Annotated in this window: 40 protein-coding genes and 1 other RNA gene (1 of these 41 cut by a window edge); 35 read left to right on the forward strand and 6 right to left on the reverse strand. The window is 66.6% G+C overall.

Annotated features, from left to right (window positions below):
* Both rho and trxA read right to left on the reverse strand, forming a co-directional pair.
* Positions 1 to 357, reverse strand: the 5' end (the start) of a protein-coding gene (gene rho, locus KVT39_RS15385; RefSeq protein WP_006478662.1) for a transcription termination factor Rho. It extends 906 nt beyond the left edge of the window; the window shows 357 of its 1,263 coding nt (coding positions 1–357); its start codon is at positions 355 to 357; its stop codon lies off the left edge, out of view.
* A gap of 194 nt (positions 358 to 551) precedes the next feature.
* On the reverse strand, positions 552 to 878 hold the full coding sequence (gene trxA, locus KVT39_RS15390) for a thioredoxin TrxA (protein ID WP_006402348.1): 327 nt from the start codon (positions 876 to 878) through the stop codon (positions 552 to 554).
* A gap of 389 nt (positions 879 to 1,267) precedes the next feature.
* Here trxA and ffs point away from each other — a divergent pair.
* From ffs to KVT39_RS15440, 10 genes are all read left to right on the forward strand, one after another.
* Positions 1,268 to 1,366: signal recognition particle sRNA small type (ffs, locus tag KVT39_RS15395), an RNA gene on the forward strand.
* A gap of 127 nt (positions 1,367 to 1,493) precedes the next feature.
* On the forward strand, positions 1,494 to 3,842 hold the full coding sequence (locus KVT39_RS15400) for a DNA polymerase III subunit gamma/tau (RefSeq protein WP_217589495.1): 2,349 nt from the start codon (positions 1,494 to 1,496) through the stop codon (positions 3,840 to 3,842).
* A 98-nt stretch (positions 3,843 to 3,940) separates the two neighbouring features.
* The gene (locus KVT39_RS15405) at positions 3,941 to 4,267 is read left to right on the forward strand and encodes a YbaB/EbfC family nucleoid-associated protein (RefSeq protein WP_006482124.1); all 327 of its coding nucleotides are present in this window, start codon (positions 3,941 to 3,943) and stop codon (positions 4,265 to 4,267) included.
* Positions 4,268 to 4,298: 31 nt separating this feature from the next.
* A complete protein-coding gene (recR, locus tag KVT39_RS15410) occupies positions 4,299 to 4,895 on the forward strand; it encodes a recombination mediator RecR (protein WP_175750315.1) in 597 nt (198 codons plus the stop codon).
* A gap of 48 nt (positions 4,896 to 4,943) precedes the next feature.
* Positions 4,944 to 6,149 carry a CaiB/BaiF CoA-transferase family protein gene (locus KVT39_RS15415; protein WP_105392274.1) on the forward strand — a complete coding sequence of 402 codons (1,206 nt, stop codon included), beginning with the start codon at positions 4,944 to 4,946 and terminating at the stop codon, positions 6,147 to 6,149.
* Positions 6,150 to 6,255: 106 nt separating this feature from the next.
* Complete coding sequence (gene surE / locus KVT39_RS15420) at positions 6,256 to 7,017, forward strand: 5'/3'-nucleotidase SurE (protein ID WP_034181274.1); 762 nt, start codon at positions 6,256 to 6,258, stop codon at positions 7,015 to 7,017.
* The gene (locus KVT39_RS15425) at positions 7,014 to 7,946 is read left to right on the forward strand and encodes a protein-L-isoaspartate(D-aspartate) O-methyltransferase (RefSeq protein ID WP_034181397.1); all 933 of its coding nucleotides are present in this window, start codon (positions 7,014 to 7,016) and stop codon (positions 7,944 to 7,946) included. The genes surE and KVT39_RS15425 overlap by 4 nt, the downstream gene beginning before the upstream one ends.
* Positions 7,947 to 7,951: 5 nt before the next feature.
* Positions 7,952 to 8,854, forward strand: coding sequence for a peptidoglycan DD-metalloendopeptidase family protein (locus KVT39_RS15430; RefSeq protein WP_034181275.1), 903 nt, complete (start codon positions 7,952 to 7,954; stop codon positions 8,852 to 8,854).
* A gap of 11 nt (positions 8,855 to 8,865) precedes the next feature.
* Positions 8,866 to 9,954: an RNA polymerase sigma factor RpoS gene (gene rpoS / locus KVT39_RS15435; RefSeq protein WP_034181276.1), complete on the forward strand. Its 1,089-nt coding sequence runs from the start codon at positions 8,866 to 8,868 to the stop codon at positions 9,952 to 9,954.
* A 3-nt stretch (positions 9,955 to 9,957) separates the two neighbouring features.
* Complete coding sequence (locus KVT39_RS15440; RefSeq protein ID WP_034181277.1) at positions 9,958 to 10,734, forward strand: 3'-5' exonuclease; 777 nt, start codon at positions 9,958 to 9,960, stop codon at positions 10,732 to 10,734.
* A 37-nt stretch (positions 10,735 to 10,771) separates the two neighbouring features.
* Here the strand turns inward: KVT39_RS15440 and KVT39_RS15445 are convergent, their stop codons facing one another.
* Positions 10,772 to 11,626 (reverse strand): endonuclease/exonuclease/phosphatase family protein, encoded by an 855-nt coding sequence (locus KVT39_RS15445; protein WP_217589496.1) that lies wholly within the window; start codon positions 11,624 to 11,626, stop codon positions 10,772 to 10,774.
* A 204-nt stretch (positions 11,627 to 11,830) separates the two neighbouring features.
* On the opposite strand from KVT39_RS15445, the gene rlmD reads away from it, so the two are divergent.
* A complete protein-coding gene (rlmD, locus tag KVT39_RS15450) occupies positions 11,831 to 13,228 on the forward strand; it encodes a 23S rRNA (uracil(1939)-C(5))-methyltransferase RlmD (RefSeq protein ID WP_081938452.1) in 1,398 nt (465 codons plus the stop codon).
* A gap of 63 nt (positions 13,229 to 13,291) precedes the next feature.
* Here rlmD and KVT39_RS15455 read toward each other — a convergent pair whose 3' ends face one another.
* A complete protein-coding gene (locus tag KVT39_RS15455) occupies positions 13,292 to 13,990 on the reverse strand; it encodes a Bax inhibitor-1/YccA family protein (protein ID WP_034181280.1) in 699 nt (232 codons plus the stop codon).
* A 249-nt stretch (positions 13,991 to 14,239) separates the two neighbouring features.
* On the opposite strand from KVT39_RS15455, the gene ndk reads away from it, so the two are divergent.
* The 17 genes from ndk to KVT39_RS15540 all read left to right on the forward strand — a co-directional run bounded on the left by ndk (position 14,240) and on the right by KVT39_RS15540 (position 32,958).
* Positions 14,240 to 14,665 (forward strand): nucleoside-diphosphate kinase, encoded by a 426-nt coding sequence (ndk, locus tag KVT39_RS15460; RefSeq protein WP_011352265.1) that lies wholly within the window; start codon positions 14,240 to 14,242, stop codon positions 14,663 to 14,665.
* 55 nt (positions 14,666 to 14,720) lie between these two features.
* The gene (gene rlmN / locus KVT39_RS15465; protein WP_034181281.1) at positions 14,721 to 15,860 is read left to right on the forward strand and encodes a 23S rRNA (adenine(2503)-C(2))-methyltransferase RlmN; all 1,140 of its coding nucleotides are present in this window, start codon (positions 14,721 to 14,723) and stop codon (positions 15,858 to 15,860) included.
* A 164-nt stretch (positions 15,861 to 16,024) separates the two neighbouring features.
* Complete coding sequence (locus tag KVT39_RS15470) at positions 16,025 to 17,044, forward strand: helix-turn-helix domain-containing protein (RefSeq protein ID WP_217589497.1); 1,020 nt, start codon at positions 16,025 to 16,027, stop codon at positions 17,042 to 17,044.
* A gap of 112 nt (positions 17,045 to 17,156) precedes the next feature.
* Positions 17,157 to 18,464: a flavodoxin-dependent (E)-4-hydroxy-3-methylbut-2-enyl-diphosphate synthase gene (gene ispG, locus KVT39_RS15475; RefSeq protein WP_034181398.1), complete on the forward strand. Its 1,308-nt coding sequence runs from the start codon at positions 17,157 to 17,159 to the stop codon at positions 18,462 to 18,464.
* Positions 18,465 to 18,480: 16 nt separating this feature from the next.
* The gene (gene hisS, locus KVT39_RS15480) at positions 18,481 to 19,821 is read left to right on the forward strand and encodes a histidine--tRNA ligase (protein WP_034181283.1); all 1,341 of its coding nucleotides are present in this window, start codon (positions 18,481 to 18,483) and stop codon (positions 19,819 to 19,821) included.
* 55 nt (positions 19,822 to 19,876) lie between these two features.
* Positions 19,877 to 20,506 (forward strand): tetratricopeptide repeat protein, encoded by a 630-nt coding sequence (locus KVT39_RS15485; RefSeq protein ID WP_034181284.1) that lies wholly within the window; start codon positions 19,877 to 19,879, stop codon positions 20,504 to 20,506.
* Positions 20,507 to 20,547: 41 nt separating this feature from the next.
* Positions 20,548 to 21,693: an outer membrane protein assembly factor BamB gene (gene bamB, locus KVT39_RS15490; RefSeq protein WP_034181285.1), complete on the forward strand. Its 1,146-nt coding sequence runs from the start codon at positions 20,548 to 20,550 to the stop codon at positions 21,691 to 21,693.
* A 247-nt stretch (positions 21,694 to 21,940) separates the two neighbouring features.
* The gene (gene der / locus KVT39_RS15495) at positions 21,941 to 23,278 is read left to right on the forward strand and encodes a ribosome biogenesis GTPase Der (RefSeq protein WP_051983718.1); all 1,338 of its coding nucleotides are present in this window, start codon (positions 21,941 to 21,943) and stop codon (positions 23,276 to 23,278) included.
* A gap of 155 nt (positions 23,279 to 23,433) precedes the next feature.
* The gene (gene hfq, locus KVT39_RS15500) at positions 23,434 to 23,673 is read left to right on the forward strand and encodes an RNA chaperone Hfq (RefSeq protein WP_006399927.1); all 240 of its coding nucleotides are present in this window, start codon (positions 23,434 to 23,436) and stop codon (positions 23,671 to 23,673) included.
* 72 nt (positions 23,674 to 23,745) lie between these two features.
* Positions 23,746 to 24,921, forward strand: coding sequence for a GTPase HflX (gene hflX / locus KVT39_RS15505; RefSeq protein WP_175750325.1), 1,176 nt, complete (start codon positions 23,746 to 23,748; stop codon positions 24,919 to 24,921).
* A gap of 47 nt (positions 24,922 to 24,968) precedes the next feature.
* The gene (gene hflK, locus KVT39_RS15510; RefSeq protein ID WP_217589499.1) at positions 24,969 to 26,312 is read left to right on the forward strand and encodes an FtsH protease activity modulator HflK; all 1,344 of its coding nucleotides are present in this window, start codon (positions 24,969 to 24,971) and stop codon (positions 26,310 to 26,312) included.
* A gap of 14 nt (positions 26,313 to 26,326) precedes the next feature.
* Positions 26,327 to 27,226: a protease modulator HflC gene (gene hflC / locus KVT39_RS15515; protein ID WP_034181289.1), complete on the forward strand. Its 900-nt coding sequence runs from the start codon at positions 26,327 to 26,329 to the stop codon at positions 27,224 to 27,226.
* Between the two features lie 36 nt (positions 27,227 to 27,262).
* Entirely contained in the window at positions 27,263 to 27,454 is a 192-nt protein-coding gene (locus KVT39_RS15520; protein WP_006478685.1) for a DUF2065 domain-containing protein, read from the forward strand.
* A gap of 101 nt (positions 27,455 to 27,555) precedes the next feature.
* A complete protein-coding gene (locus tag KVT39_RS15525) occupies positions 27,556 to 28,704 on the forward strand; it encodes an ATP phosphoribosyltransferase regulatory subunit (protein WP_034181290.1) in 1,149 nt (382 codons plus the stop codon).
* 113 nt (positions 28,705 to 28,817) lie between these two features.
* The gene (locus tag KVT39_RS15530; RefSeq protein ID WP_034181291.1) at positions 28,818 to 30,164 is read left to right on the forward strand and encodes an adenylosuccinate synthase; all 1,347 of its coding nucleotides are present in this window, start codon (positions 28,818 to 28,820) and stop codon (positions 30,162 to 30,164) included.
* A 6-nt stretch (positions 30,165 to 30,170) separates the two neighbouring features.
* Positions 30,171 to 30,767, forward strand: a complete 597-nt coding sequence (locus tag KVT39_RS15535; protein WP_034181292.1) for a phosphoribosyltransferase — start codon at positions 30,171 to 30,173, stop codon at positions 30,765 to 30,767.
* A 274-nt stretch (positions 30,768 to 31,041) separates the two neighbouring features.
* Positions 31,042 to 32,958 (forward strand): potassium transporter Kup, encoded by a 1,917-nt coding sequence (locus tag KVT39_RS15540; RefSeq protein WP_034181293.1) that lies wholly within the window; start codon positions 31,042 to 31,044, stop codon positions 32,956 to 32,958.
* A 266-nt stretch (positions 32,959 to 33,224) separates the two neighbouring features.
* On the opposite strand, the gene KVT39_RS15545 is transcribed toward KVT39_RS15540, so the two are convergent.
* A complete protein-coding gene (locus KVT39_RS15545) occupies positions 33,225 to 35,549 on the reverse strand; it encodes a Tex family protein (protein WP_217589500.1) in 2,325 nt (774 codons plus the stop codon).
* Positions 35,550 to 35,708: 159 nt separating this feature from the next.
* Between KVT39_RS15545 and KVT39_RS15550 the strand changes: the two genes are divergently transcribed.
* The 3 genes from KVT39_RS15550 to KVT39_RS15560 all read left to right on the forward strand — a co-directional run bounded on the left by KVT39_RS15550 (position 35,709) and on the right by KVT39_RS15560 (position 39,058).
* Positions 35,709 to 36,461 (forward strand): hypothetical protein, encoded by a 753-nt coding sequence (locus KVT39_RS15550; protein WP_034181295.1) that lies wholly within the window; start codon positions 35,709 to 35,711, stop codon positions 36,459 to 36,461.
* Positions 36,462 to 36,537: 76 nt separating this feature from the next.
* On the forward strand, positions 36,538 to 36,753 hold the full coding sequence (locus tag KVT39_RS15555) for a YdcH family protein (RefSeq protein ID WP_034181296.1): 216 nt from the start codon (positions 36,538 to 36,540) through the stop codon (positions 36,751 to 36,753).
* 55 nt (positions 36,754 to 36,808) lie between these two features.
* Complete coding sequence (locus KVT39_RS15560; RefSeq protein WP_105392270.1) at positions 36,809 to 39,058, forward strand: ATP-dependent DNA helicase; 2,250 nt, start codon at positions 36,809 to 36,811, stop codon at positions 39,056 to 39,058.
* 121 nt (positions 39,059 to 39,179) lie between these two features.
* Here the strand turns inward: KVT39_RS15560 and KVT39_RS15565 are convergent, their stop codons facing one another.
* Positions 39,180 to 40,004, reverse strand: a complete 825-nt coding sequence (locus KVT39_RS15565) for an outer membrane protein assembly factor BamD (RefSeq protein ID WP_021163132.1) — start codon at positions 40,002 to 40,004, stop codon at positions 39,180 to 39,182.
* 41 nt (positions 40,005 to 40,045) lie between these two features.
* Here KVT39_RS15565 and KVT39_RS15570 point away from each other — a divergent pair, with 41 nt between their 5' ends.
* From KVT39_RS15570 to KVT39_RS15585, 4 genes are all read left to right on the forward strand, one after another.
* Positions 40,046 to 41,254 carry an RluA family pseudouridine synthase gene (locus KVT39_RS15570; protein WP_034181298.1) on the forward strand — a complete coding sequence of 403 codons (1,209 nt, stop codon included), beginning with the start codon at positions 40,046 to 40,048 and terminating at the stop codon, positions 41,252 to 41,254.
* A gap of 6 nt (positions 41,255 to 41,260) precedes the next feature.
* Positions 41,261 to 42,100 carry a peptidoglycan editing factor PgeF gene (gene pgeF, locus KVT39_RS15575; RefSeq protein WP_217589501.1) on the forward strand — a complete coding sequence of 280 codons (840 nt, stop codon included), beginning with the start codon at positions 41,261 to 41,263 and terminating at the stop codon, positions 42,098 to 42,100.
* 359 nt (positions 42,101 to 42,459) lie between these two features.
* A complete protein-coding gene (gene phaC / locus KVT39_RS15580; RefSeq protein ID WP_217589502.1) occupies positions 42,460 to 44,325 on the forward strand; it encodes a class I poly(R)-hydroxyalkanoic acid synthase in 1,866 nt (621 codons plus the stop codon).
* Between the two features lie 99 nt (positions 44,326 to 44,424).
* The coding region (locus KVT39_RS15585) for an acetyl-CoA C-acyltransferase (RefSeq protein ID WP_217589503.1) at positions 44,425 to 45,155 on the forward strand (731 nt) is incomplete at its 3' end.

The raw sequence follows: 45,155 nt of genomic DNA on the forward strand, positions 1-45,155 counted from the left end.
GACTTTGTCGACCTTCACCAGCGCGAAGTAGCGCTCGCCGTCCTTCGGCGTGCGGACTTCACCTTCGATGGTGTCGCCGGTGTGCAGGTTGAAGCGGCGGATCTGCGACGGGCTGATATAGATGTCGTCGGTGCTCGCGAGGTACGACATTTCCGGCGAGCGCAGGAAGCCGAAGCCGTCCGGCAGCACTTCGAGCGTACCGTCGCCGAAGATCGTCTCTCCCGTCTTGGCGCGCTTTTTAAGAATGGCGAACATCAACTCCTGCTTGCGCAGGCGGTTCGCGTTTTCGATCTCGAGGCCATTGGCCATTTCGATCAGTTCGGACACGTGCAGAGACTTGAGCTCGGATAAATGCATACGGAGAACCCGCCAGGGAGGAGAAGCGACGAAAGAAATAAGGGAGGAGGGCGAGCGGAAGCGCTCAGAGACTTAAATGCGTCTTGTAGACGTTTTTTAATTCTAGCATAGGCCGATTCGCGCTTGAGCGGCCGATCGGCGGCTTGACGACGGACGTGTTGCCGGTTGACAACACGTCCGCGGAACTGCCGGTATTACAGGTGGCTGTCCAGGAATGCGGTGAGCTGCGACTTCGACAGCGCGCCGACCTTCTGCGCGGCGGCCGCGCCGTTCTTGAACAGGATCAGCGTCGGGATGCCGCGCACGCCGAACTTCGCGGGCGTGGCCTGGTTGTCGTCGACGTTGATCTTTGCGATCTGCAGCTTGTCGCCGTAGTCCTTCGCGACTTCGTCGAGGATCGGGGCGATCATTTTGCACGGGCCGCACCATTCGGCCCAGAAATCGACGAGCACGGGCTTGTCGGACTTGACGACGTCCTGTTCGAACGATGCGTCGCTGATGTGTTTGATCTGTTCGCTCATTGGGTCAATACCTCTTACGGTTCGGGGACTGCCTGCTTGCGCGTTGCGGCGTACCGGCCGCCGTAGGCTGCCGGCCGCTGCGGCAGGTCACTCCGCTCCCGGAAAGGAGGGGCGTAAGCGCTGCATGCCGCGGCTCGCGGGTCGTTCGGGCGTCATATTAGCCTAAATTGCTATCTGCTGCGGGCAGCGATAGTAGCCGCTACGCGAGTAGGGGTACGACGCGACGTTCGACCGTTGTGCCCTGCAGGTGGAGGCCGGCTCGCGAATTACAAGGGGGTGGCATATATGTAGCGATTCCGGGCGCCGGACACGCGCCGGCTGGCAGGGTTGTTCGCATTGGTGCGAACAAACGGTCGCATTCATCCGCAAGCGGTGATAGAATATGCCGTGACGGGCCTCCTCGCATGGTGGGGCGGTGAACCTGGTCAGGTCGGGAACGAAGCAGCCACAATCGTTTTCCGCCAGTGCCGAGGGTCGGGCTCGTCACCTTCCTTCTCGCCCCATTCGCAGGGCGTTTTTTATTTCCGCGTCACACTCCGTTTTACCTGCACTTTGCCCGTCTTTCGCACCGTTTCGCGTGTCGGCGCAACGCAGCGTTACTGATACAATTTCCCGATGACCTATCAAGTTCTCGCACGCAAGTGGCGTCCGAAGGATTTCGCTTCGCTCGTCGGCCAGGAGCACGTCGTCAGGGCGCTTACGCACGCGCTCGACGGCGGGCGTCTCCATCACGCCTATCTGTTTACCGGAACCCGCGGTGTCGGCAAGACGACGCTGTCGCGGATCTTCGCGAAGGCACTCAACTGTGAAACCGGCGTCACGTCGCAGCCGTGCGGCGTGTGCCGTGCCTGTCGCGAGATCGACGAGGGGCGTTTCGTCGATTACGTCGAGATGGATGCCGCGAGCAACCGCGGCGTCGACGAGATGGCCGCGCTGCTCGAGCGCGCGGTGTACGCGCCCGTCGATGCGCGCTTCAAGGTCTACATGATCGACGAAGTGCACATGCTGACGAACCACGCGTTCAACGCGATGCTGAAGACGCTCGAAGAGCCGCCGCCGCACGTCAAGTTCATCCTCGCGACGACCGATCCGCAGAAAATTCCCGTCACCGTGCTGTCGCGCTGCCTGCAGTTCAACCTGAAGCAGATGCCGGCCGGGCACATCGTGTCGCATCTCGAACGGATCCTCGGCGAAGAGCAGATCACGTTCGAGCCGCAGGCGCTGCGCCTGCTCGCGCGTGCCGCGCAGGGCAGCATGCGCGACGCGCTGTCGCTCACCGACCAGGCGATCGCCTATTCGGCGAACGAGGTGACCGAGTCGGCCGTGTCGGGCATGCTCGGCGCGCTCGACCAGACTTACATGGTGCGCCTGCTCGACGCGCTCGCGGCCGGCGGCGGCCCGGAAATCCTCGCGATTGCCGACGAGATGTCGCTGCGCAGCCTGTCGTTCTCGACCGCATTGCAGGATCTCGCGAGCCTGCTGCACCGGATTGCGTGGGCGCAGTTCGCGCCGGGCTCGGTGCTCGACGAATGGCCGGAAGCGTCCGACCTGCGCCGCTTCGCGGAGACGCTGAGTCCCGAGCAGGTTCAGCTGTTCTATCAGATCGCGACGGTCGGCCGCGCGGAGCTCGGCCTCGCGCCGGACGAATACGCCGGTTTCACGATGACGCTGCTGCGGATGCTCGCGTTCGAGCCGGCCGTTGCCGCCGGCAGTGCGCCGGGCGGTCAGCCGTCCGTGCCGCGTGCAGTGCCGGGCCCGCGCGCTGCCGCGGCTTCGGCCGCTGCGGCGAAGCCGGTACTGGCTGCCGCCGCCGACGCAGTGCGTCCGCAGGCTGCCGCACCGGCTGCCCCCGTTGCGCCGGTCGTGCGTTCAGCGCCGGCGCAGTCCGGCGCCGAAGCGAGCCGGCCGGCCGTGAAGCCGGCTGCGGCTCAGGCATCCACGCCGGCTCCGGTTGATGCACAAGTTGTCGAGGCGCCGCAGTCGGAAGCGAATGCGGCGCCGGCCGGCGATATGCCGCCGCCGGCCAGCAAGGAACCCGAGCCACCTGCCGCCGCTGCCGTTGCGCAACGAAACGACGAACCGGCTGCGCCGGCCGAACCGGTGCCGCGCGCTGCGCCGCCCGAGCCCGCCGCGCGTCCGGCATCGCGCGCAGGCGGTGCCGCCGCCGCGCTCGACGTGCTGCGCAACGCAGGGATGCGCGTGTCGTCCGACCGTGCGCGGGTAGGCACTGCCCCGAAGCCGGCGGTCCAGCCGGCCGCCGAGAAGCCGGCCGCGCCGCGTCCAGCCGTGCAGGTGCCGACGCCGCGCGCTGCCGCCCGTGCGCCGCAGGCGGCCGATTCGCGCCAGGCTTCGCCGCCGTGGGAGGACATCCCGCCGGACGACTACGTGCCGCTCAGCGCCGACGAGATGTTCGGCGGGCCCGACGATGGCTTCGTTCCCGTGTTCGACAGCGGTCCCGACGATGTGCGCGTGGCGCGGCAGCTGGCGGAAGCGCGTCCGGCCGCACCGGTCGACACGCGGCCGTTGCCGCCCGCGATCGCGCTCGATCCGGTCGGTTTCGACGGCGAATGGCCGGCGCTGGCCGCGCGGCTGCCGCTCAAGGGCGTCGCATACCAGCTCGCGTTCAACAGCGAACTGACGGCCGTCGATGCGACGACATTGAAACTTTCCGTGCCGGTGCCGCAGTATGCGGACGCCGCGCAGGTCGCGAAGCTGAAGGCCGCGCTGGCCGATGCGCTCGGCAAGCCGGTCGAAGTGGCGGTCGAGGTCGGGCCTGCACGACGCACGGCGGCGGCGCTCGATGCGGCCGCGCGCGCGGCGCGCCAGCGCGAGGCCGAGCAGGAGATTCACGGCGACCCGTTCGTCCAGCAGCTCGTGCGCGACTTCGGTGCGCGCATCGTCGAGGGCTCGGTGCGTCCGCTCGCCGATTCGGCGCCGGACGGCCCGCCGCCGACGCTGCATTGAACTGACCGCACCGCGACAGGCACAATCACGCCCGCACACACTGGCCGGCACGCTCGGCGTGCCGGTTTTCACACGATCAAGAAAGAAGGAGTATTCCCATGTTGAAAGGCAACCTCGCCGGACTGATGAAGCAAGCGCAGCAAATGCAGGAAAACATGAAGAAGATGCAGGAGCAGCTTGCGCTGATCGAAGTCGAAGGGCAGTCGGGGGCGGGCCTCGTCAAGGTGACGATGACATGCCGCAACGAAGTGCGTCGCGTGTCGATCGACCCGAGCCTGCTCGCGGACGACAAGGACATGCTCGAGGATCTCGTCGCGGCTGCGTTCAACGACGCCGTGCGCAAGGCCGAAGCGACGTCGCAGGAAAAGATGAGCGGCATGACGTCGGGCCTGCCGCTGCCCCCGGGTTTCAAGCTGCCGTTCTGAGCGCGGCGTCCTTGCCACTGTTTGCCGCCGTATGAAACAGCCGTCCGCCCTGTCCGCTCTCGTCGAAGCACTGCGCGTGCTGCCCGGCGTCGGGCCGAAATCCGCGCAGCGCATGGCGGTCCACCTGATGCAGCACGACCGCGAGGGCGCGGAGCGGCTCGGCCGGTCGCTGCTGTTCGCGACCGAGCACCTGCAGCACTGCGAGAAGTGCAACACGTTCACCGAAGAGCAGATCTGCGAGGTCTGCAGCGACGAAGAGCGTGATCCGACGCTGCTGTGCGTCGTCGAGACGCCTGCCGACCAGATCATGCTCGAGCAGACGATGACTTACCGCGGGCTGTATTTCGTGCTGATGGGACGACTGAGCCCGCTCGACGGGATCGGTCCGAAGGAAATCCATTTCGACCGCCTCGTGCGGCGCGCATCCGACGGAATCGTGAAGGAAGTCGTGCTCGCGACCAACTTCACGAACGAGGGCGAAGCCACCGCGCACTACCTCGGCCAGACGCTGAAGGCGCGCGGCCTCGCGGTCACGCGCCTCGCGCGCGGCGTGCCGGTGGGTGGCGAGCTCGAATACGTCGACGCGGGCACCATCGCCCGCGCGATGCTCGACCGCCGCACGATGTAAGCCGGGCGCCGCCTGCCGGCGGCGCCGTTCCTCATGCCAGGGAGACACATGAGCACCAGCCAGGGCCCGCTCGCGGGCGTCAAAGTGCTCGAATTCGGAACGCTGATCGCGGGGCCGTTCGCGTCGCGGCTGTTCGCCGAATTCGGCGCGGAAGTGATCAAGATCGAGGATCCGAACGGTGGCGACCCGCTGCGCAAGTGGCGCAAGCTCCATCCGGAGCAGGGCGGCACGTCGCTGTGGTGGTCCGTCCAGGCGCGCAACAAGAAATCGGTCACGCTCAACCTGAAATCCGATGCCGGCAAGGCCATCGCGCGGCAGCTCGCGGGCGAGGCCGACATCGTGATCGAGAACTTCCGTCCGGGCCTGCTCGAAAAGCTCGGGCTCGGTTACGACGTGCTGTCGGCCGACAACCCGGGCCTCGTGATGGTGCGCCTGTCCGGCTACGGGCAGACGGGCCCGTACCGCGACCGGCCCGGCTTCGGCGCGATCGCCGAATCGATGGGCGGGCTGCGCCACATTACCGGTTATCCCGACCTGCCGCCGCCGCGCATCGGCATCTCGATCGGCGATTCGATCGCCGCGCTGCACGGCGTGATCGGCGCGCTGATGGCGCTCCATCACCGCAAGGTCAACGGCGGCGCGGGGCAGGTGGTCGACGTTGCACTGTATGAAGCCGTATTCAACATGATGGAAAGCGTGGTGCCCGAATACGGCGTGTACGGGATGGTGCGCGAGCGCACCGGCGCGTCGCTGCCGGGCATCGTTCCGTCTAATACCTATGCGTGCCGCGACGGCAGCATCGTGATCGGCGGCAACAGCGACCCGATCTTCAAGCGGCTGATGAAGGCGATCGAGCGCGACGACCTCGCCGACGATCCCGCGCTCGCGCGCAACGACGGGCGCGTGCCGCGTACGCAGGAAATCGACGACGCGATTGCCGAGTGGCTCGCGCCGCGCACGATCGACGATGCGCTTGTCGTGCTCAATGCGGCCGACGTGCCGGCCGGGCGCATCTACAGCGCAGCGGACATGTTCACCGATCCGCAGTTCGTCGCGCGGCAGATGATCCAGCGCTTCAAGCTCGCCGACGGCACCGACATTCCGCTGCCGAACATCACGCCGAAGCTGTCGGACACACCGGGCGAAACGCGCTGGCTCGGGCCCGAGCTCGGCGAGCATACGGACGAGGTGCTGCGCGGCCTCGGCTACGACGCGCAGGCGATTGCCGCACTGCGCGACGCGGGCGCGATCTGAACGCAGAACGCCGCCGCTCGATGCGGCGGCGCACCGTGCGCAATCGCCCGTCCGCGGCCGCCGGACTGTCGCTCTCGCGCCATCTTTCCTCGGTTACAATCGCCGGATGCGAATCCTACTCAGCAACGACGACGGCTATCTCGCCCCCGGTCTCGCCGCGCTCGGCGAAGCGCTGCAGCCGCTGGCCGAACTCACGGTGATCGCGCCCGAGCAGAACTGCAGCGGCGCATCGAATTCCCTCACGTTGTGGCGGCCGCTGTCGGTGCAGCGCGCGACGGGTACGGGTTTCTTCTACGTGAACGGCACGCCGACCGATTCGGTGCACGTCGCGTTGACGGGGATGGCCGACGCGAAGCCTGACCTCGTCGTGTCGGGGATCAACAACGGCCAGAACATGGGCGAAGACACGCTCTATTCGGGGACAGTTGCAGCGGCCACCGAAGGCATCATGTTCGGCGTTCCCGCCATCGCATTCTCGCTGGCCGACAAGGGCTGGACCCATCTGGCGGACGCCGCGCGCGTCGCCGCGGAAATCGTCGAGCACTTCCTCGCGAATCCGCTGCCGGGTCAGCCGCTGCTGAACGTCAATATTCCGAACCTGCCTTACGACGAACTGAAGGGCTGGAAGGTCACGCGCCTCGGCAAGCGTCATCCGTCGCAGCCGGTGATTCGCCAGACCGACCCGCGCGGCGAGCCGGTCTACTGGATCGGGGCGGCGGGCGCGGCGCTGGACGCGAGCGAGGGCACCGATTTCCACGCCGTCGCAAACGGTTTCGTGTCGATCACGCCGCTGCAGCTCGACCTCACGCATACGCAGATGCTGCCCGCGACGCGCGAATGGGCGCGCGCCGGAGGGCGGGCTTCATGAGCGGCGAGCGCGCGAAGCGGTTCCCGCTCGCGCTCGAAGATCTCAAGCGAGCGCCACGCAAATCGGAAGGTCGGGCCGGCGAACGCCATGCGGCGGTCGCGGTGCCGAAGGCCGCCGACAAGCCCGCAGCCGTGCTGAAACCGGTTGCGGTAAAGCCGGCTGCCGGGCGGGCGCCGCTGTCCGGTTCCGCCGCCGCGAAGCCTGCGACCGCGCCGAAGCCGACCGCGTCGAAGCCTGCGCTGCCGAAGCCGGCCGCGCCGAGCGTCGCGCCGGCCGGCGCGTTCGCGCTCACGTCGGAACGCGTGCGCGAGCGGATGGTCGAACGGCTGCGCGCGAACGGCGTGACCGACGCGCGCGTGCTGGATGCGATGGCCGCGGTGCCGCGCCACATGTTCGTGGATCCTGGGCTTGCGACGCAGGCCTATGAAGATTCGGCGTTGCCGATCGGCCATCAGCAAACAATTTCAAAGCCGTCGGTCGTCGCGCGCATGATCGAGCTCGCGATGGCCGGCCGCACGCTCGAGCGCGTCCTCGAGATCGGCACGGGCTGCGGCTACCAGGCCGCCGTGCTGAGCCACGTGGCACGCGACGTGTATTCGATTGAACGCATCAAGCCGCTCTACGAGCGCGCGAAGCTGAACCTGCGCCCGCTGCGCGTGCCGAACATCCGTCTGCACTACGGCGACGGGCGTGTCGGCCTGCCGTCCGCGGCCCCGTTCGACGCGATCGTGATCGCGGCGGCGGGGCTCGACGTGCCGCAGGCGCTGCTCGAGCAGCTTGCGATCGGCGGGCGGCTCGTCGCGCCGGTCGGCGCGCAGAGCGGGCAGCACCAGGTGCTCACGCTCGTCGAGCGCGTCGCGCACGCGCAATGGCGAGAGTCCCGGCTTGATCGCGTTTTCTTTGTCCCTTTAAAATCCGGAGTGATTTGAAACCGATGAGTATGTTGCGCGCGATGCAAAACAACCGATCCAGGGAACCGCTCACGTTCGCCCAGCGCGCGATCTGTGTGGCTGCGTTCTCCACGCTACTGGCCGCCTGTGCGACGCGGCTCGACAACGCGCCCGTCGTCGACCGCTCCGGGTCGCTCGGCACGACGGCCGCCGCGCAGCCCGCGGTGCCGCTCGGGCCGCCGCCGCCGGGTTACTACCGGGTGAAGCCGGGCGACACGCTGTACCGGATCGCGCTCGAGAACGGGCAGAACTATCGCGACATCGCGTCGTGGAACAACCTGACGAACCCGAACCAGATCGAAGTCGACCAGTTGCTGCGCGTTGCGCCGCCGGGCGGCGCTGCGGTTGCGGGCGTACCGGCTGCGGGCGTACCGGCCGCCGCTCCGATCGCGGGCGCCGCCGTCGCGACTGCGCCGCTCAGCAGCGGTCCCGCGACGCCGGCCGCCGGCACGTCGTCCACGCTCGCAACGCCGCCGGCTGCGGCCACCGGGTCGAGCGATACGGCGGCGGCCCCGAGCGGCCCCGTGACGTTCGCGTGGCCCGCGCGCGGCCCGGTGCTGAACGGGTTCGATGACGCGAAGAACAAGGGTGTCAACATCGGCGGCACGGCCGGCGAGGCCGTGAAGGCGGCGGCCGACGGCCGCGTCGTCTACTCGGGCAACGGCCTGCGTGGCTACGGCAACCTCATTATCATCAAACACGATGCAACTTACCTCACGGCGTATGCACACAATCGCGCTTTGATGGTAAAAGAGGGGGACGCGGTAACGAAGGGGCAGAAGATCGCCGAGATGGGTAATAGCGATGCCGACCGCGTGATGCTGCATTTCGAGGTTCGCCGGCAGGGTAAGCCTGTCGATCCGCTGAAGTATTTGCCGCCTCAATAACCGAGACGACCATGCCGAAATCGAAGCGCCACGAGCCGCAAGCCGAGTCTGAGAAGATCAGTCGTGCCACGCAAGCATCGGCGGGGCGAGCTGGCGCTTCGACGGACGATGACGACGACGTCGCGGAAAACGAACGAGATCTCGAGGCGCGCGACGCCGAGGCGGACGGTGGCGACGACGAGCGCGAAGGCCGCGCGGAAGCCGCGCCCGACGTCGACGATTTCCGCACGCTGCTGCAGGCCGAGCTCACGGCCGACACGATCCAGCATTACCTGAACCGCATCAGCGTGAAGCCGCTGCTGACCGTCGAGGAAGAGCAGCGCTATTCCCGGCTCGCCAAGGCCGGCGAATTCGAGGCGCGGCAGGTGATGATCGAGCGCAACCTGCGTCTCGTCGTCAGCATCGCCAAGGGGTATCTGAACCGCGGCGTGCCGCTGCTCGACCTGATCGAGGAGGGCAACCTCGGCCTGATGCACGCGATCGAGAAATTCGACCCGACGCGCGGTTTCCGTTTCTCGACCTATGCGACCTGGTGGATCCGGCAGAGCATCGAGCGGGCGATCATGAACCAGGCCCGCACGGTGCGCCTGCCCGTGCACGTGATCCGCGAACTGAACCAGGTGCTGCGCGCGAAGCGCCACCTCGAAAAGAATTCGATGTCGACGGGCGAGGCGGCCGAGCGCCGCGAAGCCAGCATCGACGACATCGCCTATCTCACCGGCAAGACCGCCGAGGAAGTCACCGACATCCTCGCGCTCAACGAGCACACGGCGTCGCTCGACGCGCCGCTCGACCTCGATCCCGCGAGCAGCCTGCTCGACCTGCTGCCCGACGACCAGAGCCAGTCGCCCGACGCCGAGGTGCAGCACCGCGAGCTCGAGACGCTGACGCGCGCGTGGCTGTCGCGGCTGTCCGACAAGCATCGGCACGTGATCGAGCGCCGCTTCGGCCTGAACCACATCGAACCGGCGACGCTCGAAGAGCTCGCCGACGAGATGGGGCTCACGCGCGAGCGCGTGCGGCAGATCCAGCAGGAAGCGCTGGTGCGCCTCAAGCGGTTTTTCGCCTCCAACGGCGTGCGCAAGGACGCCGTTCTGTAACCGATGACTCCGATTCTTGTTTTTGACATCGAGACGATTCCCGATGTCGACGGCATTCGCCGTCTGGAAGACCTGCCGGCGACGCTCGACGATGCCGCCGTGGCCGAACATGCGTTCGCCGCACGGCGCGAGAAGACCGGCGGCGATTTCCTGCCGCATCACCTGCAGCGCATTGCGGCGATCTCGTGCGTGTTCCGCGACAACAACGGCTTTCGCGTCCGCTCGCTCGGCACGCCGCAGGACAACGAAGCGACGCTGATCCAGTCGTTTTACCGCGTGATCGAGAAATACACGCCGCAGCTCGTGTCGTGGAATGGCGGCGGCTTCGATCTGCCGGTGCTCCATTACCGCGCGCTCGTACACGGCATCCCCGCGACCCGCTATTGGGATCTCGGCGAGGACGACCGCGAGTTCAAGTGGAACAACTACATCTCGCGCTATCACTCGCGGCATACCGACCTGATGGATGTGCTCGCGATGTATCAGGCGCGCGCGAACGCGCCGCTCGACGCGCTCGCGAAGATGTGCGGCTTTCCGGGCAAGCTCGGGATGGACGGCAGCCAGGTGTGGCCGGCGTTCCAGGACGGGCGGATCGAGGAAATTCGCAATTATTGCGAGACCGACGTCGTCAATACGTACCTGCTGTATTGCCGGTTCCAGCTGATGCGCGGCGGCCTGACGCAGAGCGAGTATGCGGACGAGATCCTGCTCGTGAAGAACGCGCTCGCGCAGGAACCGGCGTCGCACTGGGCCGAATACCTGGCCGGCTTCGCCGCGTAGCGCGGGCGGGCGGCGCCGCGCTACGCAGTCGGCACGATCAAGCGAGTTCGAGCAGCACCGGCTGGTGGTCCGACGCGCGCACGTCGCCGTCGATCTCGCAGCGCATGACGCGCGGCAGCAGCGTATCGGTCACGAACACGAAGTCGCACGCGAGCGGCCCCTCCGACCATTGCACCGTATCGTAGACGCCGGCCGTCGGCGGCGGCGTGCTGCCGGGATGCCGCGCGACCCATGCGTCGACGAAGTGCGGGGCGTCGGCGATCGGCTCCAGGAAGCGCCGGAACGCATCGCTGCCGAACGCGCTGTTGAAATCACCGCAGACGATCGCGTCGCACGGCTGGCCGGTCGCGCTGAACGGCCCCTCGGCAGTTTCGGCGGGCGCGGGCCGTTCCGCGTGCGCGCAGGCCTCGCGATGCCGGTCGCGCAGTGCGTCGACCTGCGCAAGCCGCTGGCGCGCCGAATAGTATTCGAGGTGCGTGGTGACCACGCGCAGCGGGCCGAACGGCGCGTGCAGCTCGACGTCGAGCGCGATGCGCGGCATCGACGGCGCGCCGGCGTCGGCCGGCCACGGCAGTAACTGGCGCAGCACGCGTCCGACCGGCAGCCGGGTCGCGATCGCATTGCCGAACTGGCGGCGCGGCGCGCCGGGTTCGAGGGCCGGCAGGTCCGCGCCGATGGCTTCGACGATCGTATAGCCGGGCAGCAGCGCCGCGAGTTCGACGAACTGGTCGGGGCCGGGCCGGCCGGGCAGTGCGCCGAAGCCGCGCGTGACTTCCTGCAGGCACAGCACGTCGAAATCGCCGAGCCGGCGGATCGTCGCGACGGTGCGCGAAAGGTCGACAACGCCGTCGGCGTCCCGACCCCATTGGATGTTCCAGTCGATCAGTTGCATGGTCGAATCTCCTGTCGGGCGGATTTCGGGTTTCCGGTCTCTCCTGACTGGTTCGCATCCTGCCGGCTGCGGGCGTTCCTGAGCTATTCGCGGGGCCGTCCCAGCGCAATGCGGGGCCGTCTATGCTTAAGTGTCGGCGCTTGCCCGATGCGGGCCTTCGTCGTCTACAATCTCGCCTTCTTCAACGTTTGTCAGGAAAAGCTGGTGTCCGAAGCCGTCCCCACTTCTGCGCGCAAATCGAAAAATGCGCCCGTCGCGCCCGGGATCGCCCCGGTTCTCGAGATCGAATCGCTCGACATGGAAGCGCGCGGTGTCGGCCGCACGATGACCGAGGACGGCGAGCCGGGCAAGGTCATTTTCGTCGAGGGCGCGCTGCCCGGCGAGCGTGTGACCTATTCGAGCTACCGCCGCAAGCCGAGCTACGAGCAGGCGACGGTTGTCGATATTCTGCGCCCGAGCGTGATGCGCACGCAGCCGAAATGCAAGTTCTTCGGCACCTGCGGCGGCTGCTCGATGCAGCATCTCGACATGCGCGCGCAGGTGGCGGTCAAGCAGCGCGTGCTTGAAGACAACCTGTGGCACCTGGCGAAGCTGCGGGCGGAAACGATGTTCGCGCCGATCCACGGCCCGTCATGGGGTTATCGCTACCGTGCGCGCCTGACCGTGCGCAACGTGGCGAAGAAGGGTGGCGTGCTGGTCGGGTTCCACGAGAAGAAGAGCAGCTACGTTGCCGACATGACGAGCTGCGAAGTGCTGCCGCCGCACGTGTCGGCAATGCTGGTGCCGCTGCGCCGGCTCGTCGAGGGGCTGTCGATCCGCGATCGGATGCCGCAGATCGAGCTCGCGGTCGGTTCGGAGGTCACGGCGCTCGTGCTGCGCGTGCTGGAGCCGATCAACGCGGACGACGAAGCGTTGCTGCGCGCGTTCGCGGACGAGCACAAGGTGCAGTTCTGGCTGCAGCCGAAGGGCCCCGACACGGTGACGCCGTTCTATCCGCTCGACGTGTCGCTCGACTACACGCTGCCGGAGTTCGGCATCCGCATGCCGTTCAAGCCGACCGACTTCACGCAGGTCAACCATCAGATCAACCGCGTGCTGGTGGGCCGCGCGCTGCGCCTGCTCGCGCCGTCGCGCGACGACCGCGTGCTCGACCTGTTCTGCGGGATCGGCAACTTCACGCTGCCGCTCGCGCGCCTGTCGCGCGAGGTGATGGGTATCGAGGGCAGCGAAACGCTGACGACGCGCGCGCTCGCGAATGCGCGCGAGAACGGTGTCGACGGCCATACGACGTTCGCATGCCGGAACCTGTTCGAAGTGACGGGCGACGACCTCCGCGCGCTCGGCGCATTCGACAAGTTCCTGATCGATCCGCCGCGCGAAGGCGCGCTCGCGGTGTCGAAGGCGCTGGCCGAGATCGCGCAAAGCGGCGAAGGCCCGCTTCCGAAGCGGATCGTCTACGTGTCGTGCAACCCGTCGACGCTTGCGCGCGACGCGGGCCTGCTCGTGCACGAGGCCGGCTACCGGCTGAAGGGCGCCGGTGTCGTGAACATGTTCCCGAATACGTCGCACGTCGAATCGATCGCGCTGTTCGAGCGCGACTGAGCCGGGCGGCGGACGTAAAAAAACCGGCCCTCGGGCCGGTTTTTTCATGGTGCGTGGCGGACGTCAGTTGCGGTTGCCGCCGAAGATGCCGAGCAGCGCGAGCAGGTTCGTGAACACGTTGTACAGGTCGAGGTAGATCGCGAGCGTCGCCGAGATGTAGTTCGTCTCGCCGCCGTTCACGACGCGCTGGACGTCGAACAGCATGTACGCGGAGAAGATCGCGATCGCGAGCACCGACACGGTGAGCATCAGCGCCGGCAGCTGCAGGAAGATGTTCGCGACCGACGCGAGCAGGATCACGATCACGCCCATGAACAGCCACTTGCCGAGGCCCGAGAAATCGCGCTTGCTGACGGTGGCGATCGTCGCCATCGCGGCGAAGATGATGCCGGTGCCGCCGAACGCGAGCATGATCAGCGACGGGCCGTTCGAGAAGCCGAGGATGAAGCTCAGCAGCCGCGACAGCATCAGGCCCATGAAGAACGTGAAGCCGAGCAGCACGAACACGCCGGCCGCGCTGTTCTTCGTCCGCTCGATCGCGAACATGAAGCCGAACGCGATCGCGAAGAACGCAAGCAGGCTCATCATCGGGCTCGTGGCCGCGAACAGCGAGAAGCCCGTCGTGACGCCGACCCAGGCGCCCAGCACGGTCGGCACCATCGATAGCGCGAGCAGCCAGTACGTGTTCCGCAGCACGCGGTTGCGAACCTCGGCGGTGCTGACGGAACCGCCGCGACCGAAATTGTACGGATAGTCGTTCATGGTTTCTCCTAACATGGAACGCGTGGGCGTCCGGGGCCGGTTCGGCGCACGCGGTGTGCGGCGCAGCAAACCGGAGCAGCTATGGCTAAGATACGTTCCGCGCCGCGAGGTTTCAATGGCTGCGCGGCGCAAAACATATGGATTCGGAACCTTTCACGCGTGTAAGGGTTCAATCGCAATGATACACGGGATCGTGCTACAATAGCGGATTCATTTGAACCTGTAACTTCTTAATTTCTTGGAGTTTTTATGGCAATCGAGCGCACCCTGTCGATCATCAAGCCGGATGCGGTGGCAAAGAACGTGATCGGCCAGATCTACAGCCGTTTCGAAGGCGCCGGCCTGAAGATCGTCGCATCGCGCATGGCACACCTGTCGCGTGCTGACGCAGAGAAGTTCTACGCGGTTCACGCAGCGCGTCCGTTCTTCAAGGATCTCGTCGATTTCATGATCTCGGGCCCGGTGATGATCCAGGTTCTGGAAGGTGAAGGCGCGATCCTGAAGAACCGCGACCTGATGGGCGCAACGGATCCGAAGAAGGCGGAAAAGGGCACGATCCGCGCCGACTTCGCCGACAGCATCGACGCGAACGCCGTGCACGGCTCGGACGCAGCAGAAACGGCTGCGGTCGAAGTCGCGTTCTTCTTCCCGGAAATGAACGTTTACTCGCGTTAAGCTCTGGCTGACAGCAGGTAGGCAGGATTCAGCGCACGCGGCAAGGCAGCACATCATGACGAGCGAAACTTCCGTCAATCTTCTCGACTTCGATGCCGAGGGTCTTGTCGCGTACTGCGGCAGCCTCGGCGAGAAGCCGTTCCGCGCCAAGCAGTTGCAGCGCTGGATCCACCAATACAACGCCGGCGATTTCGACGGCATGACCGATCTCGCGAAGTCCCTGAGGGAGAAACTCAAGGGCCGCGCGTCGATCGTGATGCCGGATATCGCCAGCGATCACGTTTCCACCGACGGCACGCGCAAGTGGCTGATCGACGTCGGAAACGGCAATGCGGTCGAAACCGTGTTCATCCCGGAAGAGACGCGCGGCACGCTGTGCGTGTCGTCGCAGGCCGGGTGCGCGGTCAACTGCCGCTTCTGTTCGACGGGCAAGCAGGGCTTTTCCCGCAACCTGTCGACAGCCGAAATCATTGGCCAGCTGCGGATGGCCGAATTTGCATTGCGAGCGTCGCTGGGTCGCGCGCCCGGCCCGAACGGCAAGGCCGAGCGGGTCGTCACCAATGTGGTGATGATGGGCATGGGCGAGCCGCTCCTGAATTACAGCGCGGTCGTGCCCGCGATGCGGCTGATGCTCGACGACAACGCGTACGGCCTGTCGCGCCGCCGCGTCACGCTGTCGACGTCCGGCGTGGTGCCGATGATGGACCGCCTCGGCGCCGAATTGCCGGTCGCGTTGGCCGTTTCGCTGCACGCGCCGAACGATGCGCTGCGCGACGAACTGGTGCCGCTCAACAAGAAGTATCCGCTTCGCGAGCTGATGGCTGCGTGCCAGCGCTATCTGAAAGTCGCGCCGCGCGACTTCATTACTTTCGAATACTGCATGCTCGACGGCGTCAACGACACCGAAGCGCATGCGCGCGAACTGCTGGCCGTCACGCGCGACGTGCCGTGCAAGTTCAATCTGATCCCGTTCAATCCGTTCCCGGAATCGGGCCTCATCCGCTCGAAGCCGGAGCAGATCAAGCGCTTTGCACAGGTCCTCATCGACGCGGGTGTCGTCACGACCGTGCGCAAGACGCGCGGCGACGATATCGATGCCGCGTGCGGCCAGCTGGCCGGCGCGGTGAAGGACCGCACGCGCCTCGCGGAACGAACGGGCGCAGCAGCAAAAATCATCGAAGTTCGGGCAGTTTGACGGGGGCGCCTAGCCGGGGATGCCCGAACCTCTTGGCGGTACAACACGCGAATAGCGATCGGTCGCGGCGCCACGGCGCCGCGCATGGTATGAACAGTTGCGGGTGCAGGCCGGCGGGAGCCGGCGGCGGCCGCCAGTGAAGAAGAATCGACGCGAGGACAAGGATGAGTGAGCCGCAGCCGACTAACGGCGCAGAGACGAATGCCGCAAGACCGGCACCGGCGGGACTGGAATCGCTGGCGGCGGTCGGCAGCCGGCTGGCGCAGCTTCGGGAGACAAAGGGCTGGACGGTCGACGACGTATCGGCGCGGCTCAAGGTCGCACCGCAGAAGCTCCGGGCGCTCGAGGCCGGCGACATCAGTCATTTGCCTGGCGTGACGTTCGCGCTCGGTGTCGTGCGCAGCTACGCGAAGATGCTCGGCGTCGATCCGGAGCCGTTCGCGCAGGCGCTGCGCCGCGAGCGCGGGGTGCCGGAAGTCGATCTGTCGATGCCCGCATCGTCGGGGACGGATCTGCCGCGCGGCCGCGTGTCGATTCCGCTGGGCGGCTCGTCGCACCACCACCCGTGGCTGTGGGGAACGGCGATCGTCGTCGTCGCAGTGGTTGCCGTACTGATGTGGCACACTGGCGGCGATTCGTCGAGCCTGCTCGCGCGCTTCAAGGGCGGCGACGCGGAACATGCGTCGGCTGCGAGCGCGTCGGCGGCATCGTCGTCTTCCGTCGAAGAGACGGCCGCGAGCGGCGCGTCGGTCGTAGCAGCCAATGAGGTTCCGGCCCCGGCCGCTGCATCCGCCGCCCCGGCGCAGGCGATTGCGTCTGCTGTCCCGGCGCCCGTGGCACCGGTCGCGGCGTCGGCTGCATCGCAACCCGTCGTGGCAGCGACGGCCGCGAGTGCCGCTGCGCCGGCCGAGCCGGCGAGCGTCGCGGTTGCGGCTGGCCAGTCGATGGTCGAACTGAAGGTCAAGCAGGATTGCTGGTTCAGCGTGCGCGACAAGAACGGCAAGGAGCTGTTCTCGGCACTGGTGCGGGCCGGCGAGACGAAGCAGGTCGCCGGCGACGGGCCGTTCAAGGTCACGATCGGCAACAAGGCAGGCCTCGACGCGGTCGCGTTCGACGGAAAACCTGTCGATCCGGCAAAATATTCGGCAGCGCGGGGTAATGTGGCGCGGTTCACGTTGCCCTGACGTCAAGCGCCGTGGCGAAGGCCTGTCGTCGATATCGGCAGGCCGTGAGGACACGGCGCTTTTTCAATTCATGCGCCGCGTTGCGGCGCATTCCGCGTAAATGGATCTATCGATGCAATCCGAAGCTCAATCCCCACGCAGCAGTCAGATTTGTTCAACCGAGCCGGTGTTCGGCGGGCATCAGCCCCGCCGCGTGTCGCATGCGGTGGATGTCCGCTGGGGCGGGCAGCTCGTGACGATCGGCGGCGACGCGCCGGTGCGCGTGCAGTCGATGACGAATACCGACACGGCCGACGCGATCGGCACCGCGATCCAGATCAAGGAGCTCGCGAACGCGGGCTCGGAACTGGTGCGCATCACGGTCAACACGCCCGAGGCCGCGGCTGCCGTGCCGGCGGTCCGCGAGCAGCTCGACCGGATGGGCGTGACCGTACCGCTCGTCGGCGATTTCCACTACAACGGCCACTTGCTGCTGCGCGACTACCCGGGCTGCGCGGAGTCGCTGTCGAAGTACCGGATCAACCCCGGCAACGTCGGTCAGGGCGCGAAGCGCGATACGCAGTTCGCGCAGATGATCGAGGCCGCGGCCAAGTACGACAAGCCGGTGCGGATCGGCGTGAACTGGGGCAGTCTCGACCAGGACCTGCTCGCGCGCATGATGGACGAGAACGGCGCGCGCTCGCAGCCGTGGGACGCGCAAAGCGTGATGTACGAGGCGCTGATCCAGTCGGCGATCGGCTCGGCCGAGCGTGCAGTCGAGCTGGGTCTCGGCCGCGACCGCATCGTGCTGTCGTGCAAGGTCAGCGGCGTGCAGGACCTGATTGCCGTGTACCGCGAACTCGGCCGCCGCTGCGGCTTCGCGTTGCACCTCGGGCTGACCGAGGCCGGCATGGGCTCGAAGGGCATCGTCGCATCGACGGCTGCGCTCGGCGTGCTGCTGCAGGAAGGGATCGGCGACACGATCCGCATCTCGCTGACGCCGGAACCGGGTGCGTCGCGTACGGGCGAGGTGATCGTCGGCCAGGAAATCCTGCAGACGATGGGCCTGCGCTCGTTCGCGCCGATGGTGATCGCGTGCCCGGGCTGCGGCCGCACGACGAGCACGCTGTTCCAGGAACTCGCGATGCAGATCCAGACCTACCTGCGCGAGCAGATGCCGGTCTGGCGCAAGGAGTACCCGGGCGTCGAGAAGATGAACGTCGCGGTGATGGGCTGCATCGTCAACGGCCCGGGCGAATCGAAGCACGCGAACATCGGCATCAGCCTGCCGGGTTCGGGCGAAAACCCGGCCGCGCCCGTCTTCGTCGACGGCGAGAAGGTCAAGACGCTGCGCGGCGAGCGGATCGCCGAGGAATTCCAGCAGATCGTCAGCGACTACGTCGCACGCAACTATGGCCGCGCCGACGCGGCAGTGAACTAATTCGTCAACACACACGATGACTGAACAGAAACGCAAGATCGAGAAGCTCACCGGCGTCAAGGGCATGAACGACATCCTTCCGCAGGATGCCGGCCTGTGGGAATTCTTCGAAGCCACCGTGAAATCGCTGCTGCGCGCATACGGCTACCAGAACATCCGCACGCCGATCGTCGAACACACGCAGCTCTTCACGCGCGGCATCGGCGAAGTCACCGACATCGTCGAGAAGGAGATGTACAGCTTCACCGACGCGCTGAACGGCGAGAACCTGACGATGCGCCCGGAAAACACCGCGGCCGTCGTGCGCGCGTCGATCGAGCACAACATGCTGTACGACGGCCCGAAGCGCCTGTGGTACATCGGCCCGATGTTCCGCCACGAGCGTCCGCAGCGCGGCCGCTACCGCCAGTTCCACCAGGTCGGCGTCGAGGCGCTCGGCTTCGCGGGGCCCGATGCGGATGCCGAGATCATCATGATGTGCCAGCGCCTGTGGGACGACCTCGGCCTGACCGGCATCAAGCTCGAGATCAACTCGCTCGGCCTCGCCGAAGAACGCGCCGCGCACCGCGTCGAGCTGATCAAGTATCTCGAGCAGCACGTCGACGCGCTCGACGCCGAAGCGCAGCGCCGCCTGTATACGAACCCGCTGCGCGTGCTCGACACGAAGAATCCCGCGCTGCAGGAGATCGCGCAGAATGCGCCGAAGCTGATCGACTTCCTCGGCGACGAATCGCGCGCGCACTTCGAGGGGCTGCAGCGCCTGCTGCTCGCGAACAACATTCCGTTCAAGATCAACCCGCGTCTCGTGCGCGGCCTCGACTACTACAACCTGACCGTGTTCGAGTGGGTGACGGACAAGCTCGGCGCGCAGGGCACGGTCGCGGCCGGCGGCCGCTACGATCCGCTGATCGAGCAGCTCGGCGGCAAGCCGACCGCCGCGTGCGGCTGGGCGATGGGCATCGAGCGCATCCTCGAACTGCTGAAGGAAGAGGATCTGGCGCCCGAGCAGGAAGGCGTCGACGTGTACGTCGTGCACCAGGGCGAGACCGCCCGCGAACAGGCGTTCATCGCGGCGGAGCGCCTGCGCGACACGGGCCTCGATGTGATCTTCCACTGCAGCGCCGACGGCGCGCCGGCGAGCTTCAAGTCGCAGATGAAGCGGGCCGATGCAAGCGGCGCGGCATTCGCGGTGATCTTCGGCGAAGAAGAGGTCGCGAACGGCACGGTGGGCGTGAAAGCACTGCGCGGTGCAGGCGAAGACGGGGAAAAGAACGTTCAGCAGACCGTACCGGTCGAAAGCTTGACCGAATTCCTAATCAATGCGATGGTTGCATCCGCCGAAGACGGCGACGACTGATCGCGCTGGCAATCGCTCGACAAGAAAGGCCTGAACAGGAAGGAATCGCTCGCCGATGAGTTATCACGACGAACAAGAATCGATTGAAAGTGTCAAGGCGTGGTGGGCCCGCTGGGGCAACCTGACCACGTGGATCGTGCTCGCGGCGCTCGTCGTCGCGGCCGGTTTCAACGGCTGGAACTACTGGCAGCGCCGTCAGGCTGCCGAGGCGTCCGGGCTGTACGAGCAAGTCCAGAAGGCCGCCGCCGCGAACGACAAGGCGACGATGGCTCGCGCGGCCGCCGACATGGAAGACAAGTTCGGCAGTACGCCGTATGCGCAGATGACGGCGCTCGCGGCCGCGAAGGTGCTGTACGCGGCCGGCGACTCCGCAGGCGCGAAGGCGCAGCTGCAATGGGCCGTCGATCACGCCAAGGACGACGAGTACAAGCAGATCGCGAAGCTGCGTCTCGCATCGCTGCTGCTCGACGAGAAGGCATACGACGCGGGCCTCGCGCTGCTGTCGGGTACGCCGCTCGATGCATTCAAGGGCCTCGTGGCCGATCGCCGCGGCGATCTGCTTGCCGCGCAAGGCAAGACCGACGATGCGCGCGCCGCTTACAAGCTGGCGCTCGACGGCCTGTCGAAGGACGACCAGTCCGCGCGCCAGCTCGTGCAGTTCAAGCTGGACGCGCTCGGCGGCTGAACCCCGGTCCCCTCAACCTCTTAACTCTGCTTCGCTAACCGATGAATTTGCTGAAACGTTACGCTGTGCCCGTTGCCTGCGCGGCGGCTGTCCTGGCATTGGCGGCCTGCTCGTCGTCGAAGGATGCGCGCCGCGTGCCGACGCCGCTCACCGAGTTCAAGCCCGTGATGGACGTGCAACAGGTCTGGAAGGCGAGCGTCGGCAAGGGCGGACGCTACCTGTTCTCGCCGGTGGCCGTTGGCGACGCCGTCTATGCGGCGGGCGAAAACGGTTCGGTCGAGAAGATCGACGCGAAGACGGGCCAGACGGTCTGGCGCTCGAAGGTCGATTCGGACCTGTCGGCCGGTGTCGGCAGCGACGGCAACCTGACCGCTGTCGGCGCACTGAAGGGCGGCGTGTTCGTGCTGGGCCCGGACGGCAAGCAACTGTGGAAGACCAGCGTGCAGGGCGAGATCTTCTCGCCGCCGCTCGTCGGCAACGGCCTCGTGGTCGTCCGCACGATCGACGGGCAGGTGATCGCCTTCAACGCGCAGACGGGCGAGCAGAAGTGGAACTACCGCAACCGCGCGGTGCCGCTGAACCTGCGCGTGTCGGCCGGCATGACGTTCGCGGGCGACGCGGCGGTGCTGGCGGGCTTCCCGGGCGGCGGTCTCGTCGCGATCAACCTGCAGACGGGCGAGCCGTTCTGGCAGACGCCCGTGTCGTTTCCGAAGGGCGTGACCGAAGTCGAGCGCATCAACGACGTCAGCGGTCCGCCGACGCTCGTGGGCGCCGAAGCCTGCGCGGTGACGTTCCAGGGTCAGCTCGGCTGCTTCGATGCAAACTCGGGCCGCCCGCTGTGGGAAAAGGCGTTCTCGAGCCGCAGCGGCCTCGCACAGGACGATTCGGTGGTCGCCGGCGGCGACGACTGGTCGGTCGTGACGGCGTACGACGCGGCGTCGGGCAACCAGCTCTGGCGCAACGACAAGCTGAAGAGCCGCGACGTCGGCGTGCCGTACCTGCTCGGGCATGCGCTCGTGATGGGCGACTACCAGGGCGTCGTGCACTTCCTGTCGCGCGAAGACGGCAGCTTCATCGCGCGGATGAAGACCGACGGCAGCGCGATTACGGCTGCACCGGTCCTCGCGGGCAATACGCTCGTCGTGCAGACGAAGGACGGCGGCCTGTACGGATTCCGTCCGCGCTGACGCGCACGAAACATGCGCGGTCGCGGTGCGGCGGGCTTGTCCCGCGCGCCCTGGCCGCGCGACATGAAGGCGGCCGGTGTTCCCGGCCGCTCGGTATTTGAAAGGCAGTTCGAGACGAAAGACGACGGCGCGCAACGCGCGCCCGGCGCGCGCATCCGGCGCGGCGCGAATTCGTGATATTTTCATTCAGCGCAGCCGCCCGCAGCAGCGGGCCTCCCGCTGCTGCGCTTCACCGTAGAAAACATAGATGAAACCGGTCATTGCCCTCGTTGGGCGCCCCAATGTGGGGAAATCCACGCTGTTCAACCGGCTCACGCGCTCGCGCGATGCGCTGGTTGCCGACCTGCCGGGCCTGACGCGCGATCGCCATTACGGCGAAGGGCGCGTCGGCGAGCGGCCGTACCTGGTCGTCGATACGGGCGGCTTCGAACCCGTCGCGAAGGACGGCATCCTGCACGAGATGGCGCGCCAGACGCGGCAGGCGGTTGAAGAGGCCGACGTCGTCGTGTTCATCGTCGACGGCCGCAACGGGCTCGCGCCGCAGGACAAGTCGATCGCCGACTACCTGCGCAAGACCGGCCGACCGATCTTCCTCGTCGTCAACAAGGCCGAGGGGATGAAGTACACGGCGGTCGCGACAGACTTCTACGAGCTCGGGCTCGGCGACCCGCGCGCGATCTCGGCCGCGCACGGCGACGGCGTGACCGACATGATCAACGAGGCGCTGGAAGTCGCATACAGGGACCAGCCCGAAGAGGAAGACGAGAACGACCCGTCGCGCGGCATCAAGATCGCGATCGTCGGCCGGCCGAACGTCGGCAAGTCGACGCTCGTGAACGCGCTGATCGGCGAGGACCGCGTGATCGCGTTCGACATGCCGGGCACCACGCGCGATTCGATCTACGTCGACTTCGAGCGCAACGGCAAGAAATACACGCTGATCGACACGGCCGGCCTGCGGCGGCGCGGCAAGGTGTTCGAAGCGATCGAGAAGTTCTCGGTCGTGAAGACGCTGCAGTCGATTTCCGACGCTAATGTCGTCATTCTTCTGCTGGATGCGCAGCAGGACATTTCCGACCAGGACGCGCACATCGCCGGCTTCGTCGTCGAGCAGGGCCGCGCGCTCGTGATCGGCGTCAACAAGTGGGACGGGCTCGACGAGCACGCACGCGATCGCGCGAAAGCGGATTTGACCCGTAAGCTGAAATTCCTCGACTTCGCGAAATCGCACTTCATTTCGGCCGCGAAGAAGACGGGCATCGGCACGCTGATGCGCTCGGTCGACGACGCGTACGCGGCGGCGATGGCGAAGCTGCCGACGCCGAAGCTCACGCGCGCGCTGATCGAGGCCGTCGAGTTCCAGCAGCCGCGCCGTCGCGGCCCGGTGCGTCCGAAGCTGCGCTACGCGCACCAGGGCGGCCAGAATCCGCCGATCATCGTGATCCACGGCAACGCGCTCGACGCCGTGACGGAAACGTACAAGCGCTACCTGGAAAACCGGTTCCGCGAAACTTTCTCGCTGACCGGGACTCCATTGCGCATAGAGTTCCGTTCGTCGAACAATCCGTACGCGGACAAGGGCTGAAGCACGCCTGTTACACGCGTCCCGCAAGGGATAGGCCGCAAGGCCTATGCCACGGGCGGGGCAGGCAAAATCGGCTATAGTGTAGCGATTGGCGCCGGATCTCTTTTTCTTCCCCGCCAATCCAGATCAACCTGCAAAAAAAGATGGAGTACGCCATGAGCAACAAAGGGCAATTGTTACAAGACCCGTTTTTGAACGCACTGCGCAAAGAGCACGTTCCCGTTTCGATCTACCTCGTCAACGGCATCAAGCTCCAAGGGAACATTGAATCGTTCGACCAGTACGTCGTGTTGCTCCGTAATACGGTGACCCAGATGGTCTACAAGCACGCCATCTCGACGGTCGTGCCGGCGCGCCCGGTGAATTTCCACCCGGACGCGGAAGCTTCGTCCTAACCTATCGCAGCGGCCGGCATCCGGTCGCCGCGAGCGACCGATGCCAGCCGCCTTATCTTGACACCCGATAATTTGATCAACGCAGCGCTCGTCGGCATCGATTTCGGCAAGACCGATTTCGAAGCCAGTCTCGAAGAACTCAGTCTTCTCGCCTCCAGCGCGGGGGCCCGTCCCGCCGTCACCCTCACAGGTCGTCGCGCCAGTCCCGATGCCGCGATGTTCATCGGCAGCGGCAAAGCCGAAGAACTGCGGCTCGCCTGCGACACGCACAACGTCGAAATCGTCATCTTCAACCACGCACTGGCGCCGGCCCAGCAACGTAATCTGGAGCGGGCACTTAACAGGCGGGTCGTCGATCGCACGAGCCTCATCCTCGATATCTTCGCGCAGCGCGCCCGCAGCCATGAAGGCAAGCTGCAGGTCGAGCTCGCGCAGCTTCAATACCTGTCGACGCGGCTGATTCGCGCATGGACCCACCTCGAACGGCAAAAGGGTGGTATAGGCCTGCGCGGCCCCGGCGAAACCCAGCTCGAAACCGACCGCCGGCTGATCGGCGAGCGCATCAAGATGCTGAAGTCGCGGCTCGATCGGCTGCGCCGGCAACACAGCACGCAACGCCGGCAGCGCGCGCGCAGCGGCACGATGTCGGTGTCGCTGGTCGGCTATACGAACGCGGGCAAGTCGACGCTGTTCAATGCGCTGACGAAAGCGCAGGCCTACGCGGCCGACCAGCTGTTCGCCACGCTCGATACGACGTCGCGGCGCGTGTACCTCGGCGACGAGGTCGGCCAGATCGTCGTGTCGGATACGGTCGGGTTCATCCGCGAGCTGCCTCACCAGCTCGTCGCGGCGTTTCGCGCGACCCTCGAGGAAACGATCCACGCGGATCTGCTGCTGCACGTGGTCGATGCATCGAGTGCGGTCAGGCTCGAGCAGATCGAGCAGGTTAACGGCGTGCTGCACGAGATCGGCGCAGACACGATCCGGCAGGTGCTGGTGTTCAACAAGATCGACGCCGTGCCCGAGCTGGCGGCCCGCGGCGACGCGGTCGAGCGGGACGAGTATGGTAATATTTCGCGCGTCTTTTTGAGCGCACGCACCGGTCAGGGTCTTGACGCGTTGCGTGCCGCCATCGCAGAGATTGCCTCCGCGGAACACCTTCCCAGCGCGATGTTACCCAACGGCGCACTCGACGGCGCGTCCGCTGAATCACACGAAGACCGCACGATTTCCGAACACGGGCGCTAACCGGTCCCGGCCGGTTCGCCGGCGTCTAATCTGGTGAACAAACTCTGGTGAACGAATACAACGAGCGGAGTACCTGGCGGCGGATGCGCGCCTTGCTGTCGATCAACGATCCCCGCTGGGGACGCGGCGAAGGCAATGGCAAAGACGGATCCCGTCCCCGTGCGAACGAATCGAAGCGTCCGCAAGGCGGCGACGGCGAAGGTCCGCCCGATCTCGACGAGATGTGGCGCAACTTCAACCGCCGCCTGAGTGGCCTCTTCGGAGGCAAAGGCGGCAATGGCTTCCGTCCCGACAACGGACGGGCTGCGCGGGTCGGCGTCGGCATCGTGATCGGCGTGCTGGTCGCGGTCTACGCGGGCAGCGGGCTGTTCGTCGTGCAGGACGGCCAGACGGGCGTCGTACTGCAGCTCGGCAAGCTGTCGGGCACGGTCGGCCAGGGCGTGCACTGGCGCGCGCCGTATCCGTTCGCGTCGCACGAGATCGTCGATACGTCGCAGGTCCGATCGATCGAGATCGGCCGCAACAACGTCGTGCGTCTCGCGAACGTGAAGGAAGCGGCAATGCTGACGCGCGATGCCGACATCGTCGACGTGCGCTTCATCGTCCAGTACCGGATTCGTTCGGCAACCGATTACCTGTTCCGCAGCGTCGATCCCGAGCGCAGCGTGTCGCAGGCCGCGCAGGCCGCGGTGCGTGCGATCGTCGGTACGCGCAGCGCGGCCGACGTGCTGAACCAGGATCGCGACGCGCTGCGCGGGCAGCTTTCCGCCGCGATTCAGCGCGATCTCGACCGCTACCAGTCGGGGCTCGAGGTGACGGCCGTCACGATGCAGAGCGTCGCGGCGCCGGAGCAGACGCAGGCCGCCTACGGTGAAGTCGCGAAGGCGCGCGACGAGCGCGAGGCCGCGAAGCGCGCCGCGCAGGCATACGCAAACGACCTGCTGCCGAAGGCGCAGGGCGATGCCGCGAAGCTCGTCGACGAAGCGAAGGCGTATTCCGATCGCGTGGTCACGGAAGCCGAAGGCGATGCCGATCGGTTCAAGCAGGTCTACGCGCAGTACTCGAAGGCGCCGGCGGTGATCCGCGAGCGGATGTACCTCGATACGATGCAGGAAATCTATTCGAACGCGACGAAGGTGTTCGTCGGCAACAAGGGCGGCAACAGCGTCGTGTATCTGCCGCTCGACAAGCTCGTCGAGCAGGGGCGGCAAAACGCCGCGACGTCCACCGGCGCAACCGCGCCCGATGCGGCGTCCGCACCGGCGGCTGTCGCGCCGTCGGCAGCCGTACCCGCGAGCGCGGCACCGGCCGCCTCGGCGTCGGGCACCGACGTGCTGCGATCATCGCGCGAAGCGTTCCGCAGCCGGTCGCGTGAAGACGATCTGAAGTAACGGGAGCGCAGAACATGAACCGAATCATTGCGCTCGTCGTCGCAATCGTGATCGTTGCCTTCGCGGCCTCCTCGACGGTCCTGACCGTCGATCCGCGCCATACGGCCGTGCTGTCGGGCCGCGACGGCGCGCAGCCCGAACTCGCCGGCCCCGGTATCCATTTCAAGCTGCCGCCGCCACTGCAGACGGCCACGCTGATCGACACGCGCCTGCAATCGCTCGAGTCGTCCGATCCGCTGCAACTGGCAACGGAAGACAAGCACGACCTGCTCGTCGCGTATGCGGTGAAGTACCGGATCAGCGATCCGCTGAAATATTTCACGGCGACGGGCGGCGATCCGGCGGCGGCTACCGAACGCCTGGCCGGTGTGCTGAAGAGCGCGCTCGGCGACGCGTTCGGCAAGCGTGCGCTCGACGATGCCCTCGGCGGCCAGCGCGCGATCGCCGACGCGGCCCGCGACGCGGCGAAGGCGAAAGCGTCCGGTTTCGGCGTCGACGTGGTCGACGTCCAGTTGACGCGCGTCGACTTGCCGGCTGCGCAGACGGATGCCGTCTATCAGCGGATGATCGGCGCGCTGCGCGATCAGGCGGCACAGGTGCGTGCGGAAGGCGCGTCCGACGTCGAGCAGATCAAGGCCGACGCCGAACGCGAACAGCAGGCCGTGCTCGCGAACGCGTACAAATCCGCGCAGACGATCAAGGGCGAGGGCGACGCGAAGGCCGCGACGATTGCCGCCGACGCGTTCGGCCGCGATCCGCAGTTCTATCAGTTCTACGCGAGCCTGCAGGCCTACCGGAAGACGTTCAAGCGCAACGACATCATCGTCGTCGATCCCGACAGCGAGTTCTTCCGCTTCATGCGCAGCCCGACGGGCGGTGCCGCACCGTCGGCGCCTGCTCCCCGCAAACACTGACCTTGGGGCGCCGCGTCGAGCGGCGCCGTCGCTCGCATGGACCTGGCTGGCTCGTTGTTGCTCGCAGTAGCGCTGATGCTGATCATCGAGGGAGCGTTTCCCTTCGTGTTTCCCGTCGCCTGGCGCGACACGTTTCGTAGAATAGCTGAGCGGCCGCCGCATCATATCCGGATCGGCGGGCTGATCGTGATGGTGCTCGGGCTCGTACTGCTGCTGCTCGCCACTTGATCCGGACGGCGCATCCGCCGTTCGTCCCGCCCGATTCCGAATTTTCGATTCATATTGCGGCGCGCGTGTCGCGCGCTGTTTCCCGTCGTAGGACCGTACCGATGTCGACCTGGTTACTTCCCGAGAATATCGCCGACGTACTGCCGTCGGAAGCGCGCAAGATCGAGGAGCTGCGCCGCAGGCTGCTCGACCGTTTCCGTTCGTACGGCTACGAAATGGTGATGCCGCCGCTGCTCGAGTATCTCGAGTCGCTGCTGACGAGCGGCGGCGCCGATCTGCGCCTGCGCACCTTCAAGCTGGTCGACCAGCTGTCGGGCCGCACGCTCGGCCTGCGCGCAGACATCACGCCGCAGGTCGCGCGGATCGACGCGCACCTGTTGAACCGTCAGGGCGTGACGCGCCTCTGCTATGCGGGCCACGTGATGCATACGCGTCCGCGCGGCCTGCACGCGACGCGCGAGCAGATCCAGATCGGTGCCGAAATCTACGGGCATGCCGGGCTGGAAGCCGATCTCGAGATCCAGCAACTGATGCTCGACGCACTGCATCTCGCGGGCCTGTCGCGCATCCGTCTCGACCTCGGCCATGCGGGCGTGCTCGCGGCGCTGCTGGCGCGCGATGCACAGGCCGCCGAGCGCGGCGAGTCGCTGTACGACGCGCTGTCGGGCAAGGACGTGCCGCTGCTGAACGAACTCACCGACGATCTCGGTGCCGATACGCGCGCAGCGCTGCGCGCGCTGCCGAGCCTTTACGGCGACGCGAGCGTGCTCGCCGAGGCGCGTGCACGGCTGCCGGTGCTGCCCGAAATCACGCGGGCGCTCGACGATCTGGCGCAGCTCGCCGCGCAGGCGAAGGGCGCCGAAGTGGCGATCGATCTCGCCGACCTGCGCGGCTACGCGTACCACAGCGGCGCGATGTTCAGCGCGTACATCGACGGCGTGCCGAACGCGATCGCACGCGGCGGCCGCTACGACCACGTGGGTCAGGCATATGGCCGTGCCCGTCCGGCCACGGGCTTCTCGCTCGACCTGCGCGAGCTCGCGCGGATTTCGCCGGTCGAGGCGCGCGGCACCGCGATTCTCGCGCCGTGGGCGCAGGACGACGCGCTGGGCGCGGCCGTCGCGGCGCTGCGCGATGCGGGCGAGGTCGTGATCCAGGCACTGCCGGGCCACGACCACGTGCTCGACGAGTTCGCATGCGACCGTTCGCTCGTCGAGCGCAACGGCGCATGGGTGGTCGAACCCCGATAAACAGGCGTTCGCGGGCCGTGCTTCGGCGTGCATATCGTTGAAGCGAAACGGAAAAATTCGGAAACGCCCGCGAACATAGGTAGAATACGTTTTTAACCAGCTAACGAATCAACATGTCTGCCAGCGCAGTGAACGTGACTCCCGGGCGCAATGTCGTCGTTGTGGGAACTCAATGGGGTGATGAAGGCAAGGGCAAGATCGTCGACTGGCTGACGGACCACGCTCAGGGCGTCGTGCGTTTCCAGGGCGGTCACAACGCCGGCCACACCCTCATCATCGGCGGCAAGAAAACGATCTTGCGCCTCATTCCGTCGGGCATCATGCGTGAAGGCGTCGCCTGCTACATCGGCAACGGCGTCGTCCTGTCCCCCGAAGCACTGTTCAAGGAAATCGGCGAGCTCGAAGAAGCCGGCGTGAACGTGCGCGACCGTCTGTTCATTTCCGAAGCCGCGACGCTGATCCTGCCGTACCACATCGCGATCGACCAGGCGCGCGAAGCGCGCAAGGGCGCGGGCAAGATCGGCACGACGGGCCGCGGCATCGGCCCCGCGTACGAAGACAAGGTCGGCCGCCGCGCGCTGCGCGTGCAGGACCTGTTCGACGCGAAGACCTTCGCCGACCGCCTGCGCGAAAACCTCGATTTCCACAACTTCGTGCTGACCCAGTACCTGGGTGGCGCGGCCGTCGACTTCCAGGCCACGCTCGACACGATGCTCGGCTATGCCGACCGCCTGAAGCCGATGGTGGCCGACGTGTCGCGCCGCCTGTACGACGCGAACAACGCGGGCCAGAACCTGCTGTTCGAAGGCGCGCAAGGCACGCTGCTCGACATCGATCACGGCACCTATCCGTTCGTCACGTCGAGCAACTGCGTCGCGGGTGCGGCGTCGGCCGGCGCGGGCGTCGGTCCGCAGAAGCTCAACTACATCCTCGGCATCACGAAGGCGTATTGCACGCGCGTCGGTTCGGGCCCGTTCCCGAGCGAACTGTACGATGCGGACAACCCGCAGCGTCAGGACCAGGTCGGCGTCACGCTCGCGAACGTCGGCAAGGAATTCGGTTCCGTCACCGGCCGTCCGCGCCGCACGGGCTGGCTCGATGCGGCCGCGCTGCGCCGCTCGATCCAGATCAACGGCGTGTCGGGCCTGTGCATGACGAAGCTCGACGTGCTCGACGGCCTCGACGAAGTCAAGCTGTGCGTCGGCTACAAGATCGACGGCAAGGATGTGGACATCCTGCCGCGCGGTGCGGCCGATGTGGCCCGTTGCGAGCCCGTGTACGAAACGTTCTCCGGCTGGAAGGAAAGCACGGTCGGCATCAAGACGTGGGAAGCACTGCCGGCGAACGCGCAGGCCTACCTGAGCCGCGTCCAGGAAGTGGCTGGCGTGCCGGTCGACATGGTGTCGACGGGCCCGGACCGCGACGAAACGATCCTGCTCCGCCATCCGTTCAAGGTGTAACCCCAGATGACGCAGCAAATCACGATGACGGCGGCAGACTTGATGACCGATCCGCGCAACGATGACAAGAACCTGTGGGTAGGCTGGGACGAATATCATCGTCTGATCGAGCTGCTTGCGCTCGAGGTGCATGCATCGGGCTGGAAGTTCGACCAGATCCTGTGTCTCGCGCGCGGCGGCCTGCGCGTCGGCGATCAACTGTCGCGCATCTACGACGTGCCGCTCGCGATCCTCGCGACGAGTTCGTACCGGGAAGCGGCCGGCACCGAGCAGGGCGACCTCGACATCGCGCAGTACATCACGATGACGCGCGGCAACCTCGCGGGCAACGTGCTGCTGGTCGACGATCTCGTCGATTCGGGCGTCACGCTCGCGCGTGTGCAGGAGCACCTGAAGGAGCGTTATCCGGCCGTGACGGCCGTGCGTTCGGCCGTGCTCTGGTACAAGGGTTGCTCGAAGGTCAAGCCCGACTATCACACGCAATATCTGCCGACGAATCCGTGGATTCATCAGCCGTTCGAAGAGTGGGACACGGTTCGCCCGCACAACCTCGAGGCATGGATCAAGCGCGGTCGCGCGCAGCGCGACGGTTCGGGCGCGTAAGCGGCCGGCCGATCGAAGGAAAGCCTTGTACGGCGCCGCTTGCGGCGCCGTTTTTCGTTGCGGCACCGTTTGTGCGGCGCGGTGTGCGCTGCGTATCCGGTAGGCAGACGGCGCCGCCCCGGCTATGATGGCAGCCCTGCCACAGCTCGCGCCGGATTGCATGCGCAGCGTGGATCACGTGGTTTCACGGCAACAGAGCAGGGCGGCGTTTCACGGGGGCGCGAGTAGAATAGCGCTCGTTTTGTCCGACCCGGACCCGATTATTACGCTTCATATGAACGACACGATCCACGCGACCGACGCAGCACACGCGCCGCACTCGACGCAACAACACTCGATGCGGGCGCTAGCGATAGCAGCCATCGGCGTCGTGTTCGGCGACATCGGCACCAGCCCGCTGTATTCGCTCAAGGAGGCGTTCAGCCCCGCGCACGGCATTCCGCTGACCGAAAGCTCGATTCTCGGTGTGATCTCGCTGCTGTTCTGGGCGATCATCCTGGTGGTCGGCGTCAAGTACCTGCTGTTCGTGATGCGGGCAGACAACAACGGCGAAGGCGGCGTGCTCGCGCTGATGGCGCTGTCGCTGCGGCCGCTCGACTCGAAAACCCGCGTCGCGGGTGCGCTGATGGCGCTCGGGATATTCGGCGCATGCATGTTCTACGGGGACGCGGTGATCACGCCGGCGATCTCGGTGATGTCGGCCGTCGAAGGTCTCGAAATCGCGACGCCGCACCTGTCGCACCTCGTGCTGCCGATCACGATCGTGATCCTGATCGCGCTGTTCTGGATCCAGCGCCACGGCACCGCGTTGGTCGGCAAGCTGTTCGGCCCGATCATGGTGCTGTGGTTCGTCGTGATCGCGGCGCTCGGCGTGTACCACATCGTGCGCGTGCCGGGCATCATCGCGGCAATCAATCCGTACTACGCAGCGTCGTTCATGGCCGATCACCTGTTGCAGGCCTACGTCGTGCTCGGCTCGGTCGTGCTGGTGCTGACCGGTGCGGAAGCGCTCTACGCGGACATGGGTCACTTCGGCGCGAAGCCGATTCGCCTCGCTGCATACGGGCTCGTGATGCCGTCGCTCGTGCTGAACTACTTCGGCCAGGGCGCGCTGCTGATCCAGAACCCGAAGGCGATCGAGAACCCGTTCTTCCTGCTGGCGCCCGAATGGGGGCTGCTGCCGCTCGTCGTGCTGTCGACGGTTGCGACCGTGATCGCGTCGCAGGCCGTGATCTCGGGTGCATATTCGCTGACGTCGCAGGCGATCCAGCTCGGCTACGTGCCGCGCATGAAGGTGCTGCATACGTCGGAACTCGCGATCGGCCAGATCTACGTGCCGGTCGTGAACTGGCTGCTGCTGTTCGTGATCCTCTGCATCGTGGTCGGCTTCAAGAGCTCCGACAACCTCGCGGCCGCGTACGGCATTGCGGTGACGGCGACGATGGTGATCACGACCGTGCTCGCATGCGTCGTGATGGTGAAGGTGTGGAACTGGAACCGGTTGCTGGTCGGCGCGATCATCGCGGTGTTCCTCGCGATCGACCTCGGCTTTTTCGGCGCGAACCTGCTGAAGGTCGCGCAGGGCGGCTGGCTGCCGCTCGGCATCGGCGCGTTGCTGTTCTTCCTGCTGATGACCTGGTACAAGGGGCGCCACATCGTCAAGGAGCGCACGGCGGCCGACGGCATTCCGCTCGAGCCGTTCCTGCAGGGGCTGCTCGCGCATCCGCCGCATCGCGTGTCGGGCACCGCGATCTACCTGACCGGCAACGACAAGCTCGTGCCAGTCAGCCTGCTGCACAACCTGAAGCACAACAAGGTGCTGCACGAGCGCACCATTTTCCTGACGTTCGTCACGCGCGATTTTCCTTACGTGCGCGACGACAAGCGCCTGAGCTCGCGCGATGCGGGCGGCGGGCTGTACATCGTCAAGGCCGAGTACGGTTTCAACGAGACGCCGGACGTGAAGGCCGTGCTCGAGGAATTCGGCCGCGCGCACGACATGACGTTCGAGCTGATGGATACGTCGTTCTTCCTCGCGCGCGAAACGGTCGTGCCGACGCATCTGCCCGGTATGTCGATCTGGCGCGAGCGCGTGTTCGCGTGGATGCATCAGAACGCCGCGAAGCCGACCGACTTCTTCTCGATTCCGGCGAATCGCGTCGTCGAGCTCGGCACGAAGATCGAGATCTGAGCGGGCGCGGCGCGCGGGCTTTCTGGCCGCGCGCCGCGTCTGTCGACCGCCGAGGCCTGCCGCGATCGTTCGCATCGCGCCGGCTGCAAACGCAAAGCAAACGCAGCCGCCTCGCGCTGCGTGTTCCGCACAAGCCAAACCATCCAATCAGATAGCCGACTGCGTGCGCGCAGGCGCCAGCGAGCGTCGAGTCGTGTGCGTTCGCGGCAGCAATAAAAAAGCCCGCCTTGCGGCGGGCTTTGCGTGCGTCGACGGCTTTCGCGTGCTCAGCGCTTCAGCTTCGCGAATGCCGCGGCCATCGCGCCGGCCGGTTCCGGCTCGCGCGAACGCGGCGGGCGGGCGGCACCGCGCCCCGCGTTGCCGCGATCCTGGCCGCCGCGCGACGACATGCCGGGTGCTGCCGCATCGTCGTCGAGGCGCATCGTCAGCGCAATGCGCTGGCGCTTCACGTCGACGTCGATCACCTTCACCTTGACGACCTGGCCGGCCTTCACGACTTCGTGCGGGTCCTTGATGAACTTCGTCGACATCGCGGACACGTGGACGAGGCCGTCCTGATGGACGCCGATATCCACGAACGCGCCGAACGCGGCGACGTTCGTCACGACCCCTTCGAGCGTCATGCCCGGCACGAGATCCGATACCTTCTCGACGCCTTCGCGGAACGTCGCCGTCTTGAATTCCGGGCGCGGATCGCGGCCCGGCTTCTCCAGTTCGGACAGGATGTCGCGCACGGTCGGCAGGCCGAAACGTTCGTCGACAAATTCCGCAGGGGACAGGCCCGACAGCGCCTCGCGGTTGCCGAGCACGTCGTCGATGCGCTTGCTGATCTTCGCGAGCATCCGCTCGACGACAGGATAGGCTTCCGGGTGCACCGACGAGCGGTCGAGCGGATTTTCACCGCCGTTGATGCGCAGGAAGCCGGCGGCCTGCTCGAACGTCTTGTCGCCGAGGCGCGGCACCTTGCGCAGGTGCTCGCGCGACGGGAACGGGCCGTTCGCATCGCGGTAGTCGACGATGTTGCGCGCGAGCGTCGCGTTCAGGCCCGACACGCGTGCGAGCAGCGGGGCGGATGCCGTGTTCGCGTCGACGCCGACCGCGTTCACGCAATCCTCGACGACCGCGTCGAGCGAGCGGGCGAGTTCGCGCTGGTTCACGTCGTGCTGGTACTGGCCGACGCCGATCGCCTTCGGCTCGATCTTCACGAGCTCGGCGAGCGGGTCCTGCAGGCGGCGCGCGATCGACACGGCGCCGCGCAGCGACACGTCGAGCTCCGGGAATTCCTTCGCCGCGAGCTCGGACGCCGAGTAGACCGACGCGCCGGCTTCCGACACGACGATCTTCTGCAGGCGCAGCTCGGGGTGTTTCGCGATCAGTTCGCTCGCGAGCTTGTCGGTTTCGCGCGACGCGGTGCCGTTGCCGATGCTGATCAGTTCGGCCTGCGTCTGCGCGGCGATGCGCGCGAGTTTCGCGATCGAGCCGTCCCAGTCGCGGCGCGGCTCGTGCGGGTAGATCGTGTCGGTCGCGAGTACCTTGCCGGTGCGGTCGACGACCGCGACCTTCACGCCGGTGCGCAGGCCGGGGTCGAGACCGATCACGGCCTTCGGGCCGGCCGGTGCCGCGAGCAGCAGGTCGTTCAGGTTGCGCGCGAACACGCGGATCGCTTCGGTTTCGGCGGTTTCGCGCAGTTGCGTGAGCAGTTCGTTCTCGATATGCGGCTGCACCTTCACGCGCCAGCACCAGCGGCATACGTCGGACAGCCATTTGTCGGCCGGGCGGTTCTGGTTCGCGATACCGAAATGGCGCGCGATCATCGCCTCGCCGGGATGCGGCACCTGCGCGTCGAGCTCTTCGCCGAGGCCGAGCTTCACCGTCAGCACGCCCGCGTTGCGGCCGCGGAACAGTGCGAGTGCGCGGTGCGACGGCACGGTCTTGATCGTTTCCGCGTAGTCGTAATAGTCGCGGAATTTCTCGCCTTCCTCGTTTTCCTTGCCCTCGACGACAGCCGACGACACGACGCCCTGGTTGTGCAGGTAGTCGCGCAGCTTGCCGAGCAGCTCAGCCGTCTCGCCGAACTGTTCGGACAGGATGTCGCGTGCGCCGTCGAGCGCGGCCTTCACGTCGGCGACGCCCTTGTCGGCGTCGACATACGCGGCCGCCTCGGCCTGCGGGTCGAGCAGCGGGTTCGCGAGCAGCGCCTGCGCGAGCGGCTCGAGGCCGGCTTCGCGGGCGATCTGCGCGCGCGTACGGCGCTTCGGCTTGTACGGCAGATAGAGGTCTTCGAGCACCTGCTTGCTGTCGGCCGCGTCGATCGCGGCACGCAGTTCGTCGGTCAGCTTGCCCTGTTCGTCGATGCTCGACAGGATCGCCGCGCGGCGATCCTCGAGTTCGCGCAGATACAGGAGGCGTTCCTCGAGCTGGCGCAGCTGCGTGTCGTCCAGGTTGCCGGTCACTTCCTTGCGGTACCGGGCAATGAACGGAACGGTCGAGCCTTCGTCGAGGAGTTGCACGGCCGCCGCGACCTGGCGCGGCTGGACGGACAGTTCGGTGGCGATGCGCTGTACGATCTTGAGTGCTACGGTTTCCGTCATGTCGTGGATGATCTGCCTGCTGAAATCGCGGCGCGGGCCGGCAGGCCCGGAGCGGCAGGCTGCACGGCGGCCCGACGGGCCAGATGCCGCGGGTGGGTGAAGCGGGGCATTTTGCCATAAATGGCGGAGCGCCCAGCCGGGGGTGATAGAATTTGACACATGTCCCGCAGCTTTCCTACGACGTTGCCAACTTCCCGCATTTCTCTCGCCGCGCTCGGCGCAGCGCTCGCCGCGGCTTTGTCTGCCGGGCCTTCCGGTGCGTTCGCGCAGGCTTCCGACGCAACCGCGCCGGAAGCCGTCGCAGCCGCACCCGCTACGGCCACAGCCGCACCGGATTTCGACGCCCGTCAAAAAGTGCTCAATCAGCGCTCCGCGGAAAACGATTATCGTTATGCGGTGGCCGAGCACGATTGCTACAGCAAGTTCTTCGTCAATCACTGTCTCGGCAAGGCTCGCGACCAGATGCGCGACGAGCGGGCGAGCATCCGCCAGGAGCAGCTTGCGCTGAACGACGAGCAGCGCGCGGTGCGCGCGCAGCAGCGCGACCAGCAACAGGCGCTGAAGCAGGCGCAGAATGCGGCGGAAGCGCCGCAGCGCGCGGCGAACGACGCGGCGAACGCGGCTGCGTTCCGCGACAAGCAGGAGCAGAATGCGCTGAAGCAGGCACAGCGCGGCGCGGAAGGGCCGCAGCGCGCGGCGAGCAAGCAGGCATACGACCAGAAGCAGGCCGACTTCCAGCGCAAGCTCGACCAGGCGCACCAGCAGGCGGCGCAGAAGGCGCAGGAGCGGGCGGACAACGCCGTGCGCTACGAGCAGAAGCAGAAGGAAGCCGCGCAGCACAAGGCCGATGTCGAGCGGCGTCAGCAGGAAGCGGCCGAGAAGGCCAAGCAGCAGCAACAGCAGGGGCAGTAACGTGTTGGATTGATCGGGATCAGTCTCGTGCGCGTTGGCACGCCAGCCGGCGCGCTGCTTCGATGAGGAGGCAAACATGCAAAACCGTCTCACGGAACAGCAGCAGGAATTGCACAACCGTTTGGCTGCATTGCAGGAGCAGCACCAGCAGCTCGCTCGGGAGATCGAGCTGAAGGAAGGACACTCCGACATCGACGACATCACGCTGCACCGGCTGAAGAAGGAAAAGCTGGCAGCCAAGGACAAAATCATTTTGCTGCAATCGCAGCTGGAACCGGATAAGCGCGCCTGAGCGCGGCCTGGCAAGCGCCGGCGCCGCTCGGGCGCTGGACACAGGAACGCTTGCCTTGAATTCACCGCTTGAAGCCACCCCCGATGCCCGGCGAGACGCGTCGTCCGCCGGGCGCGTTCGTGCGCCCGAAGGCACCTTCGAGCTGAGCCGCAAGCGCGTCGACGAACTCGACACGATCTTCGGCGAAGGCGGGTTGCTGGCGCGCGCGCTCGACGGCTATCGGCCGCGTACGTCGCAGATCGAGATGGCGCGTGCGGTTGCGTCCGCGATGGAAGCGTCCGCGCGCCGGATGCCCGAACCCGAGATCTTCGAAACCCGCAAGCGGCCGGCGCGCCGCCTCGGCGACGGCGACAAGACGGCCGGGCCGGCGGCGGACGATGCCGCGGCCGCCGAGTCCGACAGCGACGCAGGCGACAACACGCTGATCGTCGAGGCCGGTACGGGTACCGGCAAGACCTACGCGTATCTCGTGCCCGCGATGCTGTGGGGCGGCAAGGTGATCGTGTCGACCGGCACGAAGCACCTGCAGGACCAGTTGTTCCAGCGCGACATCCCGACCGTGCGCAACGCGCTCGCGGTGCCGGTGACGGTCGCGATGCTCAAGGGTCGCGCAAACTACTTGTGCCACTACTACCTGCAACGCACGGCCGACAACGGCCGCCTGCCGTCGCGGCAGGACACGGCCTACCTGCAGGAAATCGTCCGCTTCGCGAAGCTCACGAAGAGCGGCGACAAGGCCGAACTCGCGAGCGTGCCGGAAACGGCACCCGTGTGGTCGATGGTCACGTCGACGCGCGACAACTGCCTCGGCCAGGAGTGCCCGCACTACAAGGAATGCTTCGTGATGCAGGCGCGGCGCGAGGCACAGCAGGCCGACGTCGTCGTCGTCAACCACCACCTGTTCTTCGCGGACATCATGCTGCGCGACACGGGGATGGCCGAACTGCTGCCGAACGCGAACACGATCATCTTCGACGAAGCGCACCAGTTGCCGGAGACGGCGACGTTGTTCTTCGGCGAGACGCTGTCGACGACGCAGATCCTCGAGCTCGCGCGCGACACGGTGGCCGAAGGCCTGAGCCATGCGCGCGACGCGGTCGAGTGGGTGAAGCTCGGCGGCGATCTCGAACGGGCGGCACGCGACTTGCGCCTCGCGTTCGCGAACGACCAGATCGTCCGCATGTCGCTCGCCCAGCTCGGCGACGATCATCCGATGTTCGGCGCGCTCGACGCGCTCGAGGCGGCGCTCGATGCGCTCGCGTCGGCGCTCGCGAGCCAGGCCGAACGGGCGGAGTCGCTCGGTGCATGCCTGCGGCGCGCACGCGAATTGCAGGACCTGCTGGCCGGCTGGGTCGCGCCCGGCGCGGCGGAGGCGGCCGCGAAGGCCGATGAGGCAGCGGCCGGCGACAAGGCGGCGTCCGACGGCGATCCGAACGAGAAGGTGCGCTGGGTCGAGGTGTTCGCGCATACCGTCCAGTTGCACGAAACGCCGCTGTCGGTTGCGCCGATCTTTGCGAAGCAGCGCGCGGGCGTGCCCCGTGCATGGGTGTTCACGTCGGCCACGTTGTCGGTGCGCGGCGATTTCACGCACTACGCGGCGCAGATGGGCCTCAGCTCGCGTCGTTCGATGACGCTCGCAAGCCCGTTCGACTACCAGTCGCAGGGGCTGCTGTACGTGCCTCGCAACCTGCCGCAGCCGTCTTCGCCCGCATTTACCGATGCCGTCTTCGATGCCGCGCTGCCGGCGATCGAGGCGTCCGGCGGCGGCGTGTTCATGCTGTGCACGACGTTGCGCGCGGTCGACCGGATCGCGTCGAAGCTGCGCGACGTGATCGAAGCGCGCGGCTGGAATACGCCGCTGCTCGTGCAGGGCGATGCGAGCCGCACCGAGCTGCTCGATCGCTTCCGCGCGTATGGCAACGCGATCCTGGTCGGCAGCCAGAGTTTCTGGGAAGGCGTCGACGTGCGCGGCGACGCGCTGTCGCTCGTCGTGATCGACAAGCTGCCGTTCGCACCGCCCGACGATCCGGTGCTGGCCGCGCGGCTCGACGCGCTGACGAAGAAGGGCTTGAGCCCGTTCGCCGTGCACCAGTTGCCGCAGGCCGTGATTACGCTGAAGCAGGGCGCGGGCCGGCTGATTCGTGCGGAGACGGATCGCGGCGTGCTGATGATCTGCGACACGCGGCTCGTCGACAAGCCTTACGGGCGCCGGATCTGGCAGAGCCTGCCGCCGTTCAAGCGGACCCGCGAGATCGCGGTCGTCCAGGACTTCTTCGACGAGCACCGCTCGGAAAAACGCATGTGACGGCGCGCGCGGCGACCGCCGCGCGACCGCGCCTGTGCCGCCGCAATGCGGCGCCAACAAAAAACCCGGCTCGATGGCCGGGTTTTTTGTTCGTGCAACTGGCGTTGCGTCGCGCAGCGCTTTAGAACTGCCACCACGACTTCTTCGCACCGGGGCGCGAATGGCCGGTCACGTACGGGCTGTCGGGGAACGTGCCCGCCAGCACGCGCTTCGTGTCCTCGGCGAGTTGCGGCTGGTTCAGCTTGCCGTACGACAGGATCATGATGTGCAGCGCGTCCTCGATCGCCGGCGCGCCCTTGTAGTCCTTGATCGCGAGCTGCGCGCGGTTGATGGCCGCGACATACGCGCCACGACGGTAGTAGTAGTCGGCCGCGTGCACTTCGTGCGACGCGAGCGCGTTGACGATGTAGCGCATCCGTGCAGCCGCGTCGGGCGCGTACTTGCTCTTCGGGAAGCGGTCGACGACGACCTTGAACGCATCGTACGATTCGCGCAGCGCCTGCGGATCGCGCTCGCTCATGTCCTGGCCGGAGAAGCGGCCGAACAGGCCCAGATCGTCGTTGAAGTGGATCATCCCCTTCAGGTAGTACGCGTACGGGATATCCGGATGATCGGGGTGGAGCTGGATGAAGCGGTCGACGGCCTGGTCGGCGGCTGCCGCTTCGTTATCCTTCCAGTTGCAGTATGCAACGTTGATCTGCGCCTGTTGCGCGAAATGGCCGAACGGATCGCGACCTTGCAGCGATTCGAAATATTTCGCGCACTTGCCCCAGTCGCCGCCGGACAGTGCGTCCTGGGCCTCTGAGTATAATTTGTTGTTCGACCAGGTAGCCGTCTCGTCCTGCTTCTGCGGCAAGCCGTGGCAGCCGGCGATGAGGGCCGCGGCCGCTACCGCCGCAGCCCGGGCGGCGACGGTTCTGGCCGTACGTTTGGTCGAATTCATCATGCTCGCATGTCCTAGCTTCAAGTCTCGGTGACCCAGTCTAAATGACCCGTTCAAGTTCGCAGAATGCCCAGCCGGGCACACCAAATCGCGAAGATTATAGCCCAAGCGGTCGGCCCGCCGACGCTGCCTCGGGGGATTCCCTCGATGACGATCTGACCGGCGACGTATTGCAACCGCCCGTGGCGCCGTCCGCGGCGGGCGATGACGCGCCGCGCGTCGTCGAAGTGCCGCTGTCGCTCGCGGGCGAACGCCTCGACAAGGCGCTCGCCCAGCTGTTCCCCGAATTCTCCCGCAGCCGCCTGCAGAGCTGGATCGAGGCGCAGCGCGTGCTGCTCGACGGCGCGCCGGCGAAGATCCGCCAGCCGGTGCCGCTCGGCGCGAAGATCGAGCTCGTGCCCGACCTGCTTCCCGAGCAGCTCGCGTTCACGCCGGAGCCCGTGCCGCTCGACGTCATCTACGAGGACGACGCGCTCGTCGTCATCAACAAGCCGGCCGGCCTCGTCGTGCACCCGGCGGCCGGCAACTGGAGCGGCACGATCCTGAACGGCCTGCTGCATCGCTACGGCGACGCGGCGGCCGGCCTGCCGCGCGCGGGGATCGTCCACCGGCTCGACAAGGAGACCTCCGGCCTGATGGTGGTGGCACGCACGCTGGCCGCGCAGACGGACCTCGTGCGCCAGCTGCAGGCCCGCACGGTGAAGCGCCGCTATTTCGCGCTCGTGTGGGGCACGATGCCCGAGGAAGGCACGATCGACGCGCCGATCGGCCGCGATCCGCGCGAGCGTACGCGCATGGCTGTCGTCACGGGCGCGTCGGGCAAGCCCGCGCGCACGCATTTCCGCACGGTTGACACATGCGTGTGGCAACGTCAGCCGGTTTCGGCGATCCAGTGCGACCTCGAAACCGGCCGCACGCATCAGATCCGCGTGCACTGCGCGCATGCCGGGCACCCGTTGCTCGGCGATCCCGTCTACGGACGCGCGCGCGGCAAGCGCTCGGTCGCGCCGCTTCCGGACGGGTTCGCGCGACAGGCGCTGCATGCATGGCGGCTCGGCCTCGTGCATCCGGTCACCGGCAAGGCGATGCAGTGGCGCTGCCCGTTGCCGGACGACATGAACGCACTCGTCGCGGCGCTCGGCTTCGGGCAGGGCGACGAGGAATTCGACGACGACGACGGTGTCTACGACGATGACGATTTCGGCGGCGAGTATCACGACGATGAGCCGTACCTGGACGATGAGGAGGAGTGAGTGCCGATGACGAACCTGACGCCGTTGACGTGGCAGGACTGCGTGCAGCCCGACTGGCAGGTGTCGCCGCGCGTGCGCGCGCTGATCACGACGCGCGACGGCGGCGTGAGCGAAGGCCCGTACGGGCGCTGGCAGGACGGTGCCGCGTTGGCTGGCGGGATGAATCTCGGCCTGCATACCGGTGACGATCCCGTCCATGTCGCCGCGAATCGCGCGCGCTTGCTCGCGCTGGCAGGCCAGTCGAGCGCGGCATGGCTCGAGCAGGTTCACGGCGCGCAGATCGTGCGCGCGGACGAGGTGATCGCGGCGGCGCCCGCGGCTGCGGCACCGGTGCGGGCCGACGCGAGCGTCACGGACCGGACGGGCGCCGTCTGCGTCGTGATGGTGGCCGACTGCCTGCCCGTGCTGCTGTGCGACGCGCGGGGCCGCGCGGTCGGCGCCGCGCATGCGGGCTGGCGCGGGCTCGCGGCCGGCATCGTCGAGCAGACCGCGGCGCGCGTCGCGGCACTCGCGGGCGGCGCGACGGACACGCTTCATGCGTACCTCGGGCCGGCGATAGGCCCGCAGGCGTTCGAGGTCGGCGCCGACGTGCGCGACGCGTTTCTCGACACGGCCCCGCAGTCGGAGCATGATGAAACCCGTCGTGCGTTCGTCGCGATCGACGGCACGCCCGGCAAGTTTCTCGCCGATCTCCATGCGCTCGCGCGCCTGCGCCTCGCGCGTGCCGGCGTGGCGCACGTGAGCGGCGGGACCGCCTGTACGGTCACCGAACGCGCGCGCTTCTATTCGTACCGGCGCGACCGCGTGACGGGCCGCATGGCGGCGGCGATCTGGCTGGCCGATTGACGCATGCGCATGCGCGCATGGTTTTGTTGCGTCGCGAAATCGGTTATCTCGATATTTAGACGGCAATGCGGCGTTGCATGCGCAGCCGAATGAAAAATCCCGAAGTCAAGTCGACCAAAATGTTTTATGTTTCGCCGAAACCCTTGTCCCGTCTGTTGCGCACGGATTATCTCTGTGCGGAAATGTTCAGCGGTTTGACATGGCGCTTCACATGGGGAAAACGATAATGATAAAAATACCGCACTGCGGCAGAATCTGGAGACGCCTCTCCAGAGCATGACGGCCCGGCTCGCAGCCGGCACGCCGCGCGCGAGCAGGATTTCACGATAGACGCTCACGAATCACCGGTAAGGCAGGTAATGACAGCATCGAAAAATTCGTCGACGTCCGCTCAGGCGGGCACTTCCACGGGCAGCACCGGCTTCGATCCGGCCGCCCAGCCGATGCAGCAGATGTTCGAATCGTGGTTGAGCGCGTGGCGCGGTTTTGCAGATCCGGCGCGCGCCGCGACTGCGTCGGCCACCGCCAATCCGTTCGCGACATTCCAGTTCCCGACTTCGTTTCCGTTCCAGGTGCCGTCGATGCCCGATCTGGGCAGCATGGCGTCGCCGTTCGCGGGGCTGAAGCTGCCGGTTGCGGCGATTCCGCCCGAACGGCTGCAGACACTGCAGGCCGACTACGCGCGCGATTGCATGACGCTGATGCAGCAGGCGGCCGCCGCGAAGCTCGAATCGCCCGAACTGAAGGACCGCCGCTTCAGCGGCGATGCATGGAAGGCGTCGCCGGCGCATGCGTTCGCGGCTGCCTGGTATCTGCTCAACGCGCGCTATCTGCAGGAACTGGCCGACGCGCTTCAGACCGATCCGAAGACGCGCGAGCGCATTCGGTTCACGGTCCAGCAATGGACGGCCGCCGCCGCGCCGAGCAACTTCCTCGCACTCAATCCCGACGCGCAGAAATCGATTCTCGAGACGCAGGGCGAAAGCTTGCGGCAGGGGATGATGAACCTGCTCGGCGACCTGCAGCGCGGCAAGATTTCACAGACCGACGAATCGCAGTTCGTGGTCGGCAAGAACCTCGGGTGTACTGAAGGCGCGGTCGTCTACGAGAACGACCTGATCCAGTTGATCCAGTACACGCCGAAGACGGACAAGGTGTTCGAGCGGCCGCTGCTGATCGTTCCGCCGTGCATCAACAAGTTCTACATCCTCGACCTGCAGCCCGAGAATTCGCTCGTCGCGCACGCGCTGTCGAGCGGCCATCAGGTGTTCCTCGTGTCGTGGCGCAATGCGGATGCATCGGTCGCGCACAAGACGTGGGACGACTACATGAACGAAGGGCTGCTCGCGGCGATCGATGCCGTGCAGCAGGTCAGCGGCCGCGAACAGATCAACACGCTCGGCTTCTGCGTCGGCGGCACGATGCTCGCGACCGCGCTGGCGGTGCTCGCCGCGCGCGGCGAGCACCCGGCCGCGTCGATGACGCTGCTCACCGCGATGCTCGACTTCACCGACACGGGCATTCTCGACGTGTTCGTCGACGAGGCGCACGTGCAGATGCGCGAGCAGACCATCGGCGGCAAGAACGGCACGCAACCGGGGCTGATGCGCGGCGTCGAGTTCGCGAACACGTTCTCGTTCCTGCGGCCGAATGATCTCGTGTGGAACTACGTCGTCGACAACTACCTGAAGGGCCGCACGCCCGCGCCGTTCGATCTGCTGTACTGGAACAGCGACTCGACGAGCCTGCCGGGCCCGATGTACGCGTGGTACCTGCGCAATACCTATCTCGAGAACAAGCTGCGCGAGCCGGGCGCGCTGACCGTGTGCGGCGAATCCGTCGACCTGTCGCTGATCGACGTGCCGACCTTCATCTATGGCTCGCGCGAGGATCACATCGTGCCGTGGCAGACGGCCTACGCGTCGACGTCGATCCTGTCGGGCCCGCTGAAGTTCGTGCTCGGCGCGTCGGGTCACATCGCGGGCGTGATCAATCCGCCGGCGAAGAAGAAGCGCAGCTACTGGGTCAACGACAGCGACCTGCCCGAAGCCGCGGACGACTGGTTCGCCGGTGCGGCCGAGCAGCCGGGAAGCTGGTGGACGACCTGGGTCGAGTGGCTCGACCAGTACGGCGGCCGCAAGGTGGCGCCACCCGCCAAGCCGGGTTCCGCGCAGTTCCCGGTGATCGAGCCGGCGCCGGGGCGCTACGTATTGCAGCGCGATTGACGAAAACCGGACAGCGGCGCACGCTGTCCGATGCACCGCAGTTTTTTTAACAGGGCCGGTAACGATGCGCCGTGTCGTGCGGGCCTGGAGGACAGGGAAATGACGGACGTAGTGATCGTATCGGCCGCGCGGACCGCGGTCGGCAAATTCGGCGGCACGCTTGCGAAGATTGCGGCGCCTGAGCTGGGCGCGACGGTGATCCGCGCGGTGCTGGAGCGTGCGGGCGTGAAGCCCGAGCAGGTCAGCGAAGTGATCATGGGCCAGGTGTTGACGGCCGGCTCGGGGCAGAACCCGGCGCGGCAGTCGCTGATCAAGGCCGGGCTGCCGTCGGCAGTGCCGGGGATGACGATCAACAAGGTGTGCGGCTCGGGCCTGAAGGCCGTGATGCTGGCGGCGAACGCGATCGTCGCGGGCGACGCGGAGATCGTGATCGCGGGCGGCCAGGAGAACATGAGCGCGTCGCCGCACGTGCTGCCGGGCTCGCGCGACGGGTTCCGGATGGGCGACGCGAAGCTGGTCGACACGATGATCGTCGACGGGCTGTGGGACGTGTACAACCAGTACCACATGGGCATCACGGCGGAGAACGTCGCGAAGGAATACGGTATTACGCGCGAAGAGCAGGACGCGTTCGCGGCGCTGTCGCAGAACAAGGCGGAAGCCGCGCAGAAGGCCGGGCGCTTCGACGACGAGATCGTGCCGGTGTCGATTCCGCAACGCAAGGGCGAGCCGCTGCAGTTCGCGACCGACGAGTTCGTGCGTCACGGCGTGACGGCGGAATCGCTGGCGGGGCTGAAGCCGGCGTTCTCGAAGGACGGTTCGGTGACGGC

The organism is Burkholderia sp. GbtcB21, assembly GCF_019091065.1.
In the GTDB taxonomy this organism is placed as follows: domain Bacteria; phylum Pseudomonadota; class Gammaproteobacteria; order Burkholderiales; family Burkholderiaceae; genus Burkholderia; species Burkholderia pyrrocinia_C.

Coding starts and splice junctions, on each gene's coding strand:
- KVT39_RS15555 (WP_034181296.1), top strand. CDS start 36,538: ATGCAAAACCGTCTCACGGAACAGCAGCAGGAATTGCACAACCGTTTG.
- KVT39_RS15400 (WP_217589495.1), top strand. CDS start 1,494: ATGACCTATCAAGTTCTCGCACGCAAGTGGCGTCCGAAGGATTTCGCT.
- rpoS (WP_034181276.1), top strand. CDS start 8,866: ATGCCGAAATCGAAGCGCCACGAGCCGCAAGCCGAGTCTGAGAAGATC.
- hfq (WP_006399927.1), top strand. CDS start 23,434: ATGAGCAACAAAGGGCAATTGTTACAAGACCCGTTTTTGAACGCACTG.
- KVT39_RS15520 (WP_006478685.1), top strand. CDS start 27,263: ATGGACCTGGCTGGCTCGTTGTTGCTCGCAGTAGCGCTGATGCTGATC.
- trxA (WP_006402348.1), bottom strand. CDS start 878: ATGAGCGAACAGATCAAACACATCAGCGACGCATCGTTCGAACAGGAC.
- KVT39_RS15530 (WP_034181291.1), top strand. CDS start 28,818: ATGTCTGCCAGCGCAGTGAACGTGACTCCCGGGCGCAATGTCGTCGTT.
- ndk (WP_011352265.1), top strand. CDS start 14,240: ATGGCAATCGAGCGCACCCTGTCGATCATCAAGCCGGATGCGGTGGCA.
- KVT39_RS15445 (WP_217589496.1), bottom strand. CDS start 11,626: ATGCAACTGATCGACTGGAACATCCAATGGGGTCGGGACGCCGACGGC.
- KVT39_RS15535 (WP_034181292.1), top strand. CDS start 30,171: ATGACGCAGCAAATCACGATGACGGCGGCAGACTTGATGACCGATCCG.
- surE (WP_034181274.1), top strand. CDS start 6,256: ATGCGAATCCTACTCAGCAACGACGACGGCTATCTCGCCCCCGGTCTC.
- KVT39_RS15470 (WP_217589497.1), top strand. CDS start 16,025: ATGAGTGAGCCGCAGCCGACTAACGGCGCAGAGACGAATGCCGCAAGA.
- KVT39_RS15525 (WP_034181290.1), top strand. CDS start 27,556: ATGTCGACCTGGTTACTTCCCGAGAATATCGCCGACGTACTGCCGTCG.
- KVT39_RS15440 (WP_034181277.1), top strand. CDS start 9,958: ATGACTCCGATTCTTGTTTTTGACATCGAGACGATTCCCGATGTCGAC.
- pgeF (WP_217589501.1), top strand. CDS start 41,261: ATGACGAACCTGACGCCGTTGACGTGGCAGGACTGCGTGCAGCCCGAC.
- ispG (WP_034181398.1), top strand. CDS start 17,157: ATGCAATCCGAAGCTCAATCCCCACGCAGCAGTCAGATTTGTTCAACC.
- KVT39_RS15550 (WP_034181295.1), top strand. CDS start 35,709: ATGTCCCGCAGCTTTCCTACGACGTTGCCAACTTCCCGCATTTCTCTC.
- KVT39_RS15405 (WP_006482124.1), top strand. CDS start 3,941: ATGTTGAAAGGCAACCTCGCCGGACTGATGAAGCAAGCGCAGCAAATG.
- hisS (WP_034181283.1), top strand. CDS start 18,481: ATGACTGAACAGAAACGCAAGATCGAGAAGCTCACCGGCGTCAAGGGC.
- KVT39_RS15415 (WP_105392274.1), top strand. CDS start 4,944: ATGAGCACCAGCCAGGGCCCGCTCGCGGGCGTCAAAGTGCTCGAATTC.
- KVT39_RS15565 (WP_021163132.1), bottom strand. CDS start 40,004: ATGATGAATTCGACCAAACGTACGGCCAGAACCGTCGCCGCCCGGGCT.
- rlmN (WP_034181281.1), top strand. CDS start 14,721: ATGACGAGCGAAACTTCCGTCAATCTTCTCGACTTCGATGCCGAGGGT.
- KVT39_RS15425 (WP_034181397.1), top strand. CDS start 7,014: ATGAGCGGCGAGCGCGCGAAGCGGTTCCCGCTCGCGCTCGAAGATCTC.
- KVT39_RS15485 (WP_034181284.1), top strand. CDS start 19,877: ATGAGTTATCACGACGAACAAGAATCGATTGAAAGTGTCAAGGCGTGG.
- KVT39_RS15540 (WP_034181293.1), top strand. CDS start 31,042: ATGAACGACACGATCCACGCGACCGACGCAGCACACGCGCCGCACTCG.
- KVT39_RS15430 (WP_034181275.1), top strand. CDS start 7,952: ATGAGTATGTTGCGCGCGATGCAAAACAACCGATCCAGGGAACCGCTC.
- KVT39_RS15570 (WP_034181298.1), top strand. CDS start 40,046: ATGACCCGTTCAAGTTCGCAGAATGCCCAGCCGGGCACACCAAATCGC.
- phaC (WP_217589502.1), top strand. CDS start 42,460: ATGACAGCATCGAAAAATTCGTCGACGTCCGCTCAGGCGGGCACTTCC.
- bamB (WP_034181285.1), top strand. CDS start 20,548: ATGAATTTGCTGAAACGTTACGCTGTGCCCGTTGCCTGCGCGGCGGCT.
- KVT39_RS15455 (WP_034181280.1), bottom strand. CDS start 13,990: ATGAACGACTATCCGTACAATTTCGGTCGCGGCGGTTCCGTCAGCACC.
- KVT39_RS15545 (WP_217589500.1), bottom strand. CDS start 35,549: ATGACGGAAACCGTAGCACTCAAGATCGTACAGCGCATCGCCACCGAA.
- recR (WP_175750315.1), top strand. CDS start 4,299: ATGAAACAGCCGTCCGCCCTGTCCGCTCTCGTCGAAGCACTGCGCGTG.
- hflC (WP_034181289.1), top strand. CDS start 26,327: ATGAACCGAATCATTGCGCTCGTCGTCGCAATCGTGATCGTTGCCTTC.
- der (WP_051983718.1), top strand. CDS start 21,941: ATGAAACCGGTCATTGCCCTCGTTGGGCGCCCCAATGTGGGGAAATCC.